The organism is Vibrio sp. 10N.247.311.13 (assembly GCF_041467595.1).
In the GTDB taxonomy this organism is placed as follows: Bacteria; Pseudomonadota; Gammaproteobacteria; order Enterobacterales; family Vibrionaceae; genus Vibrio; species Vibrio crassostreae_C.
Genome location: NZ_JBFSUX010000012.1, coordinates 57,672 through 105,378 on the forward strand (window position 1 = coordinate 57,672; position 47,707 = coordinate 105,378).

A 47,707-nucleotide genomic window follows, 5' to 3' on the forward strand; every position below is an offset into this window, starting at 1 on the left:
TCTCCATTCGGCACTGAAATTACCAGTGATGATATCGTCGCGAAGATGCAGACATTCAGCGGCTGGGAAGACCGTTATCGCCAAGTGATTCAATGGGGTAAGAAACTGCCAACGATGCCTGATGAACTGAAAAGTGAGCAGGTGATTGTCTCTGGCTGTGAAAGCCAAGTGTGGTTGGTTTCTCAAAATATCGACGGTGTTTGGCACTTTTGTGCTGATTCTGATGCTCGTATTGTGCGCGGTCTGATTGCATTAGTGATGGCTGCGTATGATGGAAAAACATCAGAGCAGGTTCAAGCGTTCGATATTGATGGTTACTTTGAACAAATCGGTCTAATTACCCACCTTAGCCCATCTCGCGGTAATGGATTAAAAGCGATTGTTGCTCAAATCCAAGAGCTAAGTGCTTAATATCTCCTTGATACACAGAAGCAAAAAGGGTTGACGTTAAACGCCAACCCTAAGTAATTTCGCTACTCCCTAAAGCATATCAACGGCTTTTTCTATTGCCGCGATGAGTTTTTCAACATCCTCCATGGTGTTGTAAATACCAAATGAAATTCGCACCGTTCCTTTCACATTAAGTGCATCCATTAATGGGTGAGCACAATGATGTCCTGCACGTACTGCGATACCTTGCTGATCCAGTAGAGTCGCTATATCTTGATGGTGAACACCATCCATCACAAAAGTAATCACACTTGCGTTAGGTTGATACCCTAAAATCTGAATGTCATCCAGTTTACTGAGAGCAAGATAAGTCTCGTGTTGTAGTTGGTGGATATGATTTTCGACATCTTGTTGTACAAAACCACTTAACCATTCTATTGCGGTGCTTAGTGCTATGGCTCCTGCCACATTTGGCGTGCCCGCTTCGAATTTGCCTGGCAGTTCTGAAAAAGTAGTGCCAGAGAAAGAGACGCGCTCGACCATTTTGCCACCACCATGCCAAGGTGGCATCGCTTCTAACAATTCAAGCTTGCCGTAAAGCACACCGATGCCCGCAGGGGCATAGAGCTTGTGTCCAGAGAATACGTAGAAATCCGCACCTAAAGCTGCAACATCAATAGGCTCATGGACGATGCCTTGCGCGCCATCGACCACAACAATCGCATTCATCTTTTGTGCTTTTTCTATGACAGCTTCAATTGGCTGACGAGAACCCGTCACATTGGTTATCTGAGCTAATGCAACAATCTTGGTTCGTTCATTTAAAAGCGTATCAAACGCGACTAGGTCAAATTCGCAATCCGATGTCATCGGTACTTTAACGACTTTAGCGCCGGTTTGTTGTGCAACAATTTGCCAAGGCACTATGTTGGCGTGATGCTCCATTTCACTCACTAAGATCTCATCGCCTGGCTGAAGGGTACTTCTTGCGTAAGTTTGAGCAATTAGATTGAGCGCCTCGGTGGCACCACGAGTCCAGATGATCTCTTTTGAAGAGCTTGCACCGATAAACTGAGCGACCTTATCTCTGGTAGCTTCAAACTGACTGGTCGCGTTCGCTGTTAAGCTATGGCTACCACGGTGAACATTGGCATTTTGTTTGGAGTAATATTGGCTAATGGCATCAATAACTACCTGAGGTTTTTGTGTCGTTGCCGCGCTGTCTAAGTAAATCAATGGTTGTTGATTGATGGTTTGTGATAGCGCAGGAAACTGCTCTCGGATGTGATTGATATCAAGCATCTATTCTTACCTAAAATCTTGGAAATTGGTGCCAGCGTTATGCTTAGCGGTATTGTTATTTTATCGCGACTTGTTGACCGTTGCTGACTAATCTTGATGATTCCAGCTATTTTCTTGCTCTTTGACTTGATCGAACAGCTTTTGGTTAACGGGAACTTCTATCTGATGCTTAAGCGCTGTTTTTATTAGGTGTCCAGTGATGAAGTCGATCTCTGTCTTGCGTTGGTAAAACATATCCTGCTTCATGGATGAGTTGTTCTGCGCCGTGGCTTGGATGACCTGCTTGACACTTGCTTCTAATCCGTCGAATGAACAAGCGATCTCTTCGGCCTGCATAACTTGTGTTAGCTCTTCAACGATAGAACTTAAAATACCCTCAAACCTTTGGTCTGCAAGTTCACCATTCTTGATTTGTTCCAACCCAGTAAGTGGATTGATAGCACAATTGATGGCGAGTTTAGCCCAAAGCGCGGTTTCTATTTGTGGGTTCCAACTCACAGCGGGGAGAGCATCATCCAATACATCAACCAAAAACGTGCACTGTTGACCCGTTTGGTTAAAAGCACCTAGCTGGGTTTGTCCTATTCCTGTGTGAGATACATTGTTACGATCGGGTTTAAAGGCTGCTTGGGTGGTGGTCGCCAATACTATCGGGTGAGCATCAATTTGAGTGGCTATCTCATCAACCGCGCCCATTCCGTTATGCATGAACATGAGAATGGTGTTGGGATCGAGATGTTGAAGCAGTGGAGTGGTTGCGGTTTCGACTTGCCAAGCCTTGACGGTGAAGATAACCAGATCACTCGCGGCTAATCGTTCGATATTGTTGTTACTGATAGGGAGAGAGGGTTGTCCATCAAGTGATAGCTCAATGGAGTGGTCGGAAGAACGGCTCCACAAAGAGACATTATGACCAGCTTGAAGCAGTTTTATTGCCCATAAAGAGCCGATAGCACCAGGCCCTACAATCGTGATATTCACAGCAATACCGAGATAAGAAAATGATGCTGCAAGGATAACGAGGCCATAAATGAAAGCAATAAAAAATGGCACCGAGGGTGCCATTTTGGAAACTTTCTTAGAAGTTCGATTAGAACTTGTAAGTTACTGCAACGTAGTGACCTACGCCAGAAGAATCAGCTTGTGAAGAAGCGTCCCATGGTAGGTCTGCACCATCTTTAAAGCCGTATACATCGCTGTATAGTTTCAGGCCGTAACCAACTGCAAAACGATCTGAGTGCCAGTAGATACCGTTGAACATTGCGCCGCCGTTGCTTACTTGAGCGTACTCATCTTTCATACCGAATTGGTAATCAATGTAACCTTGGTAAGAGATGAATGAACCGTTCTCGAAGAAGTAGAATGGCTTGAACCAGTTAGTCGAGATTTGGAAACCGTTCCAATCTTTTTGGTTTGAGTCGTATGTACCGTAAAGGTTTAGACCCATTTTACCGAACCATGGAACCATTACGTCAGAACCTAGACCAACTTTCTGAGTGTTAACACCACCGTTGTTACCATCCCACTCGAAAAGAGTTGAAAGGTATAGTTCTTCAACTGGACCGAAAGAAAGGTCTTTACCAGTTAGGCCGTCAAGAGACATACGAGGAGCAAACTTCATGAAGATTTTGCCATCTTTGTCTGCTTTGTCGCTGCTTGAGTCTGATGTTAGGTTAAATACATCAACATAGCCGTAAAGGTCGAAGATTCCAGAGCGACCACCAAATTCCATCTCTAGGTAATCATGAGTAGATTCGTAAGGACCTTTCTCGTTGATTGCACCCATGATGTTGAACTGCATCCATTTGTAATCGTTTTTATGGATGTCGCCGTCAGAATAATCCGCTGCCATTACTGGAGCAGAAGTTGCTGCAAGTAGGCCAAGAGTTAAAAGTGATTTACGCATAATGGAACTCTCTATGTTTGAAATAAGTAACCCGCTAATCCGTGCGTGTTTATGATGTCCGAATGCCGAGCATAATAGCGATTTTGTTCTCAAATAAAAGTGAGACAGAGTGAAAATTACAATTATTAAGGTGAGGCTGATCACACTAATGATCTAAATGATGGAACTTTACGGTGGTAATGCATCTTGATGCACCTCTAATTCTATTGATTTTGTGAAATTCGATTATTTTGTGGATAAATAGGTGAAATACTGCGCTAAGCAAACGATTCTACTAATTAGAGTGATATGCATATCAAAATCAACAGTATTCTTTTCTAAGCGTTTTCTCTTAAAAAATGACTCATTCAAACCACCTCTTAATCTCGTCTTTGATCTATTTTTGACCAACAGCGTAGTGGAGTTGGAATCAATTGATGGACAACTCATGTGATGACTGCCTAGGGATTTGAACCTAGCTACTTTTTGAATCACGGAGAATTAAAGACAGTTCACTGCACTAGATTTTGAAATACTTTTTAAAGATTAGTTATTGGACTAATCATTTGTGTGACGAACTGGTCTAACTTTTTTGGAGAGAAGACCGATGAAATATTCACCTATACTCGCTGTAGCGATATCAGCCCTTTTCATTGTTGGGTGTGATGATGACGATGAACCAACAACTCAACTACAAGCTGTACATGCATCGCCAGATGCGCCTTTAGCTAACGTTTTAGTCAATAGCCAGGCTCGTTGGAGCGGTGTCGATTATGCTCAGGCATCCGGATACGCCTCAGTAGATCAAGGACAGACAACTCTTCAAGTCGATGTTCAACTCCCAGGTGACGCTGTTGCTACTGTTATTTCTCCAAGCCAATTCGATTTAAGCGGTGAATTAGATTACACCGTGATGGTTGTAGGCGACGCCGATGGATCCAACAATCCTGTAGAGGCTTTGGTTGTTACTCGCCCTGCTGCAGGAACGGCAACAAGTTCAAGCCTAGATGTGCAAGTAGTACACGCGGCAACAGGTGTTGGCGATGTAAATCTGTATGTCACTGGTCCTAGTGATCCATTGGGCGCACCGTTAGGGACTTTAGCTTATAAAGATTTTACTGACGTGCTGAATATTCCAGCTGGTCAGTACCGAGTAAGATTAGAAACAGTGAGCGGAAGTGCTATTGCTTTTGATTCTGGAGAGATAACTCTGGCTGGCGGTAGCGAGCTAACTATTGCAGCGGTATCAAGAGCTGACTCAAACAGTGTATCTCCGGTGAAGTTGATGGTGATGGACGGTAGTGGATCATCGTTAATATACGACATGGCAGAAACTGCCGAAGTAAGAGTCGGGCATTTGGTCGATGGCGCACCAGCTGTAGATGTATTTGTTAATTCTGCTAAGTTTGCTCCTCTTGATGGTTTAGTGTTTAAAGAAATTCGCGGTTTCTTAGATTTAGCAGCAGACAGTTATGATATTGATATATACGAAACGGGAACGACGTCTCCGTCATTTATTGATGTTGATGGATTAGCTGTATTTGCTGGCATGGATTACAGCATCTATGCGGTAGGGACAGTAAGTCCACTGAATTTGGAACCTTTGGTTGTTCCTGAAAACCGTCGTCCGGTTGCGACCAGTGCGGTGTTAAACATTACCCACGCCGCTGCTAACCCAATTGCGGCATCGGTGGATATCTACTTAACAGAAAACGCGGGGATCTCTGGTAGCACTCCGGCGCTAAGTGATGTGAAATTCAGAGATTATGCGAATGGCATTTATGTTGCGGCGGGGTCTTACTTTGTGACGATTACTGTAGCGGGTCAGCCGTCAGTTGTGGCTATCGACTCTGCGCCCGCAACCTTAGCTGATGGTGTGGTGTATCAAGTCGTGGCGATTGATGATTCGATGGGTACGGGTTTTAACCTAATTGTCAGTGAAACAACAGACTAGATCTGAAGACAGAACGTAGAAGAGGGTAGATCAATGCTACCCTCTTCTTATTTGTTTTCTTTGACTCTATTCTTGGTTAGTTTTGGCTTTCTCTAATAAATCCGTGAAAAAGTGGCGTAACGAGTAGAGCATGATCAAACTTGGAATCACCATAAGTGCGGTCAGTATAAAGAAGGTTGACCAATCATTGAGGTAATCGACCAATTCACCACTAAATGAAGCCAGTGTTGTTCGACCGAAGTTACCCAAGGATGCGAGTAATGCATATTGGGTTGCAGAGAAGGCCTGCCCAGTTAATAACGTTAAGAAAGAGACAAAAGCTACTGTTGAAAAGGCGGTCGTGAAGTTATCGACAATAATCGTTGCCAAGAACAGTGTTTCACTTGGGCCTGCTTGAGCGATCCATGCAAACATTAGATTACTGGCTGCCATGGCAACACCGCCAATCATCAGTCCGCGTACAATGCCGAATTTTACATTGAAGACGCTGCCTACCAAAGTGAAGAATATGGTTGCGCCCCAACCAATTAACTTCGAATAGTGGCCGATCTGTTCGTTACTGAAACCTATCTCTTTATAGAAGGTGATCGACATGCGACCTAGGAAGGCTTCACCTATCTTAAATAGGAATACGAACAGCAGTAGGGTGATGGCAACTTGAACTCCGTTTCGTTTGAAGAAGTCATAAAACGGTTCTAACACGGTAACACTGAACCAAGCCACGACTTTCGAACCGACAACCTTATTGTGGCGTTGCTGAGCCTGTTCTTGCAGGGCTTCGCGTTGTGTATTTGGCTCTCCGACAAAAAGAGTAAACAGCATTAGTACGACAACGACGCCTGCCATTCCGTAATACACGCCATTCCAACCGATTGAGTCTGCGTTAATAAAGGCAAGGTAGCCTGGTAGAGAATACCCCGTCCACCAACCAATTACGGCCATTGCAGAAGCTTGCGGCAGTTTTGATGCTTCGGATTTTGGGAAGGTATCAATACGAAATGCATCAATCGCGATGTCTTGCGTGGCTGAGGCAATGGCAATAGCGAGCGCCAACATTGAAGTAAACGCCAAGTTCTCTGCGGGATTGACGCCTGCGATGAATAAGGTACCGATTAAAACAATGGATTGGCAGAAAAAGATCCAACTGCGTCGCTGGCCGAGTATTGCGTGAAGCACCGGCAGTTTTACTCGGTCTACCAATGGTGCCCATAGAAAGTTAATCGCATACACGGCAAACACACTGCCAAAGTAGCCGATGGCAGCACGCGTTAAACCTGCATCTTTTAGCCAACCAGACATATTGGATCCAATAAGAACCCATGGGAAGCCACTCGAACAGCCGAGCATAAACACCCAAAGTAGGCGTTTATCTAGGTAGCTGCGGAAAGTCTGCATCCAAGAAAGAGAGGGAGTGCCTGATGACATAGGGCGTCCTTGTGTAGAAAAACGCCCTTAAGAAATAAGGGCGTTAGATTGGATTACTTAAGAAGGGTCACTTTAGTGATGACGATTGGGTCAACTGGTATGTCTGACATGCGGCCCATTCGCTTGGTTGGAATCGTTGCCATCTTTTGAACAACATCAAAACCTTCAGTTACTTTGCCGAATACAGCGTAGCCTGGGTTGCTACCTTTTGCGTTCAAGAAGTCATTATCAGAGAAGTTAATGAAGAACTGACGAGTTGCAGAATCTGGCGCATTAGTACGAGCCATCGCGATTGTTGCTGTATCGTTCTTCAAGCCATTGCTGCCTTCATTCTTGATAGGAGCGTAAGTTGCTTGTTGATTCATCTCTTGATCGAAGCCGCCACCTTGAGCCATAAAGCCAGGAATAACACGGTGGAAGATAGTGCCTTCGTAGCTGCCGTCTGCCACGTATTTTAGGAAGTTCTCCGCGCTAACTGGTGCTTGTTCTTGGTTAAGCTCAATAGTGAAGTCGCCTAATGTTGTTTCCACGTTTACTTTAGGACCAGCCCAAACGCTTACGCTCACTAGCATTAATGCGATAGAAGATAAAATACGACCCATTAGAAACGTTCCTTCATGTAAGTTTGTAGCTCTTGGTCGTTAGCGATCTCAGTAAGAACCAAGTTGATCACGTCATTAAGAACCATAGAGATGTCGTCGTTAGATGCACTCAATGCACCAGTGCGTGTTGCAGTGCCGTTGAATGTTTTAACTAGTTTGCCTTCAGGCGTTTCAGCGGTAACTTCAAGCGTTACTTTACCGTCCATTTTGTTTTCCATAATGGTGTGCTCTACGGTAACGAGTGCTTCTTGAATCTCTAAAACAATCGAGTTTTCACTGTTTACGCTCGCACGAAAACCTTGAGACTCTAACTGCTGTGCAACAGCATTTTCTAGAGAGATACGCATGTTTTGCTTAGCGTGAATTGGCTGAATGTTTGAACGGCCACTATCAACCAATGCAACATATTGAGCGGCACGAACATCTTTACTGGTTAGTGTGTATGTTTTGCCTTGTACAAGGTTGCTTGAGCTTAGTGAAGCTTCTGGCATTACATTGATCTGTTCTTGCTGAGGGGCTGAACATGCTGTCAAAGCCATAATAGAAGCAGCCAAAATCAGTTTTTTCATTCCTTTATCCTTTCTAAATTCACACCAGAAGCTCGGTATCTTAAATTCTTGTGAAGTCGTTTCTGCTTATTTATTAAAATTCGCAGGTTCTCTTGTTGCTTGTAATATCTCAAATTTTTGGTTTAGTTCAAGCGTTTCAACGTTAGCTTCACCAAATAGTCTTGCTAGTTTGACATCGTATCCGAGGTGTCGGTTGCCAATAACAATTAATTTGCCTCCATTGCTTAGAACATGCTTTGCATCACAGAACATTTGCCACGCAATGTGATCCGTAATCGCTTGTTGCTGATGGAATGGAGGATTACACATCACTAAGTAGGTGCTGTTTTTCTTGAAGCCATCTAAACAGTTGTTGGCGATGAACTGGAAGTTGCCTTCTTCACCAAGGTTATCTTTGACGTTTTGGCGCGCCGATTCCACCGCCATAAAGCTTTCATCCACACAGGTGATACGGGCTTGTGGGTTCAATTGCCCTGCTTTTACACTCAATACACCGTTGCCACAACCAAGATCGATGATATGACGTAGCTCAGGATCTTGAGGGATGTGCTCTAGCATATAGCGAGCGCCTTGATCGAGTGCTTCCCCTGAGTAAACATTTGGTAAATTTTTCAGGCGGATATCTTCACCGTCTACATCCCATTCAACAAAAGGCTCTACCGTTTGAATTGGCTGGCAGTTTGGAGATGAGAAGACTAAGCGGTGTTTTTTCTTCGCTAGTGATGTTTTGGTTTCGCCTAGGTATTTTTCGAACAGGTTAAGCGTAGAGGTGTGAATCTCTTTTACCTTGTTGACGCCGATCACTTGGCAGCCTTCAGGCAATGCTTGGCGTAGCTGGCTCAGTTGCCAGATTAGGTGACGATTTGTTTTTGGCAGCTGCATGATCACAAGGTCGATACCGTGTGGGATATCATCCATCGTGTTCAAGAAGTTCACTCGGTTACTTTGATTGCGCTGCAAGTTTTTCAGGGCACCGCGATGAGAGATAAATGAGTCGCTCATCATGGTGACATCATGATCTTTCGAGAACCAAGCGGATAGGGCACCGAAGCTGTCGTTCATGATCAGGATGTGTTTGCCTGGTTCGAGGTTCATCTCTTCAACATGACTGATCAGGTATTCGTCGCCCGCATCCCAAGCTTGAAGGGTTTCATTTGAACGTTTCGGGAAACGATGTAAGGTTAAAGTTCTATCGTGAAGGGTAAGTTCGGTTTTCATTGCTTGAGATACTTATGTAAGAAATAACAAAGATATTGTCTCAAATGCAGGCTGAACAAGATAGAAAAAACTCAACCAAACCTACGCCATTCGCTATCAAATACTCAGACAGTCGACCGCTTAGGGTTTATACTCATCCCACGGATAATGCCAATACGTTATTAAGGAATCACAATGATCCAAGAAGTTATCGAAACAAAATTGCACAATGAGTTTTCACCAAGTCATTTAAACGTGGTTAATGAGAGCTATATGCACAATGTTCCGGCCGGTTCTGAGAGTCATTTTAAAGTGATTGTTGTCAGTGATGTGTTTGAAGGATTGCGTCTTATTGCTCGTCATCGAGCGGTAAATAAAGCTCTTTCAGAAGAGCTAGCGAATAATATTCACGCACTGTCCATTCACACTTATACAAAAGATGAATGGATGAAGCAGCTCGATAACGTGCCAGACAGCCCTATGTGTATGGGTGGTGGCAAGTAACACAGCGAGCATATTGACAAAAGGTGGTGATGCCGCCTTTTTTGTCGCCAAACCTATGTGTTTTTCGTTGTTATATCACTCAAACTGATGGCAATTTGAACGACTAAAAATACCTACAATGAGTAATGTTTTTATTAACAGTGTTTCAACATAACTCGTAAAATAATAGTTTGTGACAGAGTATTAATCTCTTGTTTAAAACACGTTTCAAAAGCCATTTTATCTGTGCGGCTCGTCAAATTTATACATATTTGAGAGTCCATATGCTTCAAATCTCACCAAATAAACGCGGTATTCAAGTTATTGGTCATGGCATCAAGTTGTCAAAAAATGCTAGAATACGGCACCTGATAAATCTCACATAATATTTGTGATGAGTTTATTAATGTAATGTTGCGATTTTGGTATCTCAAATTTACCAAAACCGGACACTGTAATGTCGTGTCTAAGGGCGATTTTAAAACGTCCTGAATTTACGCAATTAAAAGAATCTTTTTCCCGATAAAGTAGTGCAAGTGCGTATGATTACAATAAAGAAGGGTTTGGATCTTCCTATCGCAGGAACTCCATCCCAGGTGATTAATGATGGTAAGTCCATCACTAAAGTCGCCTTGCTTGGCGAAGAGTACGTTGGTATGCGTCCTACGATGCATGCTCGCGTTGGTGATGAAGTGAAGAAAGGCCAAGTTCTTTTTGCAGATAAAAAGAACCCAGGTGTTGTATTTACTTCTCCAGCAAGCGGTAAAGTTATTGAAGTGAACCGTGGTGCTAAGCGTGTTCTTCAATCAGTAGTGATTGAAGTAGCAGGCAATGAGCAAATCACGTTCAATAGCTATGAAGCTAACCAACTAGCAAGTCTTGACCGTGAAACGGTTAAAGCTCAGTTAGTTGAGTCTGGCGCATGGACCGCTTTGCGAACTCGTCCGTTCAGCAAGGTTCCAGCAGTTGATTCTGAAACTCAGGCTATTTTCGTTACTGCTATGGATACTAATCCGCTAGCAGCTGAGCCAGAATTAATCATTAACGAGCAGTCTGATGCTTTCGTTGCTGGTTTAGATCTTCTTTCAACTCTGACTAACGGTAAAGTGTACGTTTGTAAAAAAGGTACTAGCTTACCTCGTTCAGCTCAGTCTAACGTTGAAGAACATGTTTTTGATGGCCCACACCCTGCAGGTCTTGCAGGCACGCATATGCATTACCTATACCCGGTAAATGCACAAAATGTAGCGTGGAGCATTAACTACCAAGACGTTATCGCATTCGGTAAGTTGTTCCTTACTGGTGAGATTTACTCTGAGCGTGTTGTTTCTCTGGCTGGTCCAGTAGTTAACAACCCTCGTCTAGTTCGTACTCAAATTGGTGCTAGCCTTGAAGAGTTGACGGACAGCGAGTTGATGCCAGGTGAAGTTCGCCTGATCTCAGGTTCAGTGCTATCTGGTGTTCACGCTTCAGGTCCACATGCTTACCTTGGCCGTTACCATCAACAAGTTTCGGTTCTTCGTGAAGGTCGTGATAAAGAGCTATTCGGCTGGGCTATGCCTGGTAAGAACAAGTTCTCTGTTACTCGTTCATTCCTTGGTCACGTGTTTAAAGGTCAGTTGTTCAATATGACAACGACAACGAACGGTAGTGATCGCTCTATGGTTCCAATTGGTAACTACGAGAAAGTAATGCCATTAGATATGGAGCCTACTTTGCTGCTTCGCGATCTATGCGCTGGTGACGTTGATAGTGCACAAGCACTTGGTGCGCTAGAGCTAGATGAAGAAGATTTAGCACTGTGTACCTTTGTATGTCCTGGTAAGTACGAGTACGGTCAGTTACTTCGTGAATGCCTAGATACAATTGTGAAGGAAGGGTAATTTTCATGGGCCTTAAAAAGTTTATTGAAGACATCGAGCATCATTTTGAACCAGGTGGTAAACACGAAACGTGGTTTGCGCTTTACGAAGCAGCAGCAACACTTTTCTACACACCAGGTACTGTTACAAAGAAAAGCTCGCATGTCCGTGATAGCGTTGATTTAAAACGTATCATGATCATGGTTTGGCTTGCGGTATTCCCAGCAATGTTCTGGGGTATGTACAACGCAGGTGGTCAGGCTATCGCAGCACTAAACCACATGTATTCAGGTGCAGAACTAGTTTCTATCATTGATGGTAACTGGCACTACTGGCTAACCGAAATGCTTGGAGCCTCCTTAGGGGCCGATGCAGGTTGGGGCAGTAAGATGCTCTTGGGTGCGACTTACTTCTTACCTATCTACGCAACGGTATTTATCGTTGGTGGTTTCTGGGAAGTACTGTTCTGTATGGTGCGTAAGCACGAAGTCAACGAAGGTTTCTTTGTTACTTCTATCTTATTTGCGCTTATCGTTCCGCCAACGCTTCCTCTATGGCAAGCAGCACTAGGTATTACCTTTGGTGTTGTTGTTGCGAAAGAGATCTTCGGTGGTACGGGTCGTAACTTCTTGAACCCTGCTCTTGCTGGTCGTGCGTTCCTGTTCTTTGCATACCCTGCACAGATTTCAGGTGACGTAGTTTGGACTGCTGCAGATGGCTTCTCTGGTGCAACAGCGCTTAGCCAATGGGCTCAAGGCGGCGGTAGTGCACTAATGAACGTAACATCAGGTGAAGCAATCACTTGGATGGACGCATTCATTGGTAACATTCCAGGTTCTATCGGTGAAGTTTCAACGCTTGCACTTATGATTGGTGCAGCAATGATTGTTTACATGGGCATTGCGTCATGGCGCATCATTGCGGGTGTAATGATCGGTATGGTTGCAGTATCAACACTATTTAACGTGATTGGTTCTGACACTAATGCGATGTTCAGCATGCCTTGGCATTGGCACCTAGTTTTAGGTGGCTTCGCGTTCGGTATGTTCTTCATGGCGACTGACCCAGTATCAGCTTCATTTACCAATAAAGGTAAGTGGTGGTACGGCATCCTAATCGGCGCAATGTGTGTAATGATTCGTGTAGTTAACCCTGCATACCCAGAAGGCATGATGCTTGCGATTCTATTCGCAAACCTATTTGCTCCTCTGTTTGACCACGTTGTAATCGAGAAGAACATTAAGCGGAGACTAGCGCGCTATGGCAAGTAATAACGATAGCATTAAAAAGACGCTGTTTGTTGTTATCGCATTGAGCCTAGTGTGCTCAATCATCGTTTCAACAGCTGCAGTTGTTCTTAAACCTAAGCAACAAGCTAACGCAGTTCTGGATCAGCAAACTAAGATCCTTGAAGTTGCGGGCATTGAACTTGCGGGTAATATCCCAGCACTGTACGCAGAGAACATCGAACCTCGTCTAGTTGATTTCGCTACTGGCGATTTCGTTGACGGCGACGCTGCTGCATACGACCAACGTAAAGCGGCAAAAGATCCGGCTCAGTCAATCAAGCTTTCAGCTGAAGATGACATCGCTAAGATCATTCGTCGTGCTAACACGGGTACGGTATACCTAGTGAAAGATGGCGCTGAAACTTCTAAAGTTATCATCCCTGTTCACGGTAACGGTCTATGGTCAATGATGTACGCATTCGTTGCGGTAGAAACTGATGGCAACACAGTTTCTGGTATCACTTACTACGAGCAAGGTGAAACTCCTGGACTTGGTGGTGAAGTTGAGAACCCAACTTGGCGCGCTCAATTCGTTGGTAAGAAATTATTCGACGAAAACCACAAACCTGCTATCCAGGTTGTTAAAGGTGGCGCTCCTCAAGGTTCTGAGCACGGTGTAGATGGCCTTTCTGGTGCAACACTGACTAGCGTTGGTGTTCAACATACATTTGACTTCTGGTTAGGTGATATGGGCTTTGGTCCGTTCCTAGCAAAAGTTCGTGACGGAGGTCTGAACTAATGTCTAGTGCAAAAGAAATTAAAAAGAGCATCTTAGCGCCGGTGTTGGACAACAACCCAATTGCGCTACAGGTTCTTGGTGTGTGTTCTGCTCTTGCGGTAACCACTAAGCTAGAAACAGCATTTGTTATGACTATCGCGGTAATGTTCGTTACTGCTCTGTCTAACTTCTTCGTTTCTTTGATCCGTAACCACATTCCTAACAGTGTGCGTATCATCGTTCAGATGGCAATTATCGCATCACTAGTAATCGTGGTAGACCAAGTGCTTAAAGCATACCTATACGATATCTCTAAGCAGCTATCTGTATTCGTAGGCCTAATCATTACTAACTGTATTGTAATGGGTCGTGCTGAAGCATTCGCAATGAAGTCTGCGCCAATCCCATCTCTAATCGATGGTCTTGGTAACGGTCTTGGTTACGGTTTCGTTCTTATCACTGTTGGTTTCTTCCGTGAGCTTCTAGGCTCTGGCAAACTATTTGGTATGGAAGTACTACCTCTAGTGAGCAACGGTGGTTGGTATCAGCCAAACGGCTTGATGCTTCTAGCACCTTCTGCATTCTTCCTAATTGGTTTCTTGATTTGGGCAATTCGTGTGTTCAAACCAGAACAAGTAGAAGCGAAGGGGTAAGGTAGTCATGGAACATTATATTAGTCTGCTAGTTAAATCGATTTTCATCGAAAACATGGCGCTTTCTTTCTTCCTAGGTATGTGTACATTCCTAGCGGTATCTAAGAAAGTTAAAACTTCTTTTGGTCTTGGTGTTGCGGTAGTTGTAGTACTTACAATCGCTGTTCCTGTAAACAACCTTGTTTACACACACATCCTGAAAGAAAACGCGCTTGTTGAAGGTGTCGATTTAAGTTTCCTTAACTTCATCGCATTCATCGGTGTTATCGCGGCACTTGTACAAATCCTAGAGATGGTTCTAGACCGTTTCTTCCCACCTTTGTACAACGCACTAGGTATCTTCCTTCCACTGATCACAGTTAACTGTGCAATCTTTGGTGGTGTATCTTTCATGGTAACTCGTGACTACAACTTTGCTGAATCTGTTGTTTACGGCTTCGGTTCTGGTGTGGGTTGGATGTTAGCTATCGTTGCTCTTGCGGGTATCCGTGAGAAGATGAAGTACTCTGACGTACCTCCAGGTCTTCGTGGCCTTGGTATCACGTTCATTACTGTTGGTCTGATGGCGTTAGGCTTTATGTCTTTCTCTGGTGTTCAACTGTAGGGTAAGCACCCAGTAATAAGGAATAACAAATGTTTAGTATTATTCTTGGCGTAGCGATGTTTACCATTATTGTACTGGCTCTAGTACTAGTGATTCTTTTCGCTAAGTCTAAGTTAGTACCATCAGGTGACATCACTATTTCAGTAAACGGCGACCCTGAAAAGGCGATCGTTACTCAACCTGGTAGCAAGCTACTTGGTGCCCTGGCTGGCGCTGGTATCTTCGTATCTTCTGCTTGTGGTGGCGGTGGCTCTTGTGGTCAGTGTCGTGTAAAAGTTAAGTCTGGTGGTGGCGACATCCTTCCAACTGAACTTGATCACATCACAAAAGGTGAAGCTCGCGAAGGCGAACGTCTTGCATGTCAAGTTGCTATGAAAACTGACATGGAGATTGAACTAGACGAAGATATCTTTGGTGTTAAAAAGTGGGAATGTACTGTTATCTCGAATAACAACGAAGCTACTTTCATCAAAGAACTTGCTCTAGCGATCCCTGAAGGTGAAGAAGTTCCGTTCCGCGCGGGTGGTTACATTCAGATTGAAGCTGAACCACATCACGTGAAATACGCAGATTACGATATTCCTGAGGAATACCGTGGTGACTGGGATAAGTTCAACTTGTTCCGTTATGAGTCTATCGTTAAAGAGCATTCGATCCGTGCTTACTCTATGGCTTCATACCCAGAAGAGAAAGGCATCATCAAGCTTAACGTGCGTATCGCAACTCCGCCGCCAAACAACCCTGACGTAGCTCCTGGTGTTATGTCTTCATACATCTGGTCTCTTAAAGAAGGCGACAAATGTACTATTTCTGGTCCATTTGGTGAGTTCTTTGCTAAAGACACAGACAATGAAATGGTATTCATCGGTGGTGGTGCAGGTATGGCGCCTATGCGTTCTCATATCTTCGACCAACTTAAGCGTCTTAAGTCTACTCGTAAGATGTCTTACTGGTATGGCGCGCGTTCTAAGCGTGAGATGTTCTACATTGAAGATTTCGATGGCCTAGCGGCTGCAAACGAAAACTTCGTGTGGCACTGTGCACTGTCTGATCCTCAACCAGAGGACAACTGGGACGGTTACACTGGTTTCATCCACAACGTACTGTACGAAAACTACCTGAAGGATCACGAAGCTCCTGAAGATTGTGAGTACTACATGTGTGGTCCACCGATGATGAACGCTGCTGTTATCGGCATGCTGAAAGATCTTGGTGTAGAAGATGAAAACATCCTACTAGATGACTTCGGTGGTTAATCCACTTAAGTGATTGATATTATGGCTGACTCCTACGAGTCAGCCATTTGTTTTTCTAAGACAGCTTTTGACAACATACTGGCTTATATAAGAAAGAGTAAGGCATTCAAAATACCTATTTTTTACTCTTATTTTTCCTTATATAAATCCTCAACATTAGACAGGAGTAAGCAAGTGAGAATTTGGCTTGTTGCATTAACTTCTTTGATTTTTCTTGCGGGCTGTGAGCAGTCAAGAGAGCAAGTGCATTTGAGTGGCCCAACGATGGGCACGAGTTACAATATTAAATACATCAATGGTGATGAATTTCCTGAGTCTAATGAAGTTCATACAGAGATCGATCGTCTACTTGAAGAAGTAAACGACCAGATGTCGACTTACCGTGAAGATTCCGAATTAAGCCGTTTCAACCAGCATAAAGGTGCGGATGCGTTCGAAGTATCTGAGCAAACAGCGACGGTTGTGAAAGAAGCGATTCGTTTGAACGGTCTTACTGAAGGAGCTCTGGATGTAACGGTTGGTCCGTTAGTTAACTTATGGGGTTTTGGTCCTGAAGCTCGTCCTGAAGTTGTGCCATCAGATGAAGAGCTGGCGGCTCGCAAGGCTAAGATTGGTATCCATCATCTTAGTGTTGAAGGCAACATGTTGAAGAAAGACCTACCTAACCTGTATGTCGATCTATCCACGATTGCAAAAGGTTGGGGTGTTGACGTCGTCGCTGACTACCTTGATTCTATCGGTATTCACAACTACATGGTTGAAGTCGGTGGCGAAATTCGTCTGAAAGGTTTAAACCGTGAGAACGTGGGCTGGCGTATCGCGATTGAGAAACCAAGCGTTGATGAGCGTAATATCCAAGAGATCATCGAGCCGGGTGATATGGCTATCGCAACCTCTGGTGATTACCGTAACTATTTTGAACGTGATGGTGTTCGTTACTCACACATCATCAACCCTGAAACAGGAAAGCCTCTTCACCATAAAGTGGTTTCTGTGACTGTTTTAAACCCGTCTTCAATGACTGCAGACGGCTTATCTACGGGCCTTATGGTCTTAGGTGAGGAAAAAGGAATGGAAGTCGCAAACCAACATAACATCCCAGTGTTCATGGTGGTAAAAACAGCAGATGGCTTTAAAGAAATTGCTTCTGAAGCATTTAAGCCATACTTAGGTAAATAAGGTAAGCGAGATAATTATGAATACATTTCTGATTACATTTGGTGTTTTTCTTGCAGTAATCGCAGCGATGTCAATTGGCTACATTATCCAAAAGAAAGTTGTGAAAGGTAGCTGTGGCGGTTTGGGTGCTGTTGGTATTGATAAAGTATGTAACTGCCCTGAACCTTGTGACGCGCGTAAGAAGCGTGAAGCACGTGAAGCTTACCGTGAAGAGAAGCTGGCTGAGCGTCAACAAAAAGAAGCGGCTTGGAGTAAAGACCGTATCGCTTAATTGGTGACAGTCATAGGGGATAGAGTTATCTATGCCCTCAAATTGAAAAGCTCAAGATTATCGTCTTGAGCTTTTTTAGTTTTGAGGTCTAGCAATTAATCTTGGTATACCAAAAATGGAAACAGAGGCGAATGACTATTGTTCGATTTGCATGCTGTTACGCGCAAACACTAGTTGGTTTCTACCTTGCTCTTTTGCCGTATAAAGAAGCTCATCAGCGGCTTTGATCTGCTCATCTAGCTTCGCGTCTAAATCGGTTACGCCGATACTGATACTGACCTTGATTCTTTGAGAGTCATGCTCAACAACATGGCTTTCAATGGCTTCTCTCATGGACTCTAAGTTGTCAACAAAGCTCTCAAACGAACCACACGACTGAATACAAAATTCTTCGCCACCGAAGCGTACAGCAACATCATCTTTAAAATGGTCTTTGATGATCTTGCCGACTTCCACGAGGACTGCATCACCACCATCGTGACCGTAGGTGTCGTTCACTTTCTTGAAGAAGTCGATATCCATCATGGCTATACTGCGCTGCTCACAACCTTTACATGTTTGATTGAACAGGTAACGACGGTTCCATAAGCCAGTAAGAGCATCCTCGTTGGCATGTCGAAATAGCTCGTTGGCCGCTTCTTTCATATCAAGCAGTTGATGGATACGGCAAAAAAATTCTTCTTGGTTAAAAGGCTTGTAAAGGAAGTCGTTAGCCCCCGCTTTAAGGAATCGAGCTGTCATGGTGCGATCATCGCTGCCTGATAACCCTAGAATAGCCAACTGGTTTCTGTCGTGATCGCGTCGTATCTCACGGATCATCGCTATACCGTCTTTCTTCGGCATATCATGGTCTGTAACAACGAACGTAATATCGGGATCGTTATGAAGGAGCTTTAATGCTTGTTCGCCATCTTCGGCTTGGATAGTTTGGATATATTGGTGTTCTAGAAGTTGAGCTATGTAACGGCGAACGACCGCTGAATCATCGACAACCAATGCTTTGTGATGGCGATTATTCGAAATTCTTTGAACCAGGGGAAGTAGGTAGCTTACTGATGACATACTGTCTTTAAGTATGTAATCGATAACGCCTTTGGCTAGGACTTGCTCTCGCAGTTGATTGTCGAACATCCCGGTCAGGACAATGATTTTCTGTTGATAGCCTAAGACGAGATCAATGATCTCACCGTCTTGCCCGTCAGGTAAGCAGTAATCTAATACGGCACACAAGAAATCCGTCTCTTGTTCCAAGATGTTTTTTGCTTCTGCAATCGATTCAGCAACTGCTACCTCATAACCGCTATTTTTCAGCTGTTGGTACAGGTAGTTGCGAAATGCTCGGCTATCTTCCACTACTAGTATTTTTTCACTCACAAGCGATCCCTACTTATAGACTAAATACTCGTTAACAATAGTATCAGAAGAGCTCATGGCTATTGAAGAGAAACCTCTTTAGCTGGACTCGAGATCGTTTTAAATCTGATAATAATTGGATTATACTGTTTATAGATACAGTTGTAAGGTCGAGTGATTCCTAGATGTGTAGCGCGGGTGAAGAGAAAGTAAGAAAAATAATTCATGTTGATATGGATTGTTTTTACGCGGCTGTAGAAATGCGTGATAACCCTGCTTACCGAAATCGCCCGTTAGCTGTTGGTGGGCATGAAAAGCAACGCGGCGTTTTGAGCACCTGTAATTATGAAGCCCGCAAGTTTGGTGTTCGCTCTGCAATGCCTACCGGAAAGGCCCTACAGCTTTGTCCTAATCTATTGGTTGTGCCGGGAAGAATGTCGGTCTATGTCGAGATATCTAAAAAGATCCGTGAAATCTTCTCTCGATACACATCAATCATTGAACCACTTTCCTTGGATGAAGCTTTCCTTGATGTCACCGATTCTAAGCGGTGTCACGGTTCAGCAACACTTATTGCCGAGTCTATTCGCCGTGATATTTGGAACGAACTAAACCTGACAGCTTCTGCAGGAATTGCACCGATTAAATTCTTGGCGAAAGTGGCCTCAGATCTGAATAAGCCCAATGGTCAGTTTGTTATCCCTCCACAAGACGTGCAATCAGTGATCGATGAGCTACCACTTGAAAAGATTCCCGGTGTCGGCAAAGTGAGCATAGAAAAGCTGCACCAAGCGGGTTTCTTTACTTGTAAGGATATCAAAGAGTCTGACTATCGAGACCTGCTACTCAAGTTTGGCCGTCAAGGTGCATCACTCTGGAAGCGCAGTCATGGCATTGATGATCGAGAAGTTATCATCGAGCGCGAGCGAAAATCGGTAGGCGTAGAGCGCACCTTCACTCAAAATATTTCAACTTACGCTGAATGTTGGCAGGTAATCGAAGACAAGCTATTTCCTGAACTCGAGACTCGCTTAGAAAAGGCTAGTCCAAGCAAAGCGATCATCAAGCAGGGCATTAAGCTCAAGTTCGCCGATTTTCAACAAACCACGATTGAGCACATCCACGCCTCTCTCGATCGTGAACACTTCAAAGAGCTGCTTAGTGAAATACTGAAAAGACAACAAGGGCGAGAGATACGCCTACTTGGTTTAAGTGTAATGCTGCAACCCAAAGACCAAATGCGTCAGTTGAGCTTCTTTTAAAGATAATGAGTGAGATGAATACCGACTACGCTTCATAGCCTAGTCGGTTTTTTATAAGTAAGAATTACCTAGGAAGTTGTTTTACTCGCGCTAAGGTATCACTGAACGGTTGCTGCTCTAGCTTGCCGTAACCGACCATTTTACTGGCTTTGAGTTTGGTTGAAAGCGGGGTGGCGATTCCACATAAGAAGCGAGTAATTGCCTCGTCGGTAATCAGTTGTTGGCTAGCCGAAATAAACTCATGTATCCATGTCATCACCGTCTCATCATCGATAGGTTCAACATCAACGGTTGGTAAGATTGCCACTTCTCCTCGACATACAGAGCAGTGACCGCAGTTTGTTGGTGCTTTATCATCGGCAAAATAACTCGCAAGGCGTGAGCTTAGGCAAGTATCCGCCTCAAAGAAATTCAGCATTTGGTTAAGGCGGTTTATCTCGCTGTTTTCTTTTGCTTTAAACAACTCAGTTAGACGCTCTGACAGTTGCATCATATCTTCAGAAGTATTGTGGATCGCGTAGACATCGGTGATCTGCTTGCTTTCTAGTTCAATCCAACCTTGTTCATTGAAGTAGTCGATAGCCGCAATCACACGCTGACGATCGGCTTGGAAGTGTGTCCAAAGCGCATCGAAGTCGACTTGGCACCACACTCTTGCTTGAGGAGAGCATTGGAAAATCGCTTCGACAAATTGACGACGTTCACTTTGAAATTGCTCTGTGATCTGCTGTTTCGGACGAATGAACTTAAATTTGTAGTCTGCGAAGTAGCTGTACTTGGGCTCAATCACACCTTCAATTTCGAGATACACCAGTAGTGTTTTTAGCGGTAACTGACGAATGTTGGATTCACGTGATAGTTGATTAAGCATGATCTCCCATTGATTCGAGCCAGAAGCGCCAATGTTTTGATTTTCGTAGATCTCTTTTAATACCGCTTGGATCGATATGTTGTCTGGCGTATCACCAAAAACGAAGTTCTCGAGTGTGCTTAAACCGTGTTTGTTAGCCAGTAAAATACATTCAGACGCTTGCCCATCTCGACCAGCTCTGCCGATCTCTTGTGAGTAGTTTTCGTTCGATTTTGGTAAGTCAAAGTGAATCACTCGGCGAATGTTGGACTTATCCACGCCCATACCAAACGCGATAGTTGCGACGATACAGCTCACGTCATCATTCATGAATTGGTGTTGAATAGCATCTCTATTTTCAGGCTTAAGACCCGCATGGTAAGCCACTGCATTAACGCCAGCATTGCGAAGCTGCTGAGCCACCATCTCTGCCGTTTGTTGAAGGGTGACATAAACAATAGTCGGAGCGAGAGAAGCTTGGTTAACCACATTGCATAAGGTTTCTAGCTTACTGGTTTGTTCACAAGGTTGAATCGACAGATCGAGATTTTGACGATAGAAACCCGTAACCACAACGCGCTCCTCATCAATTTCAAACTTTGACTTCATATCTTGGATAACCGCTGTAGTCGCAGTGGCTGTCAGTAGTAGAACCTGAGGAATATTGAGCTGTTTTTGGTATTGAGGAAGCTTCAGGTAGTCGGGTCTGAAGTTGTGTCCCCATTCTGAAATACAGTGCGCTTCATCGACCACAAGCAGTGAGATCGACACTTGGGAGATAAACTGACGAAAGCGTTCGTTCTTCAAGCGCTCGACGGAGATCATGAGGATCTTGGTGTCACCGTTACGCACTGACTGCATAACCTGTTGTGTGGTTTGTCGGTCTTGGCTTGATTCGATTGCCGCTGCGCTAATGCCTTTACTGTGCAGGAAAGCGAGTTGGTCTTTCATCAAGGCTAACAGTGGCGATATCACCAAGGTTAAGTGCGGTAACTCTAATGCTGGTAATTGATAGCACAGCGATTTACCTGAGCCTGTCGGGAATATCGCGGCAGTCGAGTGACCAGATAGAACGTTATCAATGACTTGCTTTTGCCCATTGCGCAGTGAGTCGAATCCGAATACTTGTTTTAGCTTCTGCTCAATCATTTATGTTCTACCTGAGTTATTAAGTGTCGTATTGATGCTAAAGCGGGCGCCCATTCATGATAGCGTCGCTTGATGAATCAAATGTCTTGCACCTGATTGTACCTAATTCTATTCTGTAGCTCCTATAGAAAAGCACCCCAATAGTATGAATAAGTCTGAGCTTCGCCAAATAATCATAGAGCAACTTGAATCCCGATTACGTATCGCACAATCTGCTACTCAACGCGCTATTGATGCTGCGACAGATGAAGAGACAGTGCCTGAACATAAGTACGATACATTGGCATTAGAAGCTTCGTATCTCGCCCATGGTCAAGCGGTGAGGGTACAAGAGTGTGAAGACGATATTCAGTGTTATCGTAACTTAGTGTTGCGTGATAGTGAGAAGGTTACGGTGAGCAGTTACGTTGTGGTCATTGACGAGCATGATCAATATAAACACTTTTTTATGGGGCCGAGAGTCGGCGGACTTTCTGTCACGTGGAATGAGAATGAGATTGCCATCGTGACGGCAAATGCACCTTTTGGCCAGGCTCTAATGGGTAAAGAAGTTGGTGATGAGATTGAGTTTAAGGTCGCAGATAAACAGTTTTGCTACGAAGTTATCTCTATCGACTAACTAACTGACTAATAGATATAAAACGTTTCTCTGACAAAGGAGCATATACCAAGGGTATAGTAATCTGTCAGATTGATGAGAGGATGTTATGAAAAACAATGTATTAATTGCATCACTAACAGCGGTTATCGCTGTTGTGAGCTTGCCAACGTTTGCTGCTCAGTGTCGAGTTGATTTGAAGAATGAACTACGAATTGATGACCAAAAAGTCGAAATCCATCAAGTGAATGGTGATACGGCCGTTTTTGATGATAACAACGACCTCTATATTCATGGTGAGAAGGTTGAGCTTGATGCCGACCAACAAGCGGCGATTGAGAAATATCGCGAAAACATGAGTGAGTACTTACCTCGAGCGAAACAAATGGCCAACGATAGCTTAGCGTTAGCCAATGACGTGATTGATGATATCGCGGCTAGCCTGGATTCACCTGAGTCATTTGATAATGTAAAAGAATCAATGAAAACCTACTTTGCAGAACTGGAAGCGCGTTATTACAAAGATGGCGAATTAGTGTTGCCTGCAGAAAGCTTTGATTCGATGGCCAATGGCTGGTCTGAAGATTTCGAGAAGGCGAAAGAAATCTTTAACCAAGAATTTATCTCTAGCGCTTTTAATGCGATGTCAGAAAAAATGAAACAAGACGGTGGCCTAAACCTGACTGAACTGGCTGACAGTATGGCTGAATTAAAGCTGAAAGTTGAAGAGCGAATGAAAGAACACTCTCAACAAGTACAGGAGGAAGCGAATGAGTTCTGTGATTCACTTGATGAGATGGCAGAACAAGAGCAAGAACTGCATGAAATCATTCCGAACTTAAAAGATTACCAAGTCTTCACAATTTAATTCGAGTCTAGTGATGAATAGTAAGAGCACCGGTCGGTGCTCTTTTTGTTTGTATAAATGGAACCACACGGCGAGTATTTATCTCAATTCAATCCATTTCCTTCTTAAGCCTACTGCTTCGCTTTGTTGCTTATAATTGAACGATAAGACTGGTTTTTTGTTAATTTTGTTGTTCTAAATAGCGCATTGATTGTAAAAATCAGAGAATTGTTCATTTATTGGTTGTGCCTATCATTGCTTTTTATTACTGTACTTCTCAACTAGTTCACTGATTTTTAATGCGGGCGATATGGACCAACAATCTTCCTCTTCAAGAGAGCACTTTAGCTCTCGTTTAGGTTTTATTTTAGCAGCGGCTGGTGCAGCGGTTGGCTTGGGTAATATTTGGGGTTTCCCGACTCAAGTTGCTAGCAACGGTGGTGGCGCTTTCCTTTTAGTCTATTTGATCATGATCTTCGTGGTTGCTTTCCCTATGTTGGTGGTTGAGATGGCTATAGGCCGTCACGGCCAAGCAAACCCAGTTGATAGCATGCGATCTTTGACGACAAACCCTTTGGGTAAGAAAGTCGGTGAGTTTGTCGGTTGGGTTGGACTGAGTGTACCAAGCGCAGTGTTGGCGTTTTACAGTATTGTTGCTGGCTGGTTGATCTGTTTCCTAATTGGTGCGGTCGCGGATCTTATCGGCCTAGAAGCGATTGCTGATTGGTTTAAGGGCTTCAGTGTTGAGCGCAACGTATTTGGTACCGTCGCGTTCTATGTACTGACTATCTTGATTGTGCAGGGCGGTGTTAAGCAAGGCATCGAGAAATGGTCGACTCGTTTGATGCCTGCGCTGTTTGTTTTATTTGGCTTATTGTTTGTTTACATCATGACGCAATCTGGCGCGATGGAAGGCCTAAAACATTACCTTATTCCAGACTTTGAGAAAGTGTGGGATAGAAAACTGATTCTGGCGGCAATGGGACAGGGGTTCTTCTCACTCACTATTGGCGGTTGCTCGATGTTGGTTTATGGCTCTTACTTAAGCAAGAAAGAGAACCTACCAAAAATGGCGATGAACGTAACTCTGGTGGATACTGCTGTCGCTTTTATTGCTGGATTAGTGGTGATGCCAGCAATGTTTGTTGCGATGCAAAAAGGCGTTCAAATCTACGCTGAAGACGGCTCACTATTAAGCTCTGACACTCTAGTATTCACGGTTTTGCCGTTGATGTTTGATAGTTTAGGTGTGCTTGGACAGATCTTTGCGATTGTGTTCTTTTTACTACTAACGATTGCTGCACTGACTTCTTCGATTTCGATGCTTGAAGGCCCGGTTGCGCTAGTGAGTGAGCGTTTCAATACTAGACGAACGCCAACAAGCTGGGTGATTGGTGGTGCTATCGCGCTGTTTAGTGTGGTGATTGTTTACAACTTTGCTGCGATGTTTGGCATGGTAGCGATGATTGCAACTCAGTATCTTCAACCAGTCGCTGCACTGATGTTCTGTGTGTTTGGTGGTTGGGTATGGAGCCGAGCTTCAAAAGTGAAAGAGCTTGAACAAGGCAGTCCTGATTTTCAACTTGGTTGGTTTGGTAAGGTTTGGCCAATGTATGTGAAGTTTGTGTGCCCAATTTTGGTAGCAACGGTTATCTGGGCATCTTTCGGTTAATGCAGAACCCTATCTGGGCTTTTTGAAATTACCTCCTCTGAACTTGAAATATTAAGCACAAAGCCACTCATAAAGAGTGGCTTTGTTGTTTTTATATAAAGCTTAGTGGCACGAAATATAAAGCTATAGCGGCACGAACAAGATAGAAAAAAGGCGCTGAACATAATATTCAGCGCCTTTGCATTGTTCGTTAAGCAATCGTGATTACTTAATTTCCATACCTTGAGCTTGCAAGTCCGCATGGTAAGAAGAACGTACAAACGGGCCACACGCTGCGTGAGTAAAGCCTAGCTCTAGAGCAATCTCTTTCAGCTCATCGAACTCAGAAGGCGGCACGTAGCGTTCTACTGGTAAGTGGTGACGGCTTGGTGCTAGGTATTGACCTAGTGTCAGCATAGTCACACCATGTTCGCGAAGGTCTTTCAGTACTTGAACGATCTCTTCTTTTGTCTCGCCAAGACCCATCATCACACCTGATTTTGTTGGGATATCAGGGTGCTGCTCTTTGAATTTCTTCAGTAGATCAAGAGACCACTTGTAGTTCGCACCTGGACGCGCTTTACGGTATAGACGTGGCGCTGTCTCTAGGTTGTGGTTGAAAACATCTGGCGGGTTGTCTTTCATTAGGTCAAGCGCAACGTCCATACGACCGCGGAAGTCTGGAACCAGTGTTTCGATACGAATATTTGGGTTGAGTTCGCGAATCTCACGGTTACAGTCAGCAAAGTGCTGAGCACCGCCGTCACGCAAGTCATCACGGTCAACTGAAGTGATTACAACGTACTTCAGTTTCATGTCTTGAATTGTTTTAGCCAGTTTCTTCGGCTCTTCAGCTTCAGGAGCAACAGGACGACCATGGGCAACATCACAGAACGGGCAGCGACGAGTACAGATAGCGCCAAGAATCATAAACGTTGCCGTACCGTGGTTGAAACACTCGGCTAGGTTAGGGCAAGACGCTTCTTCACAAACTGAGTGCAGGTTGTTTTTACGCATTGCTGATTTGATTTCTTGAATACGATGGCTGTCTGAAGGAAGTTTAATCTTCATCCATTCAGGCTTACGTAGAACTTCTTTCTGTTCAGCAGGCATATTCTTTACGGGAATTAATGCCATTTTGTCAGCGTCACGATATTTAACGCCTTTTTCCATTTGGATTGGTTTGCTCATGATTTTATGCTTCTGCTGTAATGTTACTGGTGGCTTGAATGTCTACTTGGTCATAGCCGAGTAGCTCTACGAGCTCTTGTATTAACTGTTGCTCAACGTTTTCTAGTTCACTTGGTCCGCCGAGTTGGCTTACCTGCGCCATTTCCATACCTTGGTAACCACATGGGTTAATACGTAGGAATGGAGACAGGTCCATATCGACGTTGAGTGCTAACCCGTGGAACGAGCAGCCACGTCGAATACGTAATCCAAGTGAACAGATTTTCTTGCCATCGACATAAACACCAGGAGCGTCAGGTCGGGCAGCTGAATCTATATTGTAAGCTTTCAGAGTATTGATTACGAGGTTCTCGATATGAGTAACCAAATCACGTACTCCGAATTTCTTGCGGCGGATGTTAATCAGAAAGTAAGCCACTAATTGGCCTGGGCCGTGGTAAGTCACTTGGCCACCGCGATCGCTTTGTATTACAGGGATATCACCGGCATTTAATACATGCTCAGCTTTGCCTGCTTGTCCTTGAGTGAAGACAGGGTTGTGTTCAACCAACCAAACTTGGTCTAGGTCTTCTTCCGTGCGTTCGTCTGTGAACTTATGCATGGCTTTCCATACAGGTTCGTAATCCTGACGGCCTAATTTTTTTACGATTAGCTTATTTTGCAAAGCTGCACTCCCTCAAGGATTAATAAAGTGAACGCATTATAAACGCGAAACATGATTCTAACTACAGACGGACTGCAAGGTTTTTCAACTTTCTTTGTATTTATTGAAAATTAAGTTGAATGAATTTGAGCTAGATAGGGCGCTTTAAACAAAAACAGCGGCAATAAGCCGCTGTTTTTCATGTGTAATCGGAGATTACAGAACCATACGAACGATTTCGATCTCGCCCAGTTCTTTATAAAGAGTTTCTACTTGCTCAATTGAAGTCGCAGTAATATTGATAGAAACAGAGTGGTAGTTACCTTTCGCACTTGGTTTTAGCGTTGGGCTGTAGTCACCAGGAGCATGACGCTGGATCACTTCTAGTACTAGCTCAGTCAGTTCTGGCTTAGCGTGGCCCATTACTTTGTAAGTGAATGAACAAGGGAACTCTAAGAGGTCTTTTAGTTTTGCATCAGAATTGATGTTCATGATTAGCTCCAAAAGGCTAGACTCTCGCAAATTGGCGAAATGTCGATAAAAAGCGTGTTCGGTCAACAGACACGAGTAATAAGGCGGAATATTACGTGTAAATATCACCGAACTCAAGATCAACAAAAGCCGCACATGGCGGCTTTTGGTTCGCTAATGAGTAAATCATGAACTTACTCATTAGGTTAGCTATACAACAAGCTTGGGTTTTACCTAGAACAAACCTTTTGCTTGTTTAGAATAAACCCTTGAACAGAAGAACTAGGTAGTCCCATAGACGGCTGAATAGGCTGCCTTGGTCTACATCTTCAAGTGCTAGTAGTGGGTATTCAGCAACGTCTTCACCGTCTACTTGGTAGAATAGTTTACCAACTACATCGCCTTTGCTGATTGGCGCTTCTAGCTCTTTCTCAAGAACGAAGCTTGCCTTCAGGTTCTTAGCTTGACCACGAGGTAGCGTTACGAAAGTATCTTCGTCGACACCCAGTGCAACTGTGTCCTTGCTACCCATCCAGATCTTCTCTTCTACGAAGGTTTCACCGGCTGTGTGTGGTGCCACTGTTTCAAAGAAGCGGAAGCCGTAGCTAAGCAGTTTTTTGCTTTCTGTTTTACGAGCATTCGCATTCTTGGTACCCATAACTACAGCCACTAGGCGCATTTTGCCTTCTGTCGCTGAGCTTACTAGGCTGTAACCTGCATTGCTTGTGTGGCCCGTTTTGATGCCATCAACGTTCATGCTCTTATCCCATAACAGACCGTTACGGTTGTATTGGGTGATGCCGTTGTATGTGAATTTCTTCTCTGAGTAGATACGGTACTCGTCTGGTACGTCGCGAATCAGCGCCTGACCAAGTAGCGCCATATCGTAAGGCGTTGAGTATAGGTTCGGGTTGTCTAGACCGTGCACGTTAGCAAAGTGCGTGTCTTTCATGCCGATAGAGCTTGCCCAAGCGTTCATTAGGTCAACGAATGCATCTTCAGAGCCAGCGATGTGTTCAGCCATAGCAACACATGCGTCGTTACCTGATTGAATGATGATACCGCGGTTTAATTCTTCAACTTTAACCGTAGTGCCCACTTCAACGAACATCTTAGATGAATCTGGGAAGTTTTTAGCCCAAGCATTTTCACTGATTACAACATCGTCGTTTAGGTTGATGTTGCCACGGTCGAGCTCTTGGCCGATCACGTAGCTCGTCATCATCTTGGTTAAACTTGCTGGAGAAAGCTGAGTATTCATCTCTTTCTCTGCTAGTACTTTGCCTGAATGGTAATCCATCAGAACAAAACCTTTAGCGGCGATTTGAGGAGCATCAGGAACAACAATAGGAGCGGCGAATGACGATGTAGCTATCGTTGCAGAAAGAGCAACAGAAGTAGCAAAAATCGATTTAACAAGTTTATTAGATTTAATCATTTTAAATGCAATTATTTGGTGAACTATTCATATATTAACAGAATCACTCTGTCACACCAGAGCGCTGATTACCAGAAGTAACTGTTAGATTAATTAGCGAGTTAGGGTGTGTTTTTTTATATAAGCTGACGGGTAACCCATTAGCTTAACTTGTTCTAATTTCTCTTGAGTCAGAGCATAGTCATGAAATGGCCCAATCATCAGACGGTAGTTGTCATCATTTGGCTGCAAGAACGTTGCTACTTCTAGCTTTTCGGCTAGATCTTTCGCTAACTTTTCGGTCCTATCTTCATGTGGAGATGTTGCGACTTGAATAATAAATTGCGGTAAAGCAGCCTTTTTATTTGCGTCGGTTGGCATAGCCACAGTAATGACTTCAATCTCAACATTTGCCGTGCCGGTTCTCAACACATCGAGCTTGTAAGCTGCCGCATAACTAAGGTCAATGATTCGGCCTTCATGGAATGGGCCGCGGTCATTGATACGAACAATTGTCGTTTTGTTGTTGTCAGTATTCGTCACTTTTACATAGCTTGGAATTGGCAATGTTTTGTGCGCCGCAGACATCGAATACATGTCATAGATCTCGCCGTTAGACGTTAAGTGACCATGAAATTTCTTACCGTACCAAGAGGCTTTGCCTTTCTCAGTAAACCCTTCGGTCTTCTTTACGATCTTGTAGTCTTCGCCACGTAAAGTGTAATCCGTGTTACCACCTAAACTATAAGGTTCATACTGAGGGTGAGCATCCTCGAGATGCTCTACTGAGATAGGTGCGTCTGGTGCAATATCTGAATCAATATCGTAGCGGCCTGTTGGCTGCTTTGAAGAACAACCATTGATTAAAATCGCTAGCCCTAAGATAGAGGCTATTTTTTTGATTGGCAGCTCATCAACCAAGGATGCTTTTTTTGGAAACGTTGTAATAGACATCGATTAGGTCGCCTTTGAGAATGCTTTTCTGTGTGTATGGATCGACATTAAAATACCAAAACCAGCCATAAGGGTAACCATTGAAGTACCACCATAACTGACTAAAGGAAGAGGAACACCAACCACAGGTAGAATGCCACTTACCATGCCAATGTTTACAAAAATATAAACGAAGAAGCTCAGTACAATACTGCCGCCCATCATTCGACCGAATGCGGTTTGAGCTTGGCTCGCAAGCACTAAGCCACGTCCAATAATAAACAGGTAGATAGCAAGCAAGAACAAGATACCAATCATGCCCCACTCTTCGGCGATGACCGCAAAAATGAAGTCGGTGTGGCGCTCTGGAATGAATTCTAATTGAGATTGAGTGCCTTGCAGCCAACCTTTTCCTGATATACCACCCGAACCTATCGCAATCTTACTTTGAATGATGTGGTAACCCGCACCTAATGGATCTGATTCAGGATCAAAGAGGGTTCTTACACGTACCTTTTGATATTCACGCATCAAGAAGAACCATAGGATTGGGATAAATGCCCCTAATGCGATTGCGGCGCTAGCAATGATTTTCCAACTGATACCAGCCAGGAATATCACGAAGATACCAGATGCGGCGATAAGGATAGATGTACCTAGGTCAGGCTGCTTTGCGATTAGAATCGTCGGTACAAACACCATCACTAGCGAGATCGCTAATGTTTGGAATGTTGGTGGAAGTGAGCGCTTACCGATAAATCGTGCCAGCATCAAAGGCACCGCGAGCTTTAATAGCTCTGACGGTTGGAATCGAACAAAGCCGAAGTTTAACCAACGCTGGGCGCCTTTAGAGGCTTCACCAAAGAACAACACGCCCAATAGCAAGATGACACCACCTACAAATAGCAGTGGTGCCAAGGTTTCATAAGTACGAGGTGAGATTTGCGCTAGGAAGATCATCACACCTAAAGACAGAGCCATGCGCATCGCCTGGCGGTCCATCATCGCAAGGCTTTGTCCGCTTGCGCTGTACATGATCAGCAGGGCAAAGCCCATTAAAACCAGAATGCCAAGCAAAAGCGGCAGGTCGATATGCAGCCTTTCGAATAGGGCTCTATTTCGTCCAGTTGAAGGATCAAGTTTCATTATTTAATTGGCTCACTTTGATAATCTTCTGCAAGGATAATATGGTCTAAAATCCTTCTTACTACTGGGCCGCCGTTAGAAGAACCGCCACCTGCGTTCTCTAGAACGATAGTCACGACGGCTTCAGGATCTTCAAAAGGCGCGTAACCCGTAAAGAGGGCGTGATCGCGTAAGTGCTCTGCGATTTCATCCGCGTTGTACTCTTCATCTTCTTTTAAGCCGAATACCTGCGCGGTACCCGATTTACCAGCGGTTTGGTAAGACATTTTCTGGAATGAACGTCTTGCCGTGCCTTTTTTACCGTGGTTAGCCAGCCTCATACCTTCCTGAGCGATATCCCAATACTTCTTCTTAACCCCGGTTAGCGGTGGGTAAGTTTCAATGTCCGACATGATTTGTTCATCGAATGGACGACCGTTATCAATGGTTGAACGAAGTAGGTGAGGTGCGGTTACTTCACCTTCATTGACCAAAACTGATGTGGCTTTTGCAATCTGCATGGGTGTTGCAGTCCAGTAGCCCTGTCCAATACCAACTGGAATAGTATCACCTTGATACCAAGGCACACGGTGTCTGGCCATCTTCCAATCACGAGTTGGCATATTGGCTTTGCTTTCTTCGTAGATATCGATGCCAGTATAATCACCAAAGCCGAACATCATCATCCATTTGGATATGCGATCAATGCCGAGATCATAAGCAATTTGGTAAAAGAAGGTATCCACCGACTCTTCAATCGCTTTTTCTATATCCACGACACCGTGTCCCCAACGCAACCAGTCACGGAATGGTCTCGTTTTTGAGTTTGGTATCTTCCAATAGCCTGGGTCATTGCGCGTAGTGTTTGGTGTAATAACACCTTCTTGCAGAGCAGCAACAGCAATGAAGGGTTTGATCGTCGATGCTGGTGGGTAAATCCCTAGCGTGGCACGGTTAACCAAAGGGCGGTTTTTGTCTTGAAGTAGCGCGTTATAGCCTTTAGACGAGATACCATGCACGAATGCGTTTGGGTCGTAGCTTGGGCTCGATACCATGGCTAACACGCCATTGTCTTTCGGATCGAGAACGATAGCTGAACCACGGCGGCCATCAAGTAACTTATGTACGTATAGCTGTAGCTTGATATCTAAGTTAAGTACGATATCTTTGCCTGGAACCGAAGGGACAAATTTGAGGGTACGAATCACTCGTCCACGACTGTTAACTTCGACTTCTTGGTAGCCAGCTGTACCGTGCAACATATCTTCGTAATAACGCTCAATACCCAACTTACCGATATCACGTGTAGCTTGGTAATTGGCGTCTTTTTCTTCTCGCATCAAGCGCTGCATATCACGGTCATTGATGCGCGATACATAGCCTATTACGTGAGTGAGCACATCACCGTAAGGGTAGAAACGCTTCAAAGTTCCCGTAACTTCAACACCTGGGAATTTGTGTTGGTTTACAGAGAAGACGGCAACTTGTTCTTCAGACAGTTGATTAAGAATAGGTACTGATTTAAAGCGTCGTGAATTACGACGATCACGATTAAAGCGCTCGATACGCTCTGGCGGGATCTCAATTAATGCTTGCAGACGAGCAAGCGTGTCATCCATATCTTTAATTTTTTCGGGTATGATTTCTAGATTGAAAACAGGACGGTTTTCGGCAAGAAGTATACCGTTGCGATCGTAAATCAAACCACGGTTAGGGGCGATCGGAACGACCTTGATACGGTTGTCGTTAGAACGAGTTTTATAGTCTTGGTATTGATTGACCTGAATGTTGTACAGGTTAACAACCAACATCGACATCATGACTATGATCCCCGCAAACGCAACAAAAGCACGGCTAGTAAATAGTCGTGCTTCTGCTTTGTAATCGCGGATTTGGCTACGTTTACGTAACATTAACGCTTATTCTCGATGATAAGGGTGGTTAGCAGTGATGCTCCAAGCTCGATACAAGCTTTCAGCCATGATAACGCGTACTAATGGGTGAGGGAGAGTAAGCGCAGACAGAGACCAACTTTGGTCTGCGGCCGCTTTACATGCAGGTGCTAATCCTTCAGGCCCGCCAATTAGGATAGATACGTCACGTCCATCCAGCTTCCAACTTTCTAATTGCTCAGCAAGTTGAGGTGTATCCCACTTTCTACCTGGGATATCGAGCGTGACAATACGGTTGCCTTTTGGAACTGCAGCCAGCATCGCTTCACCTTCTTTTTGAAGAATGCGTGCAATATCTGCATTTTTACCGCGCTTTCCTGCAGTAATTTCAATGAGCTCTAATGGCATATCGTGAGGGAAGCGGCGTTTGTATTCTTGAAACCCTTCTTCAACCCACTTTGGCATTTTTGTGCCAACTGCGATTAACTGGATCTTCAAAGCTTAGCCCCAAAGTTTTTCTAGTTGGTACAGCTCACGATGCTCTTCTTGCATAACGTGAAGCATGCTTGTGCCCATATCTAGAACAACCCATTCACCTTCTTGCTGACCGTCCATACCTAGAGGTTGCATACCCGCTTTACGCACTTCATCAGCAACATGCTGTGCAATAGAGGCAACATGGCGTTTAGAGGTGCCAGTACAAACAATCATGTAATCAGTAACGCTTGATTTGCCTTCTACATCGATAGTTACAATCGATTCTGCTTTCATGTCGTCGGCTTTGTCTGCAAGAAAATCTTTTAGTTCTTCACGTAACACTGGGTGTTCCTTTAATCTGAATTTAGCTTTGTTTAGGGCTTGTTGACCCTAGAATATAACACGCTTTTATGCGTGGAATGGTATTGAAGCTGAAGGGATACAAAACTCTACGCTTAACTGATGAATTAGTGGCCAAGGCGACTGCTCATATTGAGTTTTTGTCATCAATTCAGCTTGAGTGAGCAACGCGAACAAAGAGTGTAATTGAGAAATCGAAACTCTTGTTAGCGCGGCGTTATAAAGAGGCTTTTTAGATTGCCAGATACGGTGTTTTTCGAAGACCTGACCAATCGGCATCTGTTTCATTTGTTGCTGCATTTGTAATAGCAGAGCAAGCTCTCGTTGTATGCTACGTAATAAAATGACGGGTTCGACACCTTCAGCTTCTAGCTGACGCAGGATTCGTTGTGCTCGGTTACCTTTGCCTGCCAATAACGCATCACTCCAATGGAATGGAGTAAAATGGTTGTGTCGACTCAGCGATTCTTCTAAGCGTACTAACGTGAGTTTTCCATCTGGGTATTGGAGAGCCAGTTTTTCTAGGCTTTGGGTGAGAGCAAATAGATTACCCTCATGCCATTGCGCCAGCATTTGAATCGCTTCAGGGTCTGGCGTTAAACCGATTTGACGGCAACGCGCTTGGACAAACTGAGGTAACCGACTGACATCTGGCGTTAGGCAACTGACCCAGTGACCCTGATTCGAAAGAGCCTTAAACCACTTAGCGCTTTCTTGAGCTTTGGTGAGCTTAGTGCCCACCAAGATTAACAAGATATCACTGTGGATATGCTCGGAGATTGCGAGTAGCTCTTTCGCTATTGCGGCATTGACGCCTGACTCTGGCAGTTCAAGCTCGATGACCTGACGGCTAGAGAATAGGCTCAGTGCTTGAGTGCAGTCGTAGACTTGATTCCAGTCGAGACTGCTATCAATCGCAAAGCGGTGACGTTCTTCAAAGCCTTGCTGTTTTGCAGCCTTTTGAATCGCTTCTCGGCTCTCTTGCAACAGTAGCGGTTCGTTACCAAAAATTAGGTAAACATTACTCAACTGTTTAATAAGTTGCTCTGATAAGCGGTCAGCAAAAATACGCATCAAATAAACCTATTACTCAGCCGAATCGCTAAGTATTGGTTGTTCTTCTGAAGCTGGTACGATCTCAACATTCTTGATGTTGTATTGCTTTTCGAGTTCTTTCACTTGAACGTGCTCTAGTGCATCTAGGTCCATGCTATCAGCTGCAATGTTCGCTTTTAGTCGAGCCATCTGACGAAGGATTTGGCTTGTTGCCAACTTACGCATCTCATCTTCGATCATGTCTCGTTCAACCGACTTCGCAAGTGCAGTTAGCGGGTTATCTAGGTAACTACGGGTTACGCTGGTTGAGAACGTCTTTGAGCCTAGATCCGGGACAGTTACGCGGTATGAAGCGCGGAATGTCAGTTCTTTCTCTGCTGCACGAGTGTTTTGGTATAGAGACAGAGTTCGCTCACCTACGCTCTCACTAATAATATGCAGGTTAGGTGTATTCTCAGCCGGTGGCACAATTTCTACATCATTCATACGCAGTTGACCTTTCATCATACGTGTAAACGTACTGTATTGGTCGTAACTGGTTACGGAGATCTTGTTGAGTTCTTCTGGTACGGAGTAATCACCACGTAGGTGGAAACCACAGGCACTTAATAGGCTGACGGTTAAAACAACAACAGTAACTTTCAATGAAGATAGTGAAATCAGGCGCATTATTTGATGGCTCTCATGAAGGTAGAATACTTATTTAAAGGCTTTAGTTCGTTTGAGTGGTTAGGCTCAAGTCTAAAGCGCTTAAATAAGTAGACAGGGCAATTAGCTACCCTGTCTACAGACTGCTTTTGATGAACTAAGTTCGTTAATTCTTTAGCAATTGCATTGTGCTAACGAAATTAGTTAGCGACGATGTTTAGAAGCTTACCTGGTACGAAGATAACTTTACGGATAGTTAAGCCATCTAGGAACTTCTTAGCGTTCTCATCGTTTAGACCAAGCTCGCGAACTTGCTCTTCTGTTGCATCAGCAGCAACGGTTAGTTTCGCACGTAGCTTACCGTTGATCATTACAACGATAGTCTTCTCGTCTTCAACTAGCGCTTTCTCATCGAAAGTTGGCCATGTTGCTGAGTCTACGTTTGATTCACCAAGTGCAATCCACATTTCGTAAGAGATGTGTGGAGTCATTGGGTAAAGCATGCGTACTACCGCTTTTAGCGCTTCATCAAGGATTGCACGATCTTGTACAGATTCTTGAGGCGCTTTCGCCAGCTTGTTCATCAGTTCCATGATTGCAGCGATTGCCGTGTTGAACGTTTGGCGGCGGCCAATATCGTCCGTTACTTTCGCGATAGTTTTATGGATATCACGACGAAGTGCTTTTTGGTCGCCAGATAGCGCAGAAGCATCAACAGATTCAGCAGCACCCTTAGAAGAGTGAGCGTGAACCAATTTCCAAACACGTTTAAGGAAGCGGTTAGCCCCTTCAACGCCAGACTCTTGCCACTCAAGCGTCATGTCTGCAGGTGATGCAAACATCATGAATAGACGTACTGTATCAGCGCCGTACTTGTCTACCATCTCTTGTGGGTCGATACCGTTGTTCTTAGACTTAGACATTTTGATCATGCCTGAGTGTTCAACTTCACGACCTTGATCGTCGACTGCTTTTTCGATGCGACCTTTACCGTCACGTTCAACCGTTACGTCAGTCGGTGCAATCCACTCTTTGGTGCCTTTTTCGTTTTCGTGATAGAACGCGTCAGCCAGAACCATGCCTTGACATAGTAGTTGCTTGAACGGTTCATCAGACGTCACGTAGCCAGCATCACGTAGAAGCTTATGGAAGAAACGAGAGTAAAGCAGGTGCATACAAGCGTGCTCGATACCACCAACGTATTGGTCAACTGGTAGCCAGTAGTTTGCTTTCTCTGGATCTAGAATGTCGTCTGCTTGCGGTGAACAGTAACGTGCGTAGTACCAAGAAGACTCCATAAACGTATCGAACGTGTCAGTCTCACGTAGAGCGGGTTCGCCGTTGAATGTTGTTTCAGCCCAAGACTTGTCAGCCTTGATTGGGCTCGTTACGCCATCCATTACTACATCTTCAGGAAGAATGACTGGCAGTTGGTCTGCTGGTACTGGGTGAACTTCACCGTCTTCAGTGGTTACCATTGGGATTGGAGCGCCCCAGTAACGTTGACGAGATACACCCCAGTCACGTAGACGGAAGTTTACTGTCTTCTTACCTTTGCCTTCAGCTTCAAGCTTCGCAGCAATTGCATCGAATGCTTCTTGGAACGCAAGACCATCGAATTCACCAGAATCAAACAGTACACCTTTTTCAGTGTAAGCCGCTTCAGACACGTCTAGTTCAGAACCATCTTCAGGTTTGATTACTGGGATGATATCGATGCCGTACTTAGTTGCGAACTCGTAGTCACGTTGATCGTGAGCAGGAACCGCCATTACCGCACCTGTGCCGTAATCCATAAGTACGAAGTTTGCTACGTATACAGGAACAATACGACCGTTAAGAGGGTGGATAGCCGTTAGGCCAGTATCCATACCTTTCTTTTCCATCGTTGCGAGTTCAGCTTCAGCAACTTTAGTGTTACGACACTCTTCAACGAATGCAGCAAGCTCTGGGTTGTTCTTCGATGCTTTCTCTGCAAGAGGGTGACCTGCAGCGATACCAACGTAAGAAACACCCATTAGTGTATCTGGACGTGTTGTGTACACTTCTAATGGTGCTTCTTCGCCGTTAACAGCGAAAGATAGCTCAACACCTTCAGAGCGGCCGATCCAGTTGCGCTGCATGGTCTTAACCATTTCAGGCCAACCTTCAAGGTTGTCTAGATCGTCTAGTAGCTCTTGAGCGTACTCAGTGATTTTAATAAACCACTGTGGAATTTTCTTTTGCTCTACTGGAGTGTCACAACGCCAGCAACAACCGTCTTCTACTTGCTCATTTGCCAGTACTGTTTGGTCGTTTGGACACCAGTTCACTGAAGATGTCTTCTTGTAAACCAGGCCTTTTTCGTAAAGCTTAGTGAAGAACTCTTGTTCCCAACGGTAGTACTCTGGAGTACACGTTGCGAATTCACGGTTCCAGTCGTAACCAAAGCCTAGAAGCTTAAGCTGGTTCTTCATGTACTCAATGTTTTCGTAAGTCCATGGTGCAGGTGCTGTATTGTTTTTAACAGCGGCGTTTTCTGCAGGTAGGCCGAATGCATCCCAACCAATTGGCTGCATTACGTTTTTGCCTTGTAGACGTTGGAAACGAGATACCACATCACCGATGGTGTAGTTACGCACGTGACCCATGTGCAGTCGGCCACTTGGGTAAGGGAACATAGAAAGACAGTAGAATTTTTCTTTGTTTGGGTCTTCACTTACAACGAAAGTCTCGCTGTTATCCCAGTGTTGTTGAACCTTTTGTTCAATCTCTTGCGGGTTATATTGTTCTTGCATCGATGGTATCCGGTTATCTTGGAATTTGTGAGTTCGGTTAGAACAGAATCTTACAGATCGTCATAGAATACCTAAAGGAGCTGAGTACAACAATAGTTATACCCTTCATACTTGCAGTTGCCGCTTAGTAGATTGTGTAATTTTCACTGAATTTCGCAGGGCAACTATACTTAAGAGTATGAATTGCATTTGTTTGTAAGCGGGAGTGCATTGCAGCGCATCCGTTTGCTCACTAAAAGGTTGGTTATCTTAAGGAGGTTGTTATGCCGAAGAAAAAAGCGCTCTATGAAGAAGTCGTCGAAGAGGTGATTGAAACGCTGAAGCATAGCCCTGAAGAGCTCAACAACAAAATCGAAACGTCGGGCAAGTTTGCGAAAGCAGCTAATGATATGACTAAAGATGAGCTTTCATTGATCTCTGCCTACGTGAAGTCGGACTTAAAAGAGTTTTCCGAAAGCTATGAAGAGAGTAAAAGCGGTCCATTCTATTTGATGATTGCGGACTCTATTTGGCAAGGGCTGTTGGATATTACTGATCGTACTAAGGTGGAATGGGTTGAACTGTTCCAAGACTTAGAACACCAAGGCTTGTATCAAGCGGGTGAAGTCATTGGCTTGGGAACCTTAGTATGTGACGAGTGTGGTCACCAAACCGAATATAACCACCCAACCAATATCATTCCATGCATTAAATGTGGTTCTAAAGGGTTTAGTCGTAAAGCCCTTAAACCGTAAGCTTCTGAACCATAGTGTATCAACGCAAAACCACAGCAATGAAAAAGGGTTGACCCGATCAGTCAACCCTCAAATCACTTTTCGTCGAATCTAGCTTTTTGGCTTTCTAATTACCCAACCAATCACCAAGCTGAGCATCGCCCAGATATACAGTGGCCAAGTACCTACTGTGTGATAAGGCGTTTGACCATCCGTTGAAATGAGTTCAGCTTTTAACACTGCCGTTTCAAACTGAGGCACTTGCTTGATTATATTGCCTTTGTAATCAGTAACTGCCGTCACACCGTTGTTGGTCGAGCGAATAACCGGCTTACCAAGCTCCAGAGCACGCATCTGTGCAATTTCCATATGTTGCAGAGGGCCAATCGAACGACCAAACCACGCATCGTTAGAGAGCGTTAAAATAAAGTCAGTCTCGTCGGTTACGTTCTGTCTAACTTGATCATTAAAGATGATCTCATAACACAGTGCCGGCGCTAAGTGACGACCATTTGCCACTATGTTTGGTTGAACAAAGTCGCCACGGCTAAATGATGACATTGGCAAGTTAAAGAAAGGTGCTAATGGACGCAAGATATCTTCAAACGGCACAAACTCACCAAATGGTAACAGGTGGTGTTTATGGTAGCGTTCGTCTGGATCGTAGCTGTACTCACCGTATGGATTCACACCGAGAGAAAGAACACTGTTGTAGTATTTCTTATCTTCAGACTGATTCAGCACACCGGTAATGATCGAACTGTTGTTCATCTTCGCTGCGCTATCCAAGTTACGTAGGAAAGATGGGATCTCAACTTCGAATGCTGGAATAGCCGCTTCAGGCCAGATGATGATATCCGCTCCCCAGTTTTCTCTGCTTAGGTCGGTGTACTTCATCATGGTTGGCCAGCGATGACTCGGTAGCCATTTACTGTCTTGATCGACGTTGCCTTGTATCAAGACGACTGACGTGGTTTTTTCAGGGTTCGGCGTGACCCAGTCGATGTTGCGAATACCAAAGCCTGCACTAAATACGACGGCGGGAATGAGAGCGATGCTCCAAGCCCGGTTAACAATCGCATAAGTGAATGCAGAGGCTGAAACAATGATCGCTAAAGTTACTAGCTCTACGCCGCCAATCGGTGCAAATGAACCCAATGGCGAATCGATTTGGCTGTAGCCTAACCAAAGCCAAGGGAAGCCCGTCATTACCCAGCCACGCAGCCAATCACAGACTAGCCAGAATGCAGGAGCTGCAAGGAAAAAGCGGCTTAGGTTATTGGCAGGGAAGAATTTATTCAAACCCCAGGTAAATAGCCCTGAATAAACGGCTAGGTAGCCAACAAGCAATGCCATCAAAAATAGGTTGGCTGCCAGTGGCATGCCGCCAAAACCATCAATGCTGACGTATACCCAGCTGATACCTGTGGTGAATTGACCTAAACCCCATGCGTAGCCAATCCAAAGCGCACTTTTAGGAGAGCGGTTGTGGATCAGTAACAGCAACAAAGCTGGGCTGAGAATAGCAAGAGGCCATATAGAGTATGGAGCGAATGAAAGGGTGGTTATAGCGCCAACAAAAACGGCCGCAAGCGGCCGTAATAGGCGATGAATAAAGGTATTAGTCATCTAATTTCTGTCATCTCTTTAGAGAGAAGTTGTTATTCTTCGATAGTCGGAAGAGGCTGTTCGTCAGGAATGGTTACCTGTAGCTGAATCACACGACGGTTATCTGCTGATGTTATTTTGAAATGGTAGTTTTCGATTTCTACAATTTCGCCACGAACCGGCAGGTGGCCGAGTGCTGTCATAACCATGCCGCCTACCGTATCCACTTCGTCGTCACTAAAGGCAGTGTTAAACGTATCGTTGAACTCTTCAATAGTGGTTAAAGCTTTTACAGAGAAGGTATGCTTACTCAGCTTACGAATATCTAGCTCTTCTTCATCGTCGAACTCGTCTTCAATTTCACCAACGATTTCTTCGAGGATATCTTCAATGGTTACCAGGCCAGAAACTCCACCAAACTCATCGACAACGATAGACATGTGGTAACGCTCTTCTTGGAACTCCTTAAGCAGGCGATCAACTCGCTTACTTTCAGGAACAACCACGACAGGGCGAATCACTTGTTCGATATCAAATGGAGCACTTTCTGAACCCAAATACTTAAGTAGGTCCTTCGCTAATAGAATGCCTTCAACATGGTCTTTATCTTCACTGATCACTGGGTAGCGAGAGTGTTGAGCATCAGTAATGAGCGCAATCAATGTATCTAGATCATCTGTGCGTTCAACTGTAACCATTTGAGAGCGAGGCAGCATGATATCGCGTACTCGCATCTCTGAAATTTCCATAACACCCTCGAGCATGTCGCGTGTGTCGTGGTCAATTAGGTCATTAATTTCTGAGTCGCGGATTACATCTACGAGCTCTTGGCGATCTTTTACTTCACCTTGAAATAGTTGGCCTAGGCGTTCAAAGAAGGACTTTCTACTCGGACCTTCAGATTTTTTACTTCCCTCAGAAGTGGGGGGGTTACCTTCGTTCATGATTTCTCAAAAAATAACGCTATCAGAAGTGTGATAGCACACGTTACAACTCAGATTCCTGTGAAAATCACAGGTTCGATGAGTTATTGTTTCTCTGCAACCTACTTTACTAGAATCAATTTACTTTTCTAGAATGTAAGGGTCTTCAAACCCCATAGATTGCATGATTTCTGTCTCGAGTGACTCCATCTCTTCAGCTTCATCATCTTCGATATGATCATAACCTAGCAGATGCAGACTGCCATGTACAACCATATGAGCCCAGTGTGCTAGCAGAGGCTTACTTTGCTCTTCTGCTTCTTTTTCGACAACTTGGCGGCAGATAATGAGGTCGCCCAGTAGATCTAACTCGATCCCTGGAGGAGCCTCGAATGGAAAAGACAACACGTTAGTTGGCTTATCTTTGCCACGATATTCATGATTGAGCTGGTGGCTTTCTTGTGTATCAACGATACGAACCGTCAACTCAGCGTTCTCTTGAAACTGAGGAATTGTCTTGTCCAACCAAAGCTGAATATCTTGCTCAGTTGGAAGACCTTGCTCATTTTCGACCGCTAATTGCAGGTCTAGTTCAATAGACATCTATTTATCACCTTGTTCTGCAATTACAGAGCTATTTTGTGTTGCTAATTGTGTCGTAACTACCTGCTGAGCCTCAAGAAGTTTGGCTTCACGCTCTTCACGTTTACGCTTTTCAAACTCTTTGCGCTCTTTCTGGTCTTTTGCTTCCCACTTCTCGTATGCGTTGACGATACGAGCAACTACAGGGTGACGAACGACGTCTTCAGACATGAAGAAGTTAAAGCTAATGTCGTCGACTTCATTGAGCACTTCAGTCGCATGGCGTAAGCCTGATTTTGCACCACGAGGTAAATCGATTTGCGTAATATCACCTGTGATCACAGCGCGTGAGTTAAAACCGATACGGGTTAAGAACATCTTCATCTGTTCTACCGTGGTGTTTTGGCTCTCATCAAGAATGATAAACGCATCATTCAATGTACGACCACGCATGTAAGCCAGTGGCGCAACTTCAATTACGTTACGTTCAATCAGCTTCTCAACTCGCTCAAAGCCAAGCATCTCAAACAGCGCATCGTAAAGTGGACGTAAATATGGGTCTACTTTTTGGCTTAAATCACCCGGTAGGAAACCAAGCTTCTCACCGGCTTCAACAGCAGGACGAGTCAGTAGGATTCGGCGAACCTCTTGGCGTTCAAGTGCATCAACTGCTGCAGCAACGGCTAAGTAGGTTTTACCTGTACCTGCTGGCCCAATACCAAAGGTGATGTCATGAGTCACCATGTTCATTAGGTACTGTGCTTGGTTTGGCGTTCGAGGTTTGATGACGCCTTTTTTAGTCTTAATGGTCACTTCTTTGCCGTAGTCAATTTCAGACTCGACGTGTTGCTCCAAAATGCCTGACTCGGTGATCGCCAGATGTATTTGCTCTGGTTCGATATCGATTATGTTGCCTTTAACTGGAGCCGTTTCAACATAGAGGTGTTTGATGATGTCTAAAGCTGCGGCTGTAGTGTGAGGCTTACCAACAATGGTGAAAAAGTTGCTACGGTAATTAATCTCAACGCCCAGACGACGCTCAAGATGCTTGATGTTGTCGTCAAATGGTCCGCATAAACTTGCCAAGCGCTTGTTGTCTGCTGGTTCTAGATTTATCTCTAAGGTAACGATTTTATTGCTCAAATTAGCCTCTCATTTTGTGCCACTCACTCTTAAATAAAACAAAGAGCAAAAAGCCCGATTTAGACCGGGCTTCTGATGGTGATATCCCTATTTCTAAGATGGTCACTTAGTTAGGTAATTTCAAGCTTTGTGTTTGCGCTTTGTGCTCAAACAGTTGTATTGCCTATGGCGTAAATGTCGCTACACCTAGCTCGTCTTCACGTTTTGTTTTTTCCATCATTTCTGCTGGAGTCATAACAACGCGTAGACCCATGTCTTTTTCTGTACGAACCAGTTCACCACGTAGTGAGTTGGTGTAAACCTCAGTGATCTTCACATCTACGAATTGACCGATTAGGTCTGCAGAACCTTCGAAGTTCACAACACGGCTGTTTTCTGTACGGCCGCGAAGTTCCATTAGGTTCTTTCTTGATGGGCCTTCAACAAGGATACGTTGCTCTGTGCCTAACATTAGACGAGAGAAACGCATAGCTTGTGTGTTTACCGTTTGCTGCAGTTCGTACAGACGATCTTTCTTCTCTTGTGCTGGTACATCACATGGGTAATCTGCCGCTGGCGTACCTGGACGTGGAGAGAAAACAAAGCTGAAGCTCATATCGAAATCAACGTCTTTAATTAGCTTCATTGTATCTTGGAAGTCTTGCTTAGACTCACCAGGGAAACCAACAATAAAGTCAGAGCTGATTTGAATGTCAGGGCGAGCTTTACGCAGTTTACGGATAATAGATTTGTACTCGATAGCCGTATGTGGGCGCTTCATCATCGTAAGAATACGGTCACTACCACTTTGTACTGGTAGGTGAAGGAAGCTCACTAGCTCTGGTGTGTCTTTGTAAACTTCAATGATGTCGTCACCAAACTCAAGCGGGTGGCTTGTTGTGAAACGAATACGGTCGATACCGTCGATAGAAGCAACAAGACGAAGCAGTTCTGCGAATGAACAGATATCGCCTTCGTGTGTTGGACCGCGGTATGCGTTTACGTTTTGACCTAGCAGGTTAACTTCACGTACGCCTTGCTCTGCAAGTTGAGCAACTTCGAAAAGTACATCATCCATTGGACGGCTAACTTCTTCGCCACGTGTGTATGGTACAACGCAGTAAGTACAGTATTTAGAACAACCTTCCATGATAGAAACGAACGCCGTCGCGCCTTCAGCTTTTGGCTCTGGCAGGTTATCGAACTTTTCGATCTCTGGGAAAGAGATATCCATTACTGGCTTTTCGTTAGACAGTGATGATTTAATCATCTCTGGCAAACGGTGTAATGTTTGTGGGCCAAAGATAACGTCTACGTAAGGTGCACGTTGACGAATGTGATCACCTTCTTGAGTCGCTACACAGCCACCCACACCGATCACCACACCTTCTTTTTTATCTTTAAGCGTTTTCCAACGACCAAGCTGGTGGAATACTTTTTCTTGCGCTTTTTCGCGGATAGAACAAGTATTCAATAGTAGTACGTCTGCTTCCTCAGGTACTTCAGTTAGCTCATAGCCATTTGCAGCGTTAAGCAGGTCGGCCATTTTTGATGAATCATATTCATTCATCTGACAGCCCCAAGTTTTAATTAGCAGTTTCTTACTCATTATATGTTCGCTCGATCGTTAGTTTAATTTAAGGGAGCAAATCGCCCATTATTCATCCGCTAGCCCCGTTTGTCATAATTCGGTATTCAATTTTATGACAGGCTCTAGCGGCAAGCGGCGTATTGTACTGGTTTCAAAACCGACTGACTAGTAGTCTGAACAAATCTCTTATGTAGTGGTTTTTATTATCGTTAACGCCATATGCCATAAGGGATAACCCTTTTTTCGAATAAGGTTTTTGGTTACAAGTTAGTTATGAAAAAGTACAATCAAAAACAGTCAAAGAATCAAACTGATAAGTACGAAATATGAACAGTTACGATATTGTAGTAGTCGGTGGCGGCATGGTTGGCGCAGCAACAGCAATCGGTTTTGCAAAGCAAGGTCTGAGTGTTGCGGTGATCGAAGGTTTTGCCCCACAAGCTTTTGATGAATCGCAAGCGATGGACATTCGTGTGTCAGCGATTTCTCAAGCATCGGTCGATTTGCTTGAAGATCTTGGTGCATGGCAAAGTATTGCAGCAATGCGAGTGTGTTCTTATAAACGTTTAGAGACGTGGGAGCACCCAGAGTGTCGTACTCGATTTGATGCTGCCTCACTAGACCTTCCTCGTTTGGGCTATATCGTTGAGAACAGACTCATTCAATTAGGTTTATGGTCTCAATTTGATGCCTACGACAATCTCGAACTGTTATGCCCAGAAAAGCTCGATGTGATTGAGTTTGGTGAAATCAATATCGTAAAGCTTCAATCAGGGGCTGAGTTGTCTGCGAAGTGGGTGGTTGGTGCTGATGGTGCGAATTCAGCCGTTCGCCAACAAGCTGGAATTGGCATCACGGCTTGGGATTATCGACAACACTGTATGCTTATCAATGTAGAAACAGAACAACCTCAGCAAGATATTACTTGGCAGCAATTTCTACCAAGTGGCCCTCGTTCATTTTTGCCTTTGTGTTCTCTAACCTCTGACGGTCAAGAAGTCGGGCTGGGCTCGTTAGTTTGGTATGATTCTCCACTGCGTATTAAGCAACTGTCAGCAATGGCCCCTGAAAAACTACGTAACGAAGTACTTACTCACTTTCCTAAAGAGTTAGGTGATATCAAAGTCTTGAATTCGGGTTCTTTTCCTCTGACACGACGTCATGCTCAATCATACTCGAAGAATAACTGTATTTTGGTCGGAGACTCTGCGCATACCATCAACCCTTTGGCTGGGCAGGGTGTTAACTTAGGCTTCAAAGATGTATCAGTACTGCTGGATGTCACCAAAGAAAAGGGTGAATTGAACCAGTCTGTAGCAAGACGCTATGAAGTGATAAGAAGAGGCGACAATCTAATGATGCAAAGTGGCATGGATTTCTTCTACAAGACATTCAGCAACGACATTGGCCCACTGAAATTTGTACGTAATGCTGCTCTAAAACTAGCTGAAAATTCAGGCCCGATTAAAGCTCAAGTATTGAAATACGCTTTGGGTCTCTAATTGAGCGTTTAAGACTGCTTATGAAAAGAAGGAGAGCGAATGCTCTCCTTTTTTGTATCAGATGACTACTATCGCTGTTGCGTCACACAAACCGGTGCATCGATCTCTAAAGAGTACCCTGTATAAACCAAAGACCCATCTTCATTATCTCGCTTGAATGAGGTGATGTTGTTGGAGTGCTGGTTGGCGGCGATAAGCCATTTCCCATCGTTCGTTATATGGAAGTCTCTTGGGAATTTGCCTTCAGTGTCGTAGCTATCAATGAAAGTCAGCCTTTGAGTCTCAGAGTCGATTTTGAAGCTACTGATTCTTGATTGGTGTCGACATGACACATAAAGGAATTGCTCATCAGGCGATAGCTTAATCGCAGCTGCGGCTTCTCCCTTCTCCATATTAGGCAATGCATCAATCTCTTCCACTACATTCCAAATGCCTAAAACCTTTTCCAAAGTCAGCAACGTTTCAGAGAGTTCACAGACCACATAGGCTCTGTCTTCAGCTTTGTTAAAGATTAAATGGCGAGGTCCATTGCCGGCGGGCACCTTAATAGACTGCATTGGCTCATCAAGGAACTCTTCTTGCTCTTCATCAAAGCAATAGAAGTTGATGCGATCGGTGCCGAGATCGACAGTCACAAACTGTGGTGAGTTTTGTAAGAACAGGCATTGATGGGCGTGTGGGCTAGTTTGTCTCTCTTTGTTTGGCCCGGAACCAACCATCTGGATTGTTTTGAGTCGTTTATCGATGCTGCCGTTGATACTTAAGCTAAAAATATCGAATGTGCCTGATGAGTATTGCGACGTGATAGCAAACTTATTGTGTGGATCTATCACGACGTGACAAGGGTGATCTCCCGAGATGAGGCTTGTATTGTGTGTTAGCTGTGAATCAACATTAGGTATATGAATGAGCTGGGGCTGTTTTTGCTGGTCCACTTCCGATGCAGTATAGATCCCAGTCTTTGTTACAGTAATAAAAGAGGGGTTAGTACATTTGATGATCAGCTCTAGAGGTAATAGTTTTCCTGTTTCTAGATCTAACTGAGTTTGATAAACACCTTGGCTTTTACTTGGTGTATCTGTGTAGCAACCGATCGTTAAGGGGAGGGGTTTCATAGGCTAGTCATACTCAATTAGAAAATGGAGCTGACATTGTCTTATAAAATCGTATTAAAAGTGAGGTTATAGAAGAGAATACTTGGTGACTTGGCTAGCAGATTTGCATATTCCAGATAAAACAAAACCCAGCTAAAAAGCTGGGTTCTATTTAATGATGGTGCGGTCGGAGAGACTTGAACTCTCACACCTCTCGGCGCCAGAACCTAAAT

The 47,707-nt window shown here is 44.3% G+C and carries 44 protein-coding genes (1 of these 44 running past the window's edge); 17 read left to right on the plus strand and 27 right to left on the minus strand.

The window, feature by feature from the left end:
* Nucleotides 1-411, plus strand: the 3' portion of a protein-coding gene (gene csdE, locus AB6E52_RS07620; RefSeq protein WP_017059900.1) for a cysteine desulfurase sulfur acceptor subunit CsdE. The gene continues 18 nt to the left of window position 1, outside the view; 411 of the gene's 429 nt are visible here — the last part of the coding sequence; its start codon lies off the left edge, out of view; it ends in the stop codon at nucleotides 409-411.
* A gap of 69 nt (nucleotides 412-480) precedes the next feature.
* Here the strand turns inward: csdE and csdA are convergent, their stop codons facing one another.
* The 3 genes from csdA to AB6E52_RS07635 form a co-directional block, all read right to left on the minus strand.
* Nucleotides 481-1,692, minus strand: coding sequence for a cysteine desulfurase CsdA (gene csdA / locus AB6E52_RS07625; protein ID WP_102320249.1), 1,212 nt, complete (start codon nucleotides 1,690-1,692; stop codon nucleotides 481-483).
* Between the two features lie 87 nt (nucleotides 1,693-1,779).
* Nucleotides 1,780-2,673 (minus strand): 2-dehydropantoate 2-reductase, encoded by an 894-nt coding sequence (gene panE / locus AB6E52_RS07630; RefSeq protein ID WP_102320254.1) that lies wholly within the window; start codon nucleotides 2,671-2,673, stop codon nucleotides 1,780-1,782.
* Nucleotides 2,674-2,782: 109 nt separating this feature from the next.
* Nucleotides 2,783-3,598: an outer membrane protein OmpK gene (locus AB6E52_RS07635; RefSeq protein WP_102320250.1), complete on the minus strand. Its 816-nt coding sequence runs from the start codon at nucleotides 3,596-3,598 to the stop codon at nucleotides 2,783-2,785.
* A gap of 586 nt (nucleotides 3,599-4,184) precedes the next feature.
* Here AB6E52_RS07635 and AB6E52_RS07640 point away from each other — a divergent pair.
* Nucleotides 4,185-5,531, plus strand: coding sequence for a DUF4397 domain-containing protein (locus AB6E52_RS07640; RefSeq protein WP_102320251.1), 1,347 nt, complete (start codon nucleotides 4,185-4,187; stop codon nucleotides 5,529-5,531).
* A gap of 66 nt (nucleotides 5,532-5,597) precedes the next feature.
* Here the strand turns inward: AB6E52_RS07640 and AB6E52_RS07645 are convergent, their stop codons facing one another.
* The 4 genes from AB6E52_RS07645 to AB6E52_RS07660 form a co-directional block, all read right to left on the minus strand.
* A complete protein-coding gene (locus tag AB6E52_RS07645; RefSeq protein ID WP_017059905.1) occupies nucleotides 5,598-6,956 on the minus strand; it encodes an AmpG family muropeptide MFS transporter in 1,359 nt (452 codons plus the stop codon).
* Between the two features lie 53 nt (nucleotides 6,957-7,009).
* Entirely contained in the window at nucleotides 7,010-7,558 is a 549-nt protein-coding gene (locus tag AB6E52_RS07650; protein ID WP_017059906.1) for a peptidylprolyl isomerase, read from the minus strand.
* A complete protein-coding gene (locus AB6E52_RS07655) occupies nucleotides 7,558-8,127 on the minus strand; it encodes a YajG family lipoprotein (protein ID WP_017059907.1) in 570 nt (189 codons plus the stop codon). The genes AB6E52_RS07650 and AB6E52_RS07655 overlap by 1 nt, the downstream gene beginning before the upstream one ends.
* Before the next feature lie 66 nt (nucleotides 8,128-8,193).
* Complete coding sequence (locus tag AB6E52_RS07660) at nucleotides 8,194-9,345, minus strand: methyltransferase (protein ID WP_017068516.1); 1,152 nt, start codon at nucleotides 9,343-9,345, stop codon at nucleotides 8,194-8,196.
* A 174-nt stretch (nucleotides 9,346-9,519) separates the two neighbouring features.
* Between AB6E52_RS07660 and bolA the strand changes: the two genes are divergently transcribed.
* From bolA to nqrM, 9 genes are all read left to right on the plus strand, one after another.
* Entirely contained in the window at nucleotides 9,520-9,828 is a 309-nt protein-coding gene (bolA, locus tag AB6E52_RS07665) for a transcriptional regulator BolA (protein ID WP_017064186.1), read from the plus strand.
* 521 nt (nucleotides 9,829-10,349) lie between these two features.
* Nucleotides 10,350-11,690, plus strand: coding sequence for a Na(+)-translocating NADH-quinone reductase subunit A (locus AB6E52_RS07670; RefSeq protein ID WP_032545690.1), 1,341 nt, complete (start codon nucleotides 10,350-10,352; stop codon nucleotides 11,688-11,690).
* 5 nt (nucleotides 11,691-11,695) lie between these two features.
* Complete coding sequence (locus AB6E52_RS07675; protein WP_004735208.1) at nucleotides 11,696-12,940, plus strand: NADH:ubiquinone reductase (Na(+)-transporting) subunit B; 1,245 nt, start codon at nucleotides 11,696-11,698, stop codon at nucleotides 12,938-12,940.
* Entirely contained in the window at nucleotides 12,930-13,697 is a 768-nt protein-coding gene (locus tag AB6E52_RS07680) for a Na(+)-translocating NADH-quinone reductase subunit C (protein WP_004735209.1), read from the plus strand. Before AB6E52_RS07675 ends, AB6E52_RS07680 begins: the two co-directional genes overlap by 11 nt.
* The gene (locus AB6E52_RS07685; protein WP_008223083.1) at nucleotides 13,697-14,329 is read left to right on the plus strand and encodes an NADH:ubiquinone reductase (Na(+)-transporting) subunit D; all 633 of its coding nucleotides are present in this window, start codon (nucleotides 13,697-13,699) and stop codon (nucleotides 14,327-14,329) included. Before AB6E52_RS07680 ends, AB6E52_RS07685 begins: the two co-directional genes overlap by 1 nt.
* A 7-nt stretch (nucleotides 14,330-14,336) precedes the next feature.
* A complete protein-coding gene (gene nqrE / locus AB6E52_RS07690) occupies nucleotides 14,337-14,933 on the plus strand; it encodes an NADH:ubiquinone reductase (Na(+)-transporting) subunit E (RefSeq protein WP_009848375.1) in 597 nt (198 codons plus the stop codon).
* A 29-nt stretch (nucleotides 14,934-14,962) separates the two neighbouring features.
* Complete coding sequence (gene nqrF / locus AB6E52_RS07695; RefSeq protein WP_017059912.1) at nucleotides 14,963-16,189, plus strand: NADH:ubiquinone reductase (Na(+)-transporting) subunit F; 1,227 nt, start codon at nucleotides 14,963-14,965, stop codon at nucleotides 16,187-16,189.
* Between the two features lie 174 nt (nucleotides 16,190-16,363).
* On the plus strand, nucleotides 16,364-17,368 hold the full coding sequence (locus AB6E52_RS07700) for an FAD:protein FMN transferase (RefSeq protein ID WP_017059913.1): 1,005 nt from the start codon (nucleotides 16,364-16,366) through the stop codon (nucleotides 17,366-17,368).
* A 16-nt stretch (nucleotides 17,369-17,384) separates the two neighbouring features.
* Entirely contained in the window at nucleotides 17,385-17,639 is a 255-nt protein-coding gene (gene nqrM / locus AB6E52_RS07705) for a (Na+)-NQR maturation NqrM (RefSeq protein ID WP_009848378.1), read from the plus strand.
* A 135-nt stretch (nucleotides 17,640-17,774) separates the two neighbouring features.
* Here the strand turns inward: nqrM and AB6E52_RS07710 are convergent, their stop codons facing one another.
* Nucleotides 17,775-19,013, minus strand: a complete 1,239-nt coding sequence (locus AB6E52_RS07710) for a response regulator (RefSeq protein ID WP_017071276.1) — start codon at nucleotides 19,011-19,013, stop codon at nucleotides 17,775-17,777.
* Nucleotides 19,014-19,177: 164 nt separating this feature from the next.
* Here AB6E52_RS07710 and dinB point away from each other — a divergent pair, with 164 nt between their 5' ends.
* The gene (gene dinB / locus AB6E52_RS07715) at nucleotides 19,178-20,254 is read left to right on the plus strand and encodes a DNA polymerase IV (protein ID WP_017071277.1); all 1,077 of its coding nucleotides are present in this window, start codon (nucleotides 19,178-19,180) and stop codon (nucleotides 20,252-20,254) included.
* Nucleotides 20,255-20,318: 64 nt separating this feature from the next.
* Here dinB and AB6E52_RS07720 read toward each other — a convergent pair whose 3' ends face one another.
* A complete protein-coding gene (locus tag AB6E52_RS07720) occupies nucleotides 20,319-22,253 on the minus strand; it encodes an ATP-dependent DNA helicase RecQ (protein WP_102320252.1) in 1,935 nt (644 codons plus the stop codon).
* A gap of 145 nt (nucleotides 22,254-22,398) precedes the next feature.
* Here AB6E52_RS07720 and AB6E52_RS07725 point away from each other — a divergent pair, with 145 nt between their 5' ends.
* From AB6E52_RS07725 to AB6E52_RS07735, 3 genes are all read left to right on the plus strand, one after another.
* Complete coding sequence (locus AB6E52_RS07725) at nucleotides 22,399-22,872, plus strand: GreA/GreB family elongation factor (protein ID WP_017059917.1); 474 nt, start codon at nucleotides 22,399-22,401, stop codon at nucleotides 22,870-22,872.
* A gap of 88 nt (nucleotides 22,873-22,960) precedes the next feature.
* A complete protein-coding gene (locus AB6E52_RS07730) occupies nucleotides 22,961-23,719 on the plus strand; it encodes a YggN family protein (RefSeq protein WP_017059918.1) in 759 nt (252 codons plus the stop codon).
* Between the two features lie 289 nt (nucleotides 23,720-24,008).
* Nucleotides 24,009-25,370 (plus strand): sodium-dependent transporter, encoded by a 1,362-nt coding sequence (locus AB6E52_RS07735; protein WP_102320253.1) that lies wholly within the window; start codon nucleotides 24,009-24,011, stop codon nucleotides 25,368-25,370.
* A gap of 204 nt (nucleotides 25,371-25,574) precedes the next feature.
* Here the strand turns inward: AB6E52_RS07735 and lipA are convergent, their stop codons facing one another.
* The 12 genes from lipA to leuS form a co-directional block, all read right to left on the minus strand.
* The gene (gene lipA, locus AB6E52_RS07740; protein WP_017064177.1) at nucleotides 25,575-26,540 is read right to left on the minus strand and encodes a lipoyl synthase; all 966 of its coding nucleotides are present in this window, start codon (nucleotides 26,538-26,540) and stop codon (nucleotides 25,575-25,577) included.
* A 4-nt stretch (nucleotides 26,541-26,544) separates the two neighbouring features.
* Nucleotides 26,545-27,204, minus strand: a complete 660-nt coding sequence (gene lipB, locus AB6E52_RS07745) for a lipoyl(octanoyl) transferase LipB (RefSeq protein WP_017068510.1) — start codon at nucleotides 27,202-27,204, stop codon at nucleotides 26,545-26,547.
* A 195-nt stretch (nucleotides 27,205-27,399) separates the two neighbouring features.
* Nucleotides 27,400-27,678 carry a DUF493 family protein YbeD gene (gene ybeD / locus AB6E52_RS07750; RefSeq protein WP_026084358.1) on the minus strand — a complete coding sequence of 93 codons (279 nt, stop codon included), beginning with the start codon at nucleotides 27,676-27,678 and terminating at the stop codon, nucleotides 27,400-27,402.
* Between the two features lie 232 nt (nucleotides 27,679-27,910).
* Nucleotides 27,911-29,092 (minus strand): serine hydrolase, encoded by a 1,182-nt coding sequence (locus tag AB6E52_RS07755; protein ID WP_017068508.1) that lies wholly within the window; start codon nucleotides 29,090-29,092, stop codon nucleotides 27,911-27,913.
* A gap of 93 nt (nucleotides 29,093-29,185) precedes the next feature.
* Nucleotides 29,186-30,025, minus strand: a complete 840-nt coding sequence (locus tag AB6E52_RS07760; protein WP_136974115.1) for a septal ring lytic transglycosylase RlpA family protein — start codon at nucleotides 30,023-30,025, stop codon at nucleotides 29,186-29,188.
* A gap of 3 nt (nucleotides 30,026-30,028) precedes the next feature.
* Nucleotides 30,029-31,150 carry a rod shape-determining protein RodA gene (rodA, locus tag AB6E52_RS07765; protein ID WP_017062334.1) on the minus strand — a complete coding sequence of 374 codons (1,122 nt, stop codon included), beginning with the start codon at nucleotides 31,148-31,150 and terminating at the stop codon, nucleotides 30,029-30,031.
* A complete protein-coding gene (mrdA, locus tag AB6E52_RS07770) occupies nucleotides 31,150-33,042 on the minus strand; it encodes a penicillin-binding protein 2 (protein ID WP_017068507.1) in 1,893 nt (630 codons plus the stop codon). Before mrdA ends, rodA begins: the two co-directional genes overlap by 1 nt.
* A 6-nt stretch (nucleotides 33,043-33,048) precedes the next feature.
* Nucleotides 33,049-33,519 (minus strand): 23S rRNA (pseudouridine(1915)-N(3))-methyltransferase RlmH, encoded by a 471-nt coding sequence (rlmH, locus tag AB6E52_RS07775; protein ID WP_017068506.1) that lies wholly within the window; start codon nucleotides 33,517-33,519, stop codon nucleotides 33,049-33,051.
* Between the two features lie 3 nt (nucleotides 33,520-33,522).
* Nucleotides 33,523-33,840, minus strand: coding sequence for a ribosome silencing factor (rsfS, locus tag AB6E52_RS07780; RefSeq protein WP_004735247.1), 318 nt, complete (start codon nucleotides 33,838-33,840; stop codon nucleotides 33,523-33,525).
* Between the two features lie 66 nt (nucleotides 33,841-33,906).
* Nucleotides 33,907-34,932 carry a DNA polymerase III subunit delta gene (gene holA / locus AB6E52_RS07785; RefSeq protein WP_017068505.1) on the minus strand — a complete coding sequence of 342 codons (1,026 nt, stop codon included), beginning with the start codon at nucleotides 34,930-34,932 and terminating at the stop codon, nucleotides 33,907-33,909.
* Between the two features lie 12 nt (nucleotides 34,933-34,944).
* The gene (gene lptE / locus AB6E52_RS07790; RefSeq protein ID WP_102321181.1) at nucleotides 34,945-35,583 is read right to left on the minus strand and encodes an LPS assembly lipoprotein LptE; all 639 of its coding nucleotides are present in this window, start codon (nucleotides 35,581-35,583) and stop codon (nucleotides 34,945-34,947) included.
* Nucleotides 35,584-35,762: 179 nt separating this feature from the next.
* Nucleotides 35,763-38,339: a leucine--tRNA ligase gene (gene leuS, locus AB6E52_RS07795; RefSeq protein WP_102321182.1), complete on the minus strand. Its 2,577-nt coding sequence runs from the start codon at nucleotides 38,337-38,339 to the stop codon at nucleotides 35,763-35,765.
* A gap of 263 nt (nucleotides 38,340-38,602) precedes the next feature.
* Here leuS and AB6E52_RS07800 point away from each other — a divergent pair, with 263 nt between their 5' ends.
* The gene (locus tag AB6E52_RS07800) at nucleotides 38,603-39,073 is read left to right on the plus strand and encodes a zinc ribbon-containing protein (protein ID WP_017062329.1); all 471 of its coding nucleotides are present in this window, start codon (nucleotides 38,603-38,605) and stop codon (nucleotides 39,071-39,073) included.
* A gap of 90 nt (nucleotides 39,074-39,163) precedes the next feature.
* Here AB6E52_RS07800 and lnt read toward each other — a convergent pair whose 3' ends face one another.
* From lnt to miaB, 5 genes are all read right to left on the minus strand, one after another.
* Nucleotides 39,164-40,681 carry an apolipoprotein N-acyltransferase gene (lnt, locus tag AB6E52_RS07805; protein WP_017064170.1) on the minus strand — a complete coding sequence of 506 codons (1,518 nt, stop codon included), beginning with the start codon at nucleotides 40,679-40,681 and terminating at the stop codon, nucleotides 39,164-39,166.
* 32 nt (nucleotides 40,682-40,713) lie between these two features.
* A complete protein-coding gene (corC, locus tag AB6E52_RS07810; RefSeq protein ID WP_012603382.1) occupies nucleotides 40,714-41,604 on the minus strand; it encodes a CNNM family magnesium/cobalt transport protein CorC in 891 nt (296 codons plus the stop codon).
* A 120-nt stretch (nucleotides 41,605-41,724) separates the two neighbouring features.
* The gene (ybeY, locus tag AB6E52_RS07815) at nucleotides 41,725-42,186 is read right to left on the minus strand and encodes an rRNA maturation RNase YbeY (protein ID WP_012603383.1); all 462 of its coding nucleotides are present in this window, start codon (nucleotides 42,184-42,186) and stop codon (nucleotides 41,725-41,727) included.
* A complete protein-coding gene (locus tag AB6E52_RS07820; protein ID WP_017064169.1) occupies nucleotides 42,187-43,308 on the minus strand; it encodes a PhoH family protein in 1,122 nt (373 codons plus the stop codon).
* Between the two features lie 163 nt (nucleotides 43,309-43,471).
* Nucleotides 43,472-44,896, minus strand: coding sequence for a tRNA (N6-isopentenyl adenosine(37)-C2)-methylthiotransferase MiaB (gene miaB, locus AB6E52_RS07825; protein WP_065584439.1), 1,425 nt, complete (start codon nucleotides 44,894-44,896; stop codon nucleotides 43,472-43,474).
* A gap of 308 nt (nucleotides 44,897-45,204) precedes the next feature.
* On the opposite strand from miaB, the gene AB6E52_RS07830 reads away from it, so the two are divergent.
* Complete coding sequence (locus AB6E52_RS07830) at nucleotides 45,205-46,380, plus strand: 2-octaprenyl-3-methyl-6-methoxy-1,4-benzoquinol hydroxylase (RefSeq protein WP_017064167.1); 1,176 nt, start codon at nucleotides 45,205-45,207, stop codon at nucleotides 46,378-46,380.
* Nucleotides 46,381-46,448: 68 nt separating this feature from the next.
* On the opposite strand, the gene AB6E52_RS07835 is transcribed toward AB6E52_RS07830, so the two are convergent.
* The gene (locus AB6E52_RS07835; RefSeq protein ID WP_102321183.1) at nucleotides 46,449-47,495 is read right to left on the minus strand and encodes a lactonase family protein; all 1,047 of its coding nucleotides are present in this window, start codon (nucleotides 47,493-47,495) and stop codon (nucleotides 46,449-46,451) included.
* Nucleotides 47,496-47,707 lie beyond the last annotated feature (212 nt).

Excerpts from the sequence above, each read along its gene's own strand:
- csdA (WP_102320249.1), bottom strand. The coding sequence starts at position 1,692 with ATGCTTGATATCAATCACATCCGAGAGCAGTTTCCTGCGCTATCACAA.
- AB6E52_RS07635 (WP_102320250.1), bottom strand. The coding sequence starts at position 3,598 with ATGCGTAAATCACTTTTAACTCTTGGCCTACTTGCAGCAACTTCTGCT.
- AB6E52_RS07640 (WP_102320251.1), top strand. The coding sequence starts at position 4,185 with ATGAAATATTCACCTATACTCGCTGTAGCGATATCAGCCCTTTTCATT.
- AB6E52_RS07645 (WP_017059905.1), bottom strand. The coding sequence starts at position 6,956 with ATGTCATCAGGCACTCCCTCTCTTTCTTGGATGCAGACTTTCCGCAGC.
- AB6E52_RS07650 (WP_017059906.1), bottom strand. The coding sequence starts at position 7,558 with ATGGGTCGTATTTTATCTTCTATCGCATTAATGCTAGTGAGCGTAAGC.
- AB6E52_RS07655 (WP_017059907.1), bottom strand. The coding sequence starts at position 8,127 with ATGAAAAAACTGATTTTGGCTGCTTCTATTATGGCTTTGACAGCATGT.
- AB6E52_RS07660 (WP_017068516.1), bottom strand. The coding sequence starts at position 9,345 with ATGAAAACCGAACTTACCCTTCACGATAGAACTTTAACCTTACATCGT.
- bolA (WP_017064186.1), top strand. The coding sequence starts at position 9,520 with ATGATCCAAGAAGTTATCGAAACAAAATTGCACAATGAGTTTTCACCA.
- AB6E52_RS07670 (WP_032545690.1), top strand. The coding sequence starts at position 10,350 with ATGATTACAATAAAGAAGGGTTTGGATCTTCCTATCGCAGGAACTCCA.
- AB6E52_RS07675 (WP_004735208.1), top strand. The coding sequence starts at position 11,696 with ATGGGCCTTAAAAAGTTTATTGAAGACATCGAGCATCATTTTGAACCA.
- AB6E52_RS07680 (WP_004735209.1), top strand. The coding sequence starts at position 12,930 with ATGGCAAGTAATAACGATAGCATTAAAAAGACGCTGTTTGTTGTTATC.
- AB6E52_RS07685 (WP_008223083.1), top strand. The coding sequence starts at position 13,697 with ATGTCTAGTGCAAAAGAAATTAAAAAGAGCATCTTAGCGCCGGTGTTG.
- nqrE (WP_009848375.1), top strand. The coding sequence starts at position 14,337 with ATGGAACATTATATTAGTCTGCTAGTTAAATCGATTTTCATCGAAAAC.
- nqrF (WP_017059912.1), top strand. The coding sequence starts at position 14,963 with ATGTTTAGTATTATTCTTGGCGTAGCGATGTTTACCATTATTGTACTG.
- nqrM (WP_009848378.1), top strand. The coding sequence starts at position 17,385 with ATGAATACATTTCTGATTACATTTGGTGTTTTTCTTGCAGTAATCGCA.
- dinB (WP_017071277.1), top strand. The coding sequence starts at position 19,178 with ATGTGTAGCGCGGGTGAAGAGAAAGTAAGAAAAATAATTCATGTTGAT.
- AB6E52_RS07720 (WP_102320252.1), bottom strand. The coding sequence starts at position 22,253 with ATGATTGAGCAGAAGCTAAAACAAGTATTCGGATTCGACTCACTGCGC.
- AB6E52_RS07725 (WP_017059917.1), top strand. The coding sequence starts at position 22,399 with ATGAATAAGTCTGAGCTTCGCCAAATAATCATAGAGCAACTTGAATCC.
- AB6E52_RS07730 (WP_017059918.1), top strand. The coding sequence starts at position 22,961 with ATGAAAAACAATGTATTAATTGCATCACTAACAGCGGTTATCGCTGTT.
- AB6E52_RS07735 (WP_102320253.1), top strand. The coding sequence starts at position 24,009 with ATGGACCAACAATCTTCCTCTTCAAGAGAGCACTTTAGCTCTCGTTTA.
- lipA (WP_017064177.1), bottom strand. The coding sequence starts at position 26,540 with ATGAGCAAACCAATCCAAATGGAAAAAGGCGTTAAATATCGTGACGCT.
- AB6E52_RS07755 (WP_017068508.1), bottom strand. The coding sequence starts at position 29,092 with ATGATTAAATCTAATAAACTTGTTAAATCGATTTTTGCTACTTCTGTT.
- AB6E52_RS07760 (WP_136974115.1), bottom strand. The coding sequence starts at position 30,025 with ATGTCTATTACAACGTTTCCAAAAAAAGCATCCTTGGTTGATGAGCTG.
- rodA (WP_017062334.1), bottom strand. The coding sequence starts at position 31,150 with ATGAAACTTGATCCTTCAACTGGACGAAATAGAGCCCTATTCGAAAGG.
- mrdA (WP_017068507.1), bottom strand. The coding sequence starts at position 33,042 with ATGTTACGTAAACGTAGCCAAATCCGCGATTACAAAGCAGAAGCACGA.
- holA (WP_017068505.1), bottom strand. The coding sequence starts at position 34,932 with ATGCGTATTTTTGCTGACCGCTTATCAGAGCAACTTATTAAACAGTTG.
- lptE (WP_102321181.1), bottom strand. The coding sequence starts at position 35,583 with ATGCGCCTGATTTCACTATCTTCATTGAAAGTTACTGTTGTTGTTTTA.
- leuS (WP_102321182.1), bottom strand. The coding sequence starts at position 38,339 with ATGCAAGAACAATATAACCCGCAAGAGATTGAACAAAAGGTTCAACAA.
- AB6E52_RS07800 (WP_017062329.1), top strand. The coding sequence starts at position 38,603 with ATGCCGAAGAAAAAAGCGCTCTATGAAGAAGTCGTCGAAGAGGTGATT.
- lnt (WP_017064170.1), bottom strand. The coding sequence starts at position 40,681 with ATGACTAATACCTTTATTCATCGCCTATTACGGCCGCTTGCGGCCGTT.
- corC (WP_012603382.1), bottom strand. The coding sequence starts at position 41,604 with ATGAACGAAGGTAACCCCCCCACTTCTGAGGGAAGTAAAAAATCTGAA.
- ybeY (WP_012603383.1), bottom strand. The coding sequence starts at position 42,186 with ATGTCTATTGAACTAGACCTGCAATTAGCGGTCGAAAATGAGCAAGGT.
- miaB (WP_065584439.1), bottom strand. The coding sequence starts at position 44,896 with ATGAGTAAGAAACTGCTAATTAAAACTTGGGGCTGTCAGATGAATGAA.
- AB6E52_RS07830 (WP_017064167.1), top strand. The coding sequence starts at position 45,205 with ATGAACAGTTACGATATTGTAGTAGTCGGTGGCGGCATGGTTGGCGCA.
- AB6E52_RS07835 (WP_102321183.1), bottom strand. The coding sequence starts at position 47,495 with ATGAAACCCCTCCCCTTAACGATCGGTTGCTACACAGATACACCAAGT.